This is a genomic window from Agrobacterium sp. fls2-241-TYG-188a (genome assembly GCF_030209845.1).
Window position 1 is genome coordinate 342,838 of the sequence record NZ_JARVRD010000002.1, and the last position, 56,585, is coordinate 399,422.

Annotated in this window: 56 protein-coding genes (1 of these 56 running past the window's edge); 29 read left to right on the plus strand and 27 right to left on the minus strand. The window is 57.8% G+C overall.

Features of this window, described 5'->3' with window-relative positions; all coding sequences use genetic code 11:
- The first annotated feature begins 169 nt into the window (after positions 1-169).
- From QRN85_RS08400 to ubiA, 3 genes are all read left to right on the plus strand, one after another.
- Entirely contained in the window at positions 170-2,482 is a 2,313-nt protein-coding gene (locus QRN85_RS08400) for a Tex family protein (protein ID WP_284757439.1), read from the plus strand.
- Positions 2,483-2,638: 156 nt separating this feature from the next.
- The gene (locus QRN85_RS08405) at positions 2,639-3,895 is read left to right on the plus strand and encodes a cyclopropane fatty acid synthase (RefSeq protein ID WP_284757442.1); all 1,257 of its coding nucleotides are present in this window, start codon (positions 2,639-2,641) and stop codon (positions 3,893-3,895) included.
- Positions 3,896-4,015: 120 nt separating this feature from the next.
- Positions 4,016-4,969, plus strand: a complete 954-nt coding sequence (gene ubiA, locus QRN85_RS08410; RefSeq protein ID WP_284757444.1) for a 4-hydroxybenzoate octaprenyltransferase — start codon at positions 4,016-4,018, stop codon at positions 4,967-4,969.
- Positions 4,970-5,033: 64 nt separating this feature from the next.
- On the opposite strand, the gene QRN85_RS08415 is transcribed toward ubiA, so the two are convergent.
- From QRN85_RS08415 to QRN85_RS08430, 4 genes are all read right to left on the minus strand, one after another.
- On the minus strand, positions 5,034-5,600 hold the full coding sequence (locus tag QRN85_RS08415; RefSeq protein ID WP_062586659.1) for a DUF6101 family protein: 567 nt from the start codon (positions 5,598-5,600) through the stop codon (positions 5,034-5,036).
- Positions 5,601-6,045: 445 nt separating this feature from the next.
- Entirely contained in the window at positions 6,046-7,476 is a 1,431-nt protein-coding gene (locus QRN85_RS08420) for an FAD-binding oxidoreductase (protein WP_284757445.1), read from the minus strand.
- A gap of 21 nt (positions 7,477-7,497) precedes the next feature.
- Entirely contained in the window at positions 7,498-8,475 is a 978-nt protein-coding gene (locus tag QRN85_RS08425) for an L-threonylcarbamoyladenylate synthase (protein ID WP_284757446.1), read from the minus strand.
- Positions 8,476-8,582: 107 nt separating this feature from the next.
- Entirely contained in the window at positions 8,583-9,191 is a 609-nt protein-coding gene (locus tag QRN85_RS08430) for a DUF6656 family protein (RefSeq protein WP_062587210.1), read from the minus strand.
- Between the two features lie 319 nt (positions 9,192-9,510).
- Here QRN85_RS08430 and QRN85_RS08435 point away from each other — a divergent pair, with 319 nt between their 5' ends.
- The 4 genes from QRN85_RS08435 to QRN85_RS08450 all read left to right on the plus strand — a co-directional run bounded on the left by QRN85_RS08435 (position 9,511) and on the right by QRN85_RS08450 (position 13,133).
- A complete protein-coding gene (locus QRN85_RS08435) occupies positions 9,511-10,755 on the plus strand; it encodes an aromatic ring-hydroxylating oxygenase subunit alpha (RefSeq protein WP_062587212.1) in 1,245 nt (414 codons plus the stop codon).
- 11 nt (positions 10,756-10,766) lie between these two features.
- Complete coding sequence (locus tag QRN85_RS08440) at positions 10,767-11,840, plus strand: FAD-binding oxidoreductase (protein ID WP_062587211.1); 1,074 nt, start codon at positions 10,767-10,769, stop codon at positions 11,838-11,840.
- A gap of 104 nt (positions 11,841-11,944) precedes the next feature.
- Positions 11,945-12,412 carry a BA14K family protein gene (locus QRN85_RS08445; RefSeq protein ID WP_284757447.1) on the plus strand — a complete coding sequence of 156 codons (468 nt, stop codon included), beginning with the start codon at positions 11,945-11,947 and terminating at the stop codon, positions 12,410-12,412.
- A 226-nt stretch (positions 12,413-12,638) separates the two neighbouring features.
- Positions 12,639-13,133 (plus strand): BA14K family protein, encoded by a 495-nt coding sequence (locus QRN85_RS08450; RefSeq protein WP_284757449.1) that lies wholly within the window; start codon positions 12,639-12,641, stop codon positions 13,131-13,133.
- A 162-nt stretch (positions 13,134-13,295) separates the two neighbouring features.
- Here QRN85_RS08450 and QRN85_RS08455 read toward each other — a convergent pair whose 3' ends face one another.
- Entirely contained in the window at positions 13,296-14,291 is a 996-nt protein-coding gene (locus tag QRN85_RS08455; RefSeq protein ID WP_284757451.1) for a transporter, read from the minus strand.
- Between the two features lie 249 nt (positions 14,292-14,540).
- Between QRN85_RS08455 and QRN85_RS08460 the strand changes: the two genes are divergently transcribed.
- From QRN85_RS08460 to QRN85_RS08470, 3 genes are all read left to right on the plus strand, one after another.
- Positions 14,541-16,325 carry an acyl-CoA dehydrogenase gene (locus QRN85_RS08460; RefSeq protein ID WP_284757453.1) on the plus strand — a complete coding sequence of 595 codons (1,785 nt, stop codon included), beginning with the start codon at positions 14,541-14,543 and terminating at the stop codon, positions 16,323-16,325.
- Positions 16,326-16,334: 9 nt separating this feature from the next.
- On the plus strand, positions 16,335-17,093 hold the full coding sequence (locus QRN85_RS08465) for a crotonase/enoyl-CoA hydratase family protein (protein WP_284757454.1): 759 nt from the start codon (positions 16,335-16,337) through the stop codon (positions 17,091-17,093).
- A gap of 94 nt (positions 17,094-17,187) precedes the next feature.
- Positions 17,188-17,508 carry a hypothetical protein gene (locus QRN85_RS08470; protein WP_112963989.1) on the plus strand — a complete coding sequence of 107 codons (321 nt, stop codon included), beginning with the start codon at positions 17,188-17,190 and terminating at the stop codon, positions 17,506-17,508.
- Positions 17,509-17,558: 50 nt separating this feature from the next.
- Here the strand turns inward: QRN85_RS08470 and QRN85_RS08475 are convergent, their stop codons facing one another.
- Together QRN85_RS08475 and QRN85_RS08480 are read right to left on the minus strand one after the other, a co-directional pair.
- On the minus strand, positions 17,559-18,809 hold the full coding sequence (locus QRN85_RS08475; protein WP_062586668.1) for a class I SAM-dependent RNA methyltransferase: 1,251 nt from the start codon (positions 18,807-18,809) through the stop codon (positions 17,559-17,561).
- Entirely contained in the window at positions 18,806-19,558 is a 753-nt protein-coding gene (locus QRN85_RS08480; protein WP_062587213.1) for a TlyA family RNA methyltransferase, read from the minus strand. Before QRN85_RS08480 ends, QRN85_RS08475 begins: the two co-directional genes overlap by 4 nt.
- A gap of 256 nt (positions 19,559-19,814) precedes the next feature.
- Between QRN85_RS08480 and QRN85_RS08485 the strand changes: the two genes are divergently transcribed.
- Entirely contained in the window at positions 19,815-21,842 is a 2,028-nt protein-coding gene (locus QRN85_RS08485; protein WP_284757456.1) for a methyl-accepting chemotaxis protein, read from the plus strand.
- Between the two features lie 83 nt (positions 21,843-21,925).
- Here the strand turns inward: QRN85_RS08485 and dxs are convergent, their stop codons facing one another.
- The 7 genes from dxs to QRN85_RS08520 all read right to left on the minus strand — a co-directional run bounded on the left by dxs (position 21,926) and on the right by QRN85_RS08520 (position 28,167).
- A complete protein-coding gene (gene dxs, locus QRN85_RS08490; protein WP_062586670.1) occupies positions 21,926-23,845 on the minus strand; it encodes a 1-deoxy-D-xylulose-5-phosphate synthase in 1,920 nt (639 codons plus the stop codon).
- Between the two features lie 91 nt (positions 23,846-23,936).
- A complete protein-coding gene (locus QRN85_RS08495; RefSeq protein WP_113093914.1) occupies positions 23,937-24,860 on the minus strand; it encodes a pirin family protein in 924 nt (307 codons plus the stop codon).
- 218 nt (positions 24,861-25,078) lie between these two features.
- Positions 25,079-25,333 (minus strand): exodeoxyribonuclease VII small subunit, encoded by a 255-nt coding sequence (locus tag QRN85_RS08500; RefSeq protein WP_042618153.1) that lies wholly within the window; start codon positions 25,331-25,333, stop codon positions 25,079-25,081.
- Between the two features lie 2 nt (positions 25,334-25,335).
- On the minus strand, positions 25,336-26,271 hold the full coding sequence (locus QRN85_RS08505) for a histone deacetylase family protein (RefSeq protein WP_062586673.1): 936 nt from the start codon (positions 26,269-26,271) through the stop codon (positions 25,336-25,338).
- Positions 26,272-26,289: 18 nt separating this feature from the next.
- The gene (locus QRN85_RS08510) at positions 26,290-26,853 is read right to left on the minus strand and encodes a biotin transporter BioY (RefSeq protein ID WP_284757460.1); all 564 of its coding nucleotides are present in this window, start codon (positions 26,851-26,853) and stop codon (positions 26,290-26,292) included.
- The gene (locus tag QRN85_RS08515) at positions 26,840-27,490 is read right to left on the minus strand and encodes an energy-coupling factor transporter transmembrane component T family protein (protein ID WP_284757461.1); all 651 of its coding nucleotides are present in this window, start codon (positions 27,488-27,490) and stop codon (positions 26,840-26,842) included. The genes QRN85_RS08510 and QRN85_RS08515 overlap by 14 nt, the downstream gene beginning before the upstream one ends.
- Positions 27,487-28,167 (minus strand): energy-coupling factor ABC transporter ATP-binding protein, encoded by a 681-nt coding sequence (locus QRN85_RS08520; RefSeq protein ID WP_284757463.1) that lies wholly within the window; start codon positions 28,165-28,167, stop codon positions 27,487-27,489. Before QRN85_RS08520 ends, QRN85_RS08515 begins: the two co-directional genes overlap by 4 nt.
- A gap of 112 nt (positions 28,168-28,279) precedes the next feature.
- Here QRN85_RS08520 and QRN85_RS08525 point away from each other — a divergent pair, with 112 nt between their 5' ends.
- Positions 28,280-29,476 carry a winged helix-turn-helix domain-containing protein gene (locus QRN85_RS08525; RefSeq protein WP_284757464.1) on the plus strand — a complete coding sequence of 399 codons (1,197 nt, stop codon included), beginning with the start codon at positions 28,280-28,282 and terminating at the stop codon, positions 29,474-29,476.
- Between the two features lie 57 nt (positions 29,477-29,533).
- On the opposite strand, the gene ribB is transcribed toward QRN85_RS08525, so the two are convergent.
- The 3 genes from ribB to QRN85_RS08540 form a co-directional block, all read right to left on the minus strand.
- The gene (gene ribB, locus QRN85_RS08530) at positions 29,534-30,634 is read right to left on the minus strand and encodes a 3,4-dihydroxy-2-butanone-4-phosphate synthase (RefSeq protein ID WP_284757465.1); all 1,101 of its coding nucleotides are present in this window, start codon (positions 30,632-30,634) and stop codon (positions 29,534-29,536) included.
- A gap of 9 nt (positions 30,635-30,643) precedes the next feature.
- Positions 30,644-31,741 (minus strand): chorismate synthase, encoded by a 1,098-nt coding sequence (gene aroC / locus QRN85_RS08535; RefSeq protein WP_284757466.1) that lies wholly within the window; start codon positions 31,739-31,741, stop codon positions 30,644-30,646.
- A 147-nt stretch (positions 31,742-31,888) separates the two neighbouring features.
- Positions 31,889-34,981, minus strand: a complete 3,093-nt coding sequence (locus QRN85_RS08540) for a bifunctional diguanylate cyclase/phosphodiesterase (protein WP_284757467.1) — start codon at positions 34,979-34,981, stop codon at positions 31,889-31,891.
- 341 nt (positions 34,982-35,322) lie between these two features.
- Here QRN85_RS08540 and QRN85_RS08545 point away from each other — a divergent pair, with 341 nt between their 5' ends.
- Positions 35,323-35,583, plus strand: coding sequence for a DUF1344 domain-containing protein (locus QRN85_RS08545; RefSeq protein ID WP_113169716.1), 261 nt, complete (start codon positions 35,323-35,325; stop codon positions 35,581-35,583).
- Between the two features lie 13 nt (positions 35,584-35,596).
- Here QRN85_RS08545 and QRN85_RS08550 read toward each other — a convergent pair whose 3' ends face one another.
- The 4 genes from QRN85_RS08550 to QRN85_RS08565 all read right to left on the minus strand — a co-directional run bounded on the left by QRN85_RS08550 (position 35,597) and on the right by QRN85_RS08565 (position 38,955).
- Positions 35,597-36,205: a histidine phosphatase family protein gene (locus QRN85_RS08550; RefSeq protein ID WP_284758807.1), complete on the minus strand. Its 609-nt coding sequence runs from the start codon at positions 36,203-36,205 to the stop codon at positions 35,597-35,599.
- A gap of 71 nt (positions 36,206-36,276) precedes the next feature.
- A complete protein-coding gene (fabI, locus tag QRN85_RS08555) occupies positions 36,277-37,095 on the minus strand; it encodes an enoyl-ACP reductase FabI (protein WP_112963981.1) in 819 nt (272 codons plus the stop codon).
- 188 nt (positions 37,096-37,283) lie between these two features.
- Positions 37,284-38,378: a DnaJ C-terminal domain-containing protein gene (locus QRN85_RS08560; protein WP_113093908.1), complete on the minus strand. Its 1,095-nt coding sequence runs from the start codon at positions 38,376-38,378 to the stop codon at positions 37,284-37,286.
- A 217-nt stretch (positions 38,379-38,595) separates the two neighbouring features.
- Positions 38,596-38,955 carry an RT0821/Lpp0805 family surface protein gene (locus QRN85_RS08565; RefSeq protein ID WP_244475420.1) on the minus strand — a complete coding sequence of 120 codons (360 nt, stop codon included), beginning with the start codon at positions 38,953-38,955 and terminating at the stop codon, positions 38,596-38,598.
- Positions 38,956-39,103: 148 nt separating this feature from the next.
- On the opposite strand from QRN85_RS08565, the gene pdxH reads away from it, so the two are divergent.
- Positions 39,104-39,724, plus strand: coding sequence for a pyridoxamine 5'-phosphate oxidase (gene pdxH / locus QRN85_RS08570; RefSeq protein ID WP_062586684.1), 621 nt, complete (start codon positions 39,104-39,106; stop codon positions 39,722-39,724).
- 12 nt (positions 39,725-39,736) lie between these two features.
- On the opposite strand, the gene QRN85_RS08575 is transcribed toward pdxH, so the two are convergent.
- The 4 genes from QRN85_RS08575 to QRN85_RS08590 all read right to left on the minus strand — a co-directional run bounded on the left by QRN85_RS08575 (position 39,737) and on the right by QRN85_RS08590 (position 43,052).
- The gene (locus QRN85_RS08575; protein ID WP_284757468.1) at positions 39,737-40,402 is read right to left on the minus strand and encodes an HAD family hydrolase; all 666 of its coding nucleotides are present in this window, start codon (positions 40,400-40,402) and stop codon (positions 39,737-39,739) included.
- A gap of 4 nt (positions 40,403-40,406) precedes the next feature.
- Positions 40,407-40,844 carry a bleomycin resistance protein gene (locus QRN85_RS08580; RefSeq protein WP_062586686.1) on the minus strand — a complete coding sequence of 146 codons (438 nt, stop codon included), beginning with the start codon at positions 40,842-40,844 and terminating at the stop codon, positions 40,407-40,409.
- A gap of 161 nt (positions 40,845-41,005) precedes the next feature.
- Positions 41,006-42,421, minus strand: coding sequence for a metalloprotease TldD (gene tldD / locus QRN85_RS08585; RefSeq protein ID WP_284757470.1), 1,416 nt, complete (start codon positions 42,419-42,421; stop codon positions 41,006-41,008).
- 112 nt (positions 42,422-42,533) lie between these two features.
- Positions 42,534-43,052 carry an invasion associated locus B family protein gene (locus QRN85_RS08590; protein ID WP_113219346.1) on the minus strand — a complete coding sequence of 173 codons (519 nt, stop codon included), beginning with the start codon at positions 43,050-43,052 and terminating at the stop codon, positions 42,534-42,536.
- Positions 43,053-43,410: 358 nt separating this feature from the next.
- Here QRN85_RS08590 and coxB point away from each other — a divergent pair, with 358 nt between their 5' ends.
- The 12 genes from coxB to QRN85_RS08650 all read left to right on the plus strand — a co-directional run bounded on the left by coxB (position 43,411) and on the right by QRN85_RS08650 (position 52,987).
- Positions 43,411-44,280: a cytochrome c oxidase subunit II gene (coxB, locus tag QRN85_RS08595; protein ID WP_113093903.1), complete on the plus strand. Its 870-nt coding sequence runs from the start codon at positions 43,411-43,413 to the stop codon at positions 44,278-44,280.
- A gap of 17 nt (positions 44,281-44,297) precedes the next feature.
- Positions 44,298-46,007, plus strand: coding sequence for a cytochrome c oxidase subunit I (gene ctaD / locus QRN85_RS08600; RefSeq protein ID WP_284757473.1), 1,710 nt, complete (start codon positions 44,298-44,300; stop codon positions 46,005-46,007).
- A 117-nt stretch (positions 46,008-46,124) separates the two neighbouring features.
- On the plus strand, positions 46,125-47,078 hold the full coding sequence (locus tag QRN85_RS08605) for a heme o synthase (protein ID WP_062587217.1): 954 nt from the start codon (positions 46,125-46,127) through the stop codon (positions 47,076-47,078).
- Positions 47,078-47,209 (plus strand): cytochrome c oxidase system small membrane protein, encoded by a 132-nt coding sequence (locus QRN85_RS08610; protein WP_062586690.1) that lies wholly within the window; start codon positions 47,078-47,080, stop codon positions 47,207-47,209. The genes QRN85_RS08605 and QRN85_RS08610 overlap by 1 nt, the downstream gene beginning before the upstream one ends.
- Positions 47,210-47,233: 24 nt before the next feature.
- The gene (locus QRN85_RS08615; protein WP_284757477.1) at positions 47,234-47,842 is read left to right on the plus strand and encodes a cytochrome c oxidase assembly protein; all 609 of its coding nucleotides are present in this window, start codon (positions 47,234-47,236) and stop codon (positions 47,840-47,842) included.
- A gap of 103 nt (positions 47,843-47,945) precedes the next feature.
- The gene (locus QRN85_RS08620; protein WP_062586692.1) at positions 47,946-48,821 is read left to right on the plus strand and encodes a cytochrome c oxidase subunit 3; all 876 of its coding nucleotides are present in this window, start codon (positions 47,946-47,948) and stop codon (positions 48,819-48,821) included.
- 74 nt (positions 48,822-48,895) lie between these two features.
- A complete protein-coding gene (locus QRN85_RS08625; protein ID WP_062586693.1) occupies positions 48,896-49,282 on the plus strand; it encodes a DUF983 domain-containing protein in 387 nt (128 codons plus the stop codon).
- Positions 49,283-49,340: 58 nt separating this feature from the next.
- Positions 49,341-50,027 carry an SURF1 family protein gene (locus QRN85_RS08630; RefSeq protein ID WP_284758810.1) on the plus strand — a complete coding sequence of 229 codons (687 nt, stop codon included), beginning with the start codon at positions 49,341-49,343 and terminating at the stop codon, positions 50,025-50,027.
- Positions 50,028-50,037: 10 nt separating this feature from the next.
- Complete coding sequence (gene ispH / locus QRN85_RS08635) at positions 50,038-51,084, plus strand: 4-hydroxy-3-methylbut-2-enyl diphosphate reductase (RefSeq protein WP_062586695.1); 1,047 nt, start codon at positions 50,038-50,040, stop codon at positions 51,082-51,084.
- Positions 51,085-51,126: 42 nt separating this feature from the next.
- The gene (locus QRN85_RS08640; RefSeq protein ID WP_113169727.1) at positions 51,127-52,095 is read left to right on the plus strand and encodes a homoserine kinase; all 969 of its coding nucleotides are present in this window, start codon (positions 51,127-51,129) and stop codon (positions 52,093-52,095) included.
- On the plus strand, positions 52,092-52,532 hold the full coding sequence (gene rnhA / locus QRN85_RS08645) for a ribonuclease HI (RefSeq protein WP_062586697.1): 441 nt from the start codon (positions 52,092-52,094) through the stop codon (positions 52,530-52,532). Before QRN85_RS08640 ends, rnhA begins: the two co-directional genes overlap by 4 nt.
- 146 nt (positions 52,533-52,678) lie before the next feature.
- The gene (locus QRN85_RS08650; protein ID WP_284757481.1) at positions 52,679-52,987 is read left to right on the plus strand and encodes a Dabb family protein; all 309 of its coding nucleotides are present in this window, start codon (positions 52,679-52,681) and stop codon (positions 52,985-52,987) included.
- 53 nt (positions 52,988-53,040) lie between these two features.
- On the opposite strand, the gene QRN85_RS08655 is transcribed toward QRN85_RS08650, so the two are convergent.
- Complete coding sequence (locus QRN85_RS08655) at positions 53,041-53,526, minus strand: peroxiredoxin (RefSeq protein ID WP_112963970.1); 486 nt, start codon at positions 53,524-53,526, stop codon at positions 53,041-53,043.
- A gap of 79 nt (positions 53,527-53,605) precedes the next feature.
- Complete coding sequence (locus tag QRN85_RS08660; RefSeq protein ID WP_284757482.1) at positions 53,606-54,454, minus strand: protein-disulfide reductase DsbD domain-containing protein; 849 nt, start codon at positions 54,452-54,454, stop codon at positions 53,606-53,608.
- A gap of 158 nt (positions 54,455-54,612) precedes the next feature.
- Here QRN85_RS08660 and QRN85_RS08665 point away from each other — a divergent pair, with 158 nt between their 5' ends.
- From QRN85_RS08665 to QRN85_RS08675, 3 genes are all read left to right on the plus strand, one after another.
- Positions 54,613-55,218 carry a YqgE/AlgH family protein gene (locus QRN85_RS08665; RefSeq protein WP_112964127.1) on the plus strand — a complete coding sequence of 202 codons (606 nt, stop codon included), beginning with the start codon at positions 54,613-54,615 and terminating at the stop codon, positions 55,216-55,218.
- Between the two features lie 90 nt (positions 55,219-55,308).
- Positions 55,309-55,500: a CsbD family protein gene (locus QRN85_RS08670; RefSeq protein ID WP_062586701.1), complete on the plus strand. Its 192-nt coding sequence runs from the start codon at positions 55,309-55,311 to the stop codon at positions 55,498-55,500.
- 152 nt (positions 55,501-55,652) lie between these two features.
- Positions 55,653-56,585 carry the 5' portion of a zinc-binding metallopeptidase family protein gene (locus QRN85_RS08675; RefSeq protein WP_284757486.1) on the plus strand. 216 nt of this gene lie beyond the right edge of the window, so only the first 933 of its 1,149 coding nucleotides appear in the window; the start codon lies at positions 55,653-55,655; its stop codon lies off the right edge, out of view.

Sequence of the window (56,585 nt, forward strand, 5' to 3'; positions counted from 1 at the left end):
CAAGAACAAAGCGCCTAACTCTATGCTTCTTTGCTCTTTGTCCCGCCACAGCAAGCAGCCACGTTTCTTCACCCGGGGCTTTTCTGTGGAACCGCCGAAGCTTCCTGTTGTCATGCCACAATCAGCATCTATGTTCGGGCAGATTTTTCAAAACAGTTTCGAGAACAAAATGTCCGCAGATAATGCCCGCCTTGCTCCGCTCATCGCTTCCGAAATCAATGCCCGTGCCGATCAGGTCAAGGCGGCGATAACGTTGCTGGACGAAGGTGCGACCGTTCCCTTCATCGCGCGCTATCGTAAGGAAGTTACCGGCGGGCTTGATGATACGCAGCTTCGCACGCTGGCGGAACGGCTGTCCTATCTGCGCGAACTCAACGCCCGTCGTGCCTCCATCGTCGATTCCATCAATGGTCAGGGAAAGATGACCGATGAGCTGATGGTCAAGATCGTGTCGGCGACCACTAAGGCAGAACTCGAAGATCTCTATCTCCCCTACAAGCCGAAGCGCCGCACCCGTGCCGAAATTGCCCGCGAGCGGGGCCTTGGCCCATTGGCACAGGCCATCTGGGACAATCGCAACGCCGACCCGACCGCTCTTGCGCAGGCTTATGTCCAGGGTGACGTCGCAGATGTCAAGGCGGCGCTCGAAGGCGCGCGAGACATCGTAGCCGAAACCATGACCGAGAATGCCGATCTGCTCGGTCGCCTGCGTGATTACATGCGCCACAATGCCACCTTCCGGGCCAAGGTGGTGGAGGGCAAGCAGGCAGCGGGCGAGAAGTTTTCCGACTATTTCGACCATTCCGAAAAATGGGCGACCGTACCCGGCCACCGCGCTCTGGCCATGCTGCGTGGCTGGAACGAGGAAATCCTGACGCTGACCATCGACGTGGATGCGGACGATCCATCGCCCGTCAAACCCGCGCAGCGCACCATCGCCAGCGCTTTCGATATCCGCAGCGGCGGCCCGGCAGATGCGTGGCTGATGGAGGTCGCGGGCTGGACATGGCGCGTCAAGCTGTCCATGTCGCTCTCGCTCGATTTGATGCGGGAGCTTCGTGAACGGGCGGAGGAGGAGGCAATTCACGTCTTTGCCCGCAACCTCAAGGACCTCCTGCTGGCAGCGCCCGCCGGTTCGCGCGCCACCATGGGGCTTGATCCCGGCATCCGCACAGGCGTCAAGGTGGCGATTGTCGATGGCACCGGCAAGTTGCTGGAAACCACCACCGTCTATCCATTCCCGCCCAGGAACGATATTCGCGGCACGCAGGCGGAACTTGCTGGCCTGATCGCCAAGCACAAAATCGAGTTGATCTCCATTGGCAATGGCACGGGCAGTCGCGAAACGGAACGACTGGTAGCAGATATGCTCGGTCAATTGTCGGGCACCAAGCCCACCAAGGTTATCGTCTCGGAAGCTGGCGCGTCGATCTACTCCGCTTCAGCCAGTGCTGCGGCCGAGTTCCCCAATCTGGATGTCTCGCTGCGTGGCGCCGTTTCCATCGCAAGGCGTCTGCAGGACCCGCTGGCCGAACTGGTGAAAATCGAACCCAAGTCGATTGGCGTTGGCCAGTATCAGCACGATGTCGATCAGGGAAAATTGTCTCGCTCGCTGGATGCCGTTGTGGAAGATGCGGTGAACGCTGTTGGCGTTGATCTGAACACCGCGTCCGCTCCGCTTCTTGCCCGCGTTTCAGGACTTGGCGCCTCCATTGCTGATGCCATCGTGACGCACAGGGATCAGACAGGACCTTTCGCCAGCCGCAAGGAACTTCTCAAGGTGCCGCGCCTCGGCCAGCGCACCTTCGAGCAATGCGCGGGCTTTCTGCGCATTCCAAATGGCAAAGAGCCGCTGGACGCGTCTTCCGTGCACCCGGAAGCCTATGGTGTCGCCAAGAAGATCGTTGCCGCCTGTGGTCGCGACCTGCGCTCGGTCATGGGCGATAGTGCGGCATTGAAGTCGCTGGACCCAAAGCAGTTCATCGATGAGCAATTCGGTTTGCCGACCGTAAAAGACATCATTGCCGAACTGGAGAAGCCGGGCCGAGATCCGCGTCCAAGCTTCAAGACGGCGACCTTTGCCGATGGCGTGGACGAGATTACCGACCTCAAGCCCGGAATGCTTCTGGAAGGAACGGTCACGAACGTTGCCGCTTTCGGTGCCTTTGTGGATATCGGCGTGCATCAGGACGGGCTGGTCCATGTGTCGCAACTGGCCGATCGCTTCGTCAAGGATCCGCATGAGGTGGTGAAGGCGGGCGATGTGGTGAAGGTGCGTGTTGTCGAGGTGGACGTGAAGCGAAAGCGCATTGGCCTCACTATGCGCAAGGATGGCGGCGAGGCCGCCCCGGCGCCGATGCGCGAAAAAGGAAATGCCAGTGCCATGCGGCACGCTTCGGCCAAACCCCAGGCCCGCAACGAGGGGTCGCAAAGCGGGGGTGCTCTGGCAGCAGCACTGGCCGAAGCAATGAAGAAACGCTGATCGCAGGTTGTATCGACGCCTCCACCAAGCTGGAGGCGTCGCCCTTGATTTTGAAATCGTTCAATTTTTTTGAAAACCATGCCGCTTGAAACTTTGTTTGAAAGCGATAGCTTAAGTCTCGATTGATAAGTGAGACTTAGCTTGTTGGGAGGTGGAATGGCCTCGTCTCTGCATGGTTTGCTTGGCAAAATAGTCAAAACTGGAAATCTGGTCGTCACCGGTCCCGGTGGGTTGCATGTCTTTGGCGACGGCACCGGCGAGCGCGTTGCGCTCAATTTTACTGACGAGGAGGCGATGGACGATATCGCCAGGGACCCCGCTCTCAGGCTTGCCGAAATCTACATGGAAGGGCGAATGGCTGTCGTAGAGGGGGACATCTACGATTTTCTGGCGCTGATCAAAAAGAACACGTTGAGCGAAGCGCTCACCTTCGGGATGATCTGGCGCGGCATGGCGCGCATCATCGCCGCACGGATCAGGATGCATCTGCCCGTCAACCACAACAAGGACAATGTCTCCCACCACTACGATCTCAGCGCCAAGCTTTTCGATCTTTTTCTGGATGAAGACTGGCAATATTCCTGCGCCTACTTCAACCCGCCGGGAATAAGCCTTTATGAGGCACAGGTAGCCAAGAAGCGCCATATTGCCGCAAAGCTGATGCCGCAACGCGGTCAGCGCATTCTCGAGATAGGTTCGGGATGGGGTGGCATGGCGATGTATCTCGCCGAAAGCTCGGATGTCGATGTTACCGGCATCACGTTGAGCGAGGAGCAGCTGCGCGTTTCCCGCGACAGGGCAGGCAAGCGCGGGCTGGGTGACAAGCTGCGTTTCGAGCTTCAGGATTACCGCCACCTTGCCGCGTCAAGCAAGTATGATCGCATCGTTTCCGTGGGCATGTTCGAGCATGTCGGGCCGACCCATTACCGCGAATATTTCCAGAAGGCGGCGCAATTGCTGGATGAGGATGGTGTCATGGTGCTTCACTCCATCGGCCAGCCCAGCCCTCCGCTCGCGACCAATCCCTTCATCGAAAAATATATTTTCCCCGGCGGTTATATTCCCGCCCTCTCGGAAGTTCTGCCCGCAGTGGAAAAGAGCGGCCTGCTGGTTCGCGACATAGAAATTCTTCCGATGCACTATGCCCATACCCTGCGCGAGTGGCGCAAACGTTTCGTCGCCAACAGGGCAGAGGCCATCGGGCTCTATGACGAACGGTTCTTCCGCATGTGGGAGTTCTACCTTGCCGGTTCGGAAATGGCCTTCACCCATGAAAATTTTCACGTCTTCCAGCTTCAGCTGACCAAACGCGGCGGCGTCGTGCCCGATAACCGGGACTATATTGCCGCCAATGAGGCAAGGCTGCTGGAGTTCGAGAGAACGCGACCACCGCTTGAAAAGGTGAGTTTCTAAGAGGCGCGCAAGCCCGCAGTTTCATTGTTTCTGGCTGCCAAGGCGTTTGGTTTTGGCCTTGAAATCGCGCGCCTGTGCTTTTGCTTGACGCTTCGTAAATGTCGAGCGTAGAACGCTTGCATGGTTGACCAAAACGATCTTTCCGGCCGCGTTTCAGACGCGCCATCCAACAACTGGGTCTATCGGGTATTGCCGAGAAGCCTCTGGCCTTACGCGCAGCTGGCCCGGTGGGATCGTCCCATCGGCTGGGAACTGCTGATGTGGCCGTGCTTCTGGTCTGCTGCCATGGCGTCGAACGCGGCGCTGGCTCAAGGGACGTTTTCCTGGGCCACTCTGGCCTTTCACCTGTTCCTCTTCTTTGCCGGTGCCGTGGCCATGCGTGGGGCCGGTTGCACCTACAATGATCTTGTGGATCACAAGATCGACATGGCGGTTGCCAGAACGCGCTCCAGACCTTTGCCATCCGGCAGGGTCAGCCGCAAACAGGCGAAGATCTTCATCGTCCTTCAGGCGCTCGCCGGGCTCGTCGTTTTGCTGTGCTTCAACGGGTTCGCGATCATCGTCGGCCTGTCATCGCTTGTCTTTGTCGCGATTTACCCCTTCGCCAAACGCTTCACCCATTGGCCGCAGTTCTTTCTGGGGCTTGCCTTTTCATGGGGAGCCCTGATGGGTTGGGCGGGCCAGTTCGCAGCCTTGTCGCTTGCGCCATTACTGCTCTACATCGGGGCGATTGCCTGGACCATCGGTTACGACACGATCTACGCCCATCAGGACAAGGAGGACGATGTGACGGTCGGCATCGGCTCGACCGCGCTTCTGTTCGCAGACCGGACCCATGGCTGGCTGATCGGCCTTTACGGTGCCGCACTCCTCTTCATTTTCCTGGCATTTCTAACCGCCGGGGTCAGCTGGCCTGGCTATCTCGGCCTTGCCGCTTCCGCCGTTCTCCTGGTGCGGCAGGTCATGGTGCTTGATATCAACAATGTCGAGCAGTGTCTGGCACTGTTCAAATCCAACAACCGGGTCGGATTGTTGATTTTCTGCGGGCTGCTCCTGCCGCTCATCATCGCTTGAAACTGAAAAACCCGGCGGCGTTTCGCAACGCGCCGGGTTTTTGATGAATGGCAGCGGCTGTGTATCAGCTGCGAGCGATGATTTCCTTGCCCTGAATGCGCATGGTCATGCCCAGCGATCCGGTGCTGCGGCGCACGAGGAAGCGTGGACGACGCTCGGCAAAGTAGGAGTGACGGCGACGGGCGCGGGTGGCCTTGGTCCGCACATGTCCAAGATGGTCTTCCAGAGGGCGCGCAACGCCGTCGGCTTCAACCATCAGCATTGGAATACGGTATGCTTCAGACCAACTGCGCCAGTCAGCCGCGATGTCGCAAAGGTCATGCGCCACCAGCAGCGGAATGCAAAGGTCCGGATCATCGTGATGCAGTTCGAGCGTCACGGTAACGCGGCCATCACCATGGTCGATGGCGCGGGCGGCCACACCCTTGAAGGCGCGGGCCGGCAGCGCGAAAGAAAGCGGAAGGCCGCTGGAATTCAAAACCTTGCGAAGAACTGCGCCGCGCTCATCGAGCGTGATAGCGACATCGGCTGAACCCTTGTCCTTGCCATAGGTGAGCTGCTGCGGAAACCGTGTAGGGTCAAGCCGGAGAGTAGCGCCTGCCCATTCGGGCTTCAGAACAGTGTTGGTCATATCATGCTATCCTTGTTTTACCTGAGAGCCGTTTCATGGCCTCGTCCGGGACTTTTCGTCCTCTGATAGGGAGAAGATAGCGGCGGCATCTTCGAGACAGCTTAAAAATCGAGGTTAAGAAAACTTTGCATTCCCAAATGGTTAGCAAAAAGCAGCCTGACAGGGTTTCAAATTCCTGAATTGACACGCGTGCCGGTTTGCCACCGGTTGTGCCAGCATCAGTTCCATCAAAAATGCAATTTTGCCGAATGCCCGCTCGTTGCCCCCGCGCAGGTCACCCCTGAAACCAGCTTGCGCAGGGGAAAGAGCGTTGACAACAGCAAAATACGCGAAAGCCAAAAATGGGCGGGGATTAGGTCGATTTGACGCCTGCCTGTCCGCCGCAAACAACCGAAGCGCGTGGCTGAACCACGCACCGAATCCGCACAGACAGGCTCTTTTCGGATTAGATCTTTACGACCTTGCCGGGGTTCATGACGCCCGCAGGGTCAAATGCTGTCTTGATCCGACGCATCAGTTCCATTTCGATACCCGGACGAATATCGGCAAGCTCGTCACGTTTTAACTGTCCGATGCCGTGTTCGGCAGAAATCGAACCACCGTGGGCAAGAACGATTCCGTGGACGATGTGGTTGATCTCGCGCCAGCGGGCGATGAAGTCTGCCTTGTCGGCCCCGACCGGCTGGGAAATATTGTAATGAATGTTTCCATCGCCCAGATGGCCGAAGGCGCAGATGCGCGCGCCGGGAATGGCATTAAGGACGCCAGCCTCCGCCTGTGCCATGAAATCCGGGATTTTCGATACGGGAACGGAGACGTCGTGCTTGATGGAGCCCCCTTCCGGCTTCTGCGCATCCGACATGCTTTCGCGCATGTGCCAGAGCGCCTGACGCTGTGCCTCGGATGAGGCGATGACCGCGTCCTGTACGATCCCCGCCTCGAAACCCTGTTCCAACAAGGTTTCGATCATCGTCTGCGCAGTCTCGGCGGTATCCGAGGTGGAGATGTCGATCAGCGCATACCACGGGTGCGGTGTCTCCAGCGGATCGCGAACGCCGGGGATGTGCCTGGCGGTAAATTCTATGCCGATGCGCGGCATCAGTTCAAAGCCCGTCAAGGCCGCACCGCACAGTGTCGAGGCACGCTCGAACAGCGTCAACGCATCGTCAGGAGAATTCAGTCCGGCAAAAGCCACTTGATGGCCCTTCGGCTTAGGGAAAAGTTTCAGCACCGCGCCGGTGATGACGCCAAGCGTGCCTTCCGAACCGATGAAGAGATCGCGCAAATCGTAACCCGTATTGTCCTTCTTCAACCGACGAAGGCCGTTCCAGATTTCACCGGTCGGCAAGACGACCTCAAGACCAAGGCACAATTGCCGCATATTACCATAGGCCAGAACGGCTGTGCCACCGGCATTGGTGGCAAGATTGCCGCCGATGCGGCAAGAGCCCTGCGACCCCAGCGAAAGGGGGAACATGCGCTCGACCTTGTCGGCGGCCTCATGCACGGTATCGAGAATGCAGCCGCCGTCCACCACGATGATATTGGCCACCGGATCGGTATCACGAACGGCGTTCATCCGCTCCAGCGACAGTATAATATCATTGCCATCGCTGCGGGGTGTCTGGCCGCCGACAAGCCCGGTATTGCCGGTCTGCGGCACGATGGCGGTTCCCGTTTCGCTGGCGAGCGTCATGATCGCAGAAACTTCCTGCGTCGAGGCGGGTTTCAGCAGCAGCGACGAGGAGCCCTTATATAGACCGCGATTTTCGACCAGATGGGGTGCCAGACCGGCCTCGTCGCGCACGGCGTTCTTGTCTCCCACGATGGATACGAAGCGCTGGATCAGATCGTCGGGCAGGGCATTCGTCGTCATGATGATCCTCGTGGCAGGTTGTCAGGGTCTGGGCGCGGCGGCTCGCGCCAGCCTGTCGTTGATGGCTTCGCCCAAACCGTGATGGGGAATGGGAGTGATGGCAATGCTGTGGGCGCCGCTTGCGTCAGCAGTCTTCATGGCGTCGAAGAGGCGGCTTGCTGCCTCCACCAGATCGCCCGATCGACTGAGCTCGATGATGACCGCAGCATTCTCCTGGCCCGAAACGTCGGCGTCGCCAAAGCGAAGCAGCGCTTCGCCTGCCTCAAGAGAAACGGCGTTCAGGCGAACCGCTGCCGTCGGGGCATAGTGTGATGCCAGCATTCCCGGCGCTTCGATTGCAGCAGAAGCTTTCTCAGGACGCATCAACGGAACGCCGATAACCCGTTCGATGTCTTCCGCGACGATGCCGCCGGGACGCAACAGCCGCGCGGTCCCGTCTGCCTCGATCTTGACGATGGTGGATTCGACGCCAACAGGCGATGCGCCGCCATCCAGGATGAGCTCGACCCGGTCGCCCAGATCGGCCTCGACATGGGCGGCGCTGGTCGAGCTGATCTTGCCGGAACTGTTGGCGCTGGGGGCTGCAAGCGGCTTGCCGAAAGCGTTGATCAGCTCCGCGGCAAAGCCTTCGGGGATGCGAACGCCAGCGGTGTCGAGACCAGCGGTCGCGAGTGAATGGATCGGGCTTTCGGCTTTCAGCGGCAGAATAAGTGTGAGCGGCCCTGGCCAGAAGGCATCCGCCAGCCTGCGGGAAAGCGGATCGAAGGTCACATGGTCTTCTGCCATGGCAAGGCTCGCCATATGGCAGATCAACGGGTTGAACTGCGGTCGGCCCTTGGTTTCATAGATGCGGGCAATGGCAACCGGGTTTGTCGCATCTGCGGCAAGTCCATAGACGGTTTCCGTCGGTATCGCGACGGGATGGCCGGAGGCGAGGACGCTTACACCCTCGCGAAGGGCCATGTCCCTGTCTTCTTCGATGTTAATCTGACGCGCCATGAATGCTGCACCTTAAGGGGCGCGTCGCCTTGAAAAGCGCCGCACGGTTTTGCGCGGCATTCTTTAGAGGTATTCCGGCGGATTGGAAAGCCGTTTGCCGTGACGGGCTAGAGCGACTGGATGAATTTGCGCATTTCATTTGAGCGGGTGCCCAGCATCAGCACGTTCTTGAGCGCCACCTTTGGGTCGCTCGTGCGAAACAGCAGGCCGTCACGATGGATCGCCTTGTTGATCTGCACGGTCTTGTCGCCCGCCATATCCATGGCAATTGCGAAATACATGCGTGACTGGCGCTGATCGATGTTTTCGAAGAAGTTCTCGTCGCCACACAGTTCAGAGAAGAAATTGGCGAAATAGAATGAGAACAGCACCGGTGTGCGGGCGTCGAAACTGGTCCGCGATGCCGTTACGTGGCAGTAACCCAGATGAGGGCTGGCTTCGATCGTGCGATGAAACACCATCTTCGGAAAGCGGATGGATTTGTGAAAGGAATCAAGCCGGGAATGGGTGATTTCCCCGGCTGCCTGCAGCTTTCGACCGGTAATGGCCGCGACTTCTTCATGGGAGAGATATCGCGGCTCCTTGGGAACCCATTTTTCTTCGTAGCGGGCAATCTTGCCGGTGCGCAGGAAGTCGGAATGGGCGGTTTTGGTGCGCGCGGGGGCAGCCTTGGCAGCTTTCGCATCAAAGTAGCGGATTTGCGTACCCTTCTCCATCGGAGAACTCCCATTGGCAATCCACATATTTTTAGGGGATGGGCGTTAATTTTGTCTTTCCGGCAAACCGGCAAGTCCCGGCTTTGCGACGTGCCAGACTGTGTCGTATTGCGACGCATTTTAACGTGAATATCGACGCAAAATACTGTTTTCGATAGGAAATATCGTCCCAAAACAGCCTTTCGGCATGTCGCAAATTGTCGCCAATGCGGAAGCTAATGTCGCTCCATGTGGTGCTGCGAAGCGGCACGAATGATTAGATAAATCCCATGACGCGGGATATGCATGGAGGCGACCGCGATTTTTCGAGGACATGGCCATGGATTTGCGTGAAACCGTATTGCGCCAACTGAAAAACCGTCGTGAAGGCTTCACCCTGGAGCAGCCTTTCTACGTGGATCAGGATTACTTCCAGCTCGATATGGAGAATATCTGGTACCGCGACTGGCTTTTCGTTGCCCATGATTGCGAAGTTCCAAAGGCTGGCACCTATCTCACGGTTCAGATCGGCGATTACGCCGTCGTCATCGTTCGCGGCAAGGATGGCGCCATCCGTGCCTTCCACAATTCCTGTCGCCATCGTGGCTCACGCGTCTGCACCACGCACAAGGGTCAATCGGCGCGGCTGGTCTGTCCCTACCATCAATGGACCTATGATCTGGATGGCAAGCTCCTGTTTGCCCGCCACATGGGCGAGGAGTTCAACAAGGATGATTTCGGCCTGAAGCCGATCGCCTGCGAAACCGTCGCGGGATATGTCTTCATCTGTTTGGCGCAACAGCCTCTGGATTTCGCGCCGGTGCGAGCCGAAATCGAATCCTACATGGCGCCACACCGTGTCTGGGAAGCCAAGGTGGCGCATGAAAGCACCATCATCGAAAAAGGTAACTGGAAGCTGGTCTGGGAAAACAACCGGGAATGCTACCACTGCGCTGCCAACCATCCCGAGCTTTGCCGTACCTATCCGGAAAATCCCAGCGTGACCGGCACGGATGGCGGCGCCAGCGATCCGGAAATCGGCGGCCATTGGGCCCGCTGCGAAGCCGCCGGTCTGCCCAGCCGCTTCAAGATCGACCCCAAGGGCCAGTTCCGGGTGGCGCGTATGCCGCTGATCGGTGATGCCGAAAGCTACACCATGTCGGGCAAGCGCGCCGTGCGTCGTCCGCTGTCGGATGATGTCACAATCGACCACATCGGCACGCTGCTTCTGTTTCACTATCCGACCACCTGGAATCATTTCCTTGGCGACCACCTGATCTCTTTCCGCGTGCTGCCGCTCGGGCCGCAGGAAACGCAGGTCACGACGAAATGGCTTGTGCATAAGGACGCGGTGGAAGGTGTCGACTACGACATCGAAAACCTGACCCATGTCTGGAACGAGACCAATGATCAGGACAGGCGCATCGTGGAAGAGAATGCATTCGGCATTCGCTCGCCTGCCTATGAGCCGGGGCCTTATTCCATGGAAGACGAAGGTGGCGTCATGCAGTTCGTGAACTGGTATTCCGATTTCATGATAGACCGCCTGTCCGGTGATCGGCAAAAACTCTCGGCGGTCGCATGACCGCGACGAACATGGTGACGACATACAAGCATATCGATGAGATGAAGCCGTGGAGCGACAAGCTTCACCTGCTGGAATGTATCTCGGTAACGCCCGAAACACCTGACGTAATGACCTTTCTTTTTCGTTCGGAAGGTCCCAACTGGTTTCGATATCTCCCCGGGCAGTTCGTCACGCTTGAGCTGCCGGTAGGGCCGGAGCCGCTGTTTCGCACCTACACGCTTTCGTCCAGCCCCTCGCGGCCCTATGCGCTTGCGGTTACGGTCAAGGCGCAGGCCAACAGCATCGGCACCCGCTGGATGTTCGACAATCTCAAACCCGGGACCAGAATACGGGCGCTGGGGCCACTTGGCGATTTTTCCTATGTGCGCCACCCCGGCGACAAGTATCTGTTCATTTCGGCAGGCTCCGGCGTCACGCCCATGATGTCGATGGTGCGCGACATGAGCGACCGGGCACCCCAAAGCGACATTTCCTTCATCAACTGCTCGCGCTCACCGTCCGACATCGTGTTCCGCCATGAGCTTGAATATCTCGCCCGCTTCATGCCCAACCTGTCGCTCGGTTTCATCGTTGAAAATTGCGGCCGCACCGACCTCTGGTCAGGTCTGAAAGGCATGGTCGACAAGGCGAAGATCGCGCTTCTCTCCCATGATTTCATGGATCGCACCGTATTCTGCTGCGGGCCTGAACCCTTCATGGCAGCCGTTCGCTCGATGCTGGAAGCCTCCGGCTTCGACATGGCGCGTTACCATCAGGAAAGCTTTGCTCCGTCCGCTCCCGTTGTTGTCGGCCCCAGCGACGTCCCTGACGATGGGGAAGTGCTGGCCAGGATAGGCTTCACCCTGTCCGGCAAGGAGGTGCCATGCCAGTCCGGCCAGACAATCCTGATGACGGCGCGTGCAGCGGGCGTTCGCATCGGTGCGGCCTGCGAATCCGGAATATGCGGCACCTGCCGCGTGCTCAAGCTGTCCGGCGAAGTAGAAATGAACCACAATGGCGGCATTCTCGATGAGGATATTGAAGAGGGATACATCCTCGCCTGTTGTTCAAGACCGCTGACGGACGTCCAGGTCGAGGCCTGAATATAGTCAGCTAATCTCGCCAATGGAACCAATATGGAGTTTTCCCGTTATTTGACCATCGAAGCGCGGTCTTAACGCGTAGTGTCATAACACGGAGAATATTCATGCTGAATTTGCGAAAGACGAGCGTTGCGACAGCTCTGATCATGGTGTTGACGAGCTTTACGCCGTCTCAGGCATTTCAGGTTCCTGTCCCGATGCAGAAGCCTGCACAGGCTTCGACCCAGGATGTCGTCCAGGTACAGTACCGCGATGGCACGCGTCGCATCTACCGCGACCGTCACCACCGTTTCGACCGCCGCGACTATCGTCGTTCGGACCGTCAGGGCTACTACAACGGCCATCGTGGCTACCGCGAGTACCGTCGCGGCTACCGCCAGCACGATGGCTTCTGGTTCCCGCTTGCAGCCTTTGCGACGGGTGCAATCATCGGCGGTGCAGCCTCCCAAGCTCGGCCTTCCTACGGCAGCAATCACCAGCAGTGGTGTGCGAGCCGTTACCGGTCTTACCGTGCCTCGGACAACACATTCCAGCCTAACAATGGCCCGCGCAGACAGTGCGTTTCCCCATAACATATAGGCCCAACATAAAAGCCCGGCGGATGTCGGGCTTTTACTGTTTTATTTATCGTGAAGCCATCAAGTGACTGTGAACACATTGTTAATGCTGGGTTCAGCTACCGGTCAATAAGCTGAATAACATATAAATACTCCTGCGTGAGCGGGTAAGAATACCAAGAAGAACGTCGTTATTCACAATGAGCCGGCAACATGTCCGGCCGTGGATGGAGGAAATGAAATGCAGAATTCGATGAAAATCCTTTGGGCCGCCGGCTTTTCGCTTTTAGCGGCGGTTGGCTCGGTAGTGCCTGCGCAGGCAATGCCCGTTATTGCTGCTCCAGCCGCAGCCACAAATGCCGAAAACGGTGTCGTCAACGTCCAGTACTGGCGCGACCGCGGCTACTATCGTGATCACCGCCCCGGCTACTACCGTGGCCACCGTGGTTATCGCGACTATCGTCCCGGTTATCGCAACCATAATGGCTATTGGTTCCCGCTGGCAGCATTCGGTGCGGGCGCGATCATTGGTGGTGCCTTGGCCCAGCCGCGCGAAGTGTATCGTCCGGTACCTGAATATCGCCCACGCCCGGTCTACCGCGCAGCGCCCCGCGCTGGCATGAGCCAGGCTCACACGAACTGGTGCTTTGGTCGCTATCGTTCCTACGATGCCTATAGCAACACGTTCCAGCCCTATAACGGCCCACGTCAGACGTGCTATTCGCCATACGGCTAATGCCTTGAAGCTCAGCAGTATAAACGCCGCCCGGCTCCATCCGGGCGGCGTTTTGCTGTCTAGAGCGTTTCCGGTTAAGACGAGTTCGCCTTCAACACTCTATCTGTTCGTTTTTACGCCACTCCGAACGCAAAACCGATTCCCACTTTTGCTGGAATGGCTCTAGAGAATGCCGACACGCCGCAGGATGACCCAGGCAAACAGGATGGATGCGACGATGATGCTGGCCGCATAGATCGTCCCGCTGGAACCCTCTGTAAAGGGCAGGGCGGCTGTATTCATGCCGAAAAAACCTGTCACCAGCGTTGGCGGCAGCAGGAAGGCCGTCATCAATGACAGGATATAGAGGTGGCGGTTGGTTTCCGAAGACAGTTTGGAGTCCACTTCTTCATGCAGAAGGCGGGCTCTTTCCTGAAGCGCGTAGACATCGTGATCGATGGCTTCAAGACGGCCTGTCAGACGAGCCGCGATTTCTTCGAATCCGAACGGCATCTCCTCTTCATCTGCGGCAGATGCGCGGCGCATCAGCGTCAAGACAGTGCGCAGGTGACGATGCAGCCTGACAACGGTGCGGCGCACGGGCGCGAGCCGCCGTCGTTCGTCGCGGGGAGCAGCGTCGTAGACGAAGTCTTCGATCGCATTCAACTCTTCCGTCGTTTCCATGACGAGTGCAATCAGGCTGCGTTGAAACTCCGCAACCAGCCCTTCGAAGACGTGTGAAGGCGTAGAATACCGCTTCGGGTTCTTGTCTATGGCAGCGCGCAACCGGTCTACAGATCGCAGCGGCTGAAGCCGCGTGGTGATGATGTAGCGCTCCCCCAGCGCAAAATGCAGCCAGCCGATATCCCGCGTTTCCTGGTCGAACTCTCGCTGGAAATCGACGAGCGTGCCGTAAAGAGCGCCATCGTCCACCACGATCGAGGGATGGGTCTCATGCGTGGTCAGATTGCCTTTGATACCGTCATCCAGCCCCGGCATGTTTTCAAGAAAACTGGCGACGCGGCTGTCGGCCAGATTGAGATGCAGCCAGAAGAACCCGTCATCGAGATGCAGGTCCGCAAGCTTCAGATCGGCAGGCAACCGCCTGCAGGGCTCAATGCCCGGGCGGAAGTGGTAGGCCCAGACAAGGCCGGGGATGGCGGGGTGGGGAATATCCATGGGCACTGATCCTGAAAAGGCGATCGTGGCAGTCCGTAAGCAAGCCTGACCGTCGCGACCAGACATGCAGAACAGAGTTTTGTGACAGTTTGATTGCAGGCGGGCGAATGGCGCATTGCGCCAACGCAAAGACAGTTTATCCGCCAGCGAGGTGGCGTGCGAGACAATTTTTCAAATTGACGTTTACGTAAAAATCATTTAGCCCCGAAGTTCATCGCAATGCAGGCAGACGCTTCGGGAGGAGGCAGGATGTATACCGCACCGGTCGACGATATCGCTTTTACGCTGAAACATGTGGCAGGTCTCAAGGATGCGCTGGACAAAGGTGCCTTCGGGGATTTGAGCGAAGACATTGTGGATGCGATCCTCCATGAAGCCGGTCGCTTCGCCAGCGATGAAGTCGCCCCTCTGGCCGAAATCGGTGACAAGCAGGGTTCCACCATCGTGGATGGCGCCGTGCGCACGCCCGATGGCTGGGCAGATCTTTACCGTCGTTGGGCCGAAGGCGGCTGGAACGGGCTGACGGCGCCGGAGGAGTTTGGCGGGCAGGCTCTGCCACATCTCCTCAACGTGGCTGCGCTGGAAATGTGGAATTCCGGCTCCATGGCCTTTGCGCTTTGCCCCACCTTGACCATGGGTGCCGTCGAAGCCGTGGCAAAGCATGGCAGCGACGAACTCAAATCCATCTATCTTGAGAAACTGGTGTCCGGCGCATGGACCGGCACGATGAACCTGACAGAGCCGCAGGCAGGCTCGGATCTCGCTGCGCTCAAAGCCCGTGCGGAACGTGCCGCAGATGGCAGCTACAGAATTTTCGGCCAGAAAATCTACATCACCTGGGGCGAGCACGACGCGGCAGAAAACATCATCCACCTGGTGCTGGCACGCCTGCCGGATGCGCCTGCAGGCACACGCGGCATATCTCTCTTTCTGGTGCCGAAGTTCATTCCGGACGAGGCAGGCAAACCGGACGAGCGCAATGACCTGTTCTGCCACTCGCTCGAACATAAGCTCGGCATTCACGGTTCTCCTACCTGCACCATGATCTTCGGCGATGGCCGTCACGGTCGCGAAAAGGGAGCGATAGGCTGGCTCGTCGGCGAGGAAAACAAGGGCCTGGCCTGCATGTTCACCATGATGAACAACGCCCGCCTGGCCGTTGGAATGCAGGGTGTCGCCATTTGCGAAGCCGCAACGCAAAAGGCCGTTGCCTATGCCAAAGAGCGGACGCAGGGCAAGGCGCCCGGTAGCGCGGCCACGGGCATGAGCCCGATCATCGAGCATCCCGATATTGCCAGAACGCTGCTGACCATGAAGGCGCTCACTCAAGGGTCGCGCGCGATTGCCTTTTCCTGCGCGCACGCCATCGACATGAGCCATGCCGCAACAGAAGCTTCGGACAGGAAGTTCTGGCAGGAGCGGGCAGCCCTTCTCACACCGGTCGCCAAATCCTTCGCCACAGATGCGGGGGTGGATGTGGCCTCTCTTGGCATTCAGGTGCATGGCGGCATGGGTTTCATCGAGGAAACCGGTGCAGCACGCTATCTGCGTGATGCCCGCATCGCGCCCATTTATGAGGGCACCAACGGCATTCAGGCCATCGACCTCGTCACCCGCAAGCTGCCATTGTCTGATGGTGCGCAGGTGCGCGGGCTGATCGGTGAACTGAAGGCGCTCGCGCAGGCGGTACACGCTTCCAACACGCCGGAACTGGGAGAGACAGGACGCTATCTGGACCGCAGCCTTGCTGATCTGGAAGAGACAACGGAATGGCTGCTGGCCGCGCTCGCAAAAGATGAAACAGCCGCAGCCCTGGCCGGGGCAACGCCCTATCAGCGGCTGTTCGGGCTGGCGCTGACTGGTGCCTATCTCGCCAAGGGCGCGCTTGCGTCGGTCGATGACGGGCAGGGGCCGAGCCGCACGGCGCTTTGCCGATTCGCCGCCGAAAATCTTCTGGCAGAGACGACTGCGCTCAAGGATCGTGTCATGTCAGGTGCTGCGAGCCTTGAGGCGGCCCGCATCTTGTTGGGTTGAGGAGTTTCCATGTCCACCGACCATATCCTTCTCGAACGTCCTGAAACCGCACCCGGCGTGCAGGTCATCCGCTTCAACCGGCCTGACAAGAAGAATGCCATCACGGATGCGATGTATCGCGCCATGATCGAGGCTCTTGGCGCCGCAGACGCGGACGCGGATATCCGCGTCATCGCCTTTCTCGGTTCTCCCGGTTGTTTTTCAGCGGGCAATGACATGGCCGATTTCATGGCCTTTGCCATGTCCGGCGGCAAGGGAAGGCTCGCCGCAGGCGATTTCCTCCACGCGCTTGTCGGCGTACAGAAACCCATCGTCTCTGGTGTCGATGGCCTTGCCATCGGCATTGGCACGACGCTGAACCTGCATTGCGACCTGACGGTGGCCTCAAGCCGCAGCCTGTTCAAAACGCCTTTCGTCGATCTGGCACTGGTGCCGGAAGCCGCTTCAAGCTTGCTGGTGCCGCGCATCATGGGCCACCAGCGCGCCTTCGCTCTGTTGGCGGCAGGGGAAGGCTTCTCGGCCGATCAGGCGCAACAGGCCGGTTTGATCTGGAAGGTCGTGGCCGAGACGGAGGTTGAGGCGGAAACATTGAGGATCGCCGCGATGCTGGCGGCCAAGCCTCCACAGGCGCTGAAGATTGCCCGGGATTTGCTGCGTGGCGATAGCGCGGATATCCGCGCGAGGATCGATGAGGAAATCATCCACTTCGCGGCGCAGCTGCAAAGTGCGGAAGCAAGGGCAGCCTTCGAGGCGTTCATGCGGCGTTAAGCCTCGTTGGTGAAAACTCACAGCCTTTACGAAACTGGAAGGGATGAGACATATTCCTGAACGGTATCGATCATCTCCTGAGAAAGCCGCCACAATGCGCATCATCGTCTTCGCAATGCTTGCCGCCATGTCTGTTTCCAGCATTGCGGAAGCAGCAAGTCTTCAGTCTCCATGGGCGTCGCATCCAGCGCAAAGCGATGTGGTGGAAGTTCAGAATTTCAACAGCCAGGCCGGCCCATCCAACCGCAGAAACAATCACGAGCGCCGTCGTCCAGGTTTCGTCTGCGTGGTAACCCCGCCCGATAGCGCCAATCGCTCGCGCCCCTATGTCTGCCCCGCGCAAACGGGTCGGGTTGGCGGCCGCTGCCGGTGCAACGGCGTGGTGGGGAATGGCAATATCGATACGGCATGGTAACCGCCCGCTTGTAGCGGCAAGGCTTACAATGGGGAGCGATGGCTTCCCGTTTATTTTTCCAATGTTGCGACCGCTTCCACATGCGGCGACCATAAGAACTGGTCGATGGGCGTGACGCTGGTGACCCGGTAGCCACCTTCGATCAGAATGGCGAGATCGCGCGCAAGCGAAAGCGGATTGCAGCTGACGGCGACGATCTTCTTCACGCCGCTGCGGGCAAGCTCCTTGCACTGCGCTTCCGCACCCGCACGCGGCGGATCGAAGACGACGGCGTCGAAGTTCTTGAGTTCCTTGATGATCAGCGGATGGCGGAACAGGTCACGCTTCTCGATGGTAACAGGCTTGAGGCCCTGCGTGTTACGCGCCGCCAGATCCAGTGCCTTCAAAGGCTTGTCTTCCGCTTCCACCGCATGGACCTTGCCCAGCCGGGCCAGCCGCAGCGCAAATGTGCCGGAGCCGCAGAACAGATCGGCGATGCGCTTGGACTTGCCGACATGCGCCAAGACCAGCCGCGCCATGGCATCTTCCGCCTGCTTGGTGGCCTGGGCAAAACCGCCTGAAGGCGGAGAGATTGCGATCCCGTCGAATTCGATCATCGGCTTTTGCGGCTCGATCAGAATTTCCCCTGAAATCGACACGCGAGCAATACCGCGCATGGACAGGACAATTTCGGTCACGGTCCGGCGTTGCTTGTCATTGACAGCCTTGAGGCCCTCGAAGGAGATATCGAGGCCCGACAGGGTCTCCATCACGGCAATGCGGAATGGTTCGGCATTGCCGGCAAGCGGCAGGCCGATGGCGCGGATGGCGTCCAGCCGCGACACGATCCCGTCCGAGCTGACGGGACATTCCTCGATGGCGACGATGTGATGGCTGTTGGCCTGGCTAAAGCCCAGCAGCAACCCTTTTTCTGTCTTGCGGGCGGTAAAGACGACACGACGCCTTTCGCCCGGTCGACACTGAACGAGTGCGCCGACTTCCACATCCAGTCCTTTGGATTTCATCGCAGCGACAACGAGGCTGCGTTTGAAAACGTGATAGGGTTCGTCAGCCATATGCTGGAGCGAACAGCCGCCGCATGTGCCGTTTTTGCCATCTGGCCCGAAATGGCGACAGGCGGGTTCGCGTCGCTCCGGTGCCGGTTCGGCAATGGACATGACCGTGCCCTGGTCCTTGATGCGGGCAATCGCCACCGTTTCACCGGGCAATGCGAAGGGCACGTAAACCGTGCCATCGGGACAGTGCGCGATGCCGTCGCCCTGCGCGCCCAGACTTTGAATCTTGACGGTCTGGGTGCTCATGGCTTTCTGCCTCCAAGCAGGAATTCGACATTTCCATCGCCCCCGGCGATGGGGGAGGGAATGAGGCCAAGGCTGACCCAGCCCATATCCTCGACCAACCAGCGTTCCAGCTCTGCGGCAACAGCCGGTGCGGTCTCAGGATCCTTCAACAGCCCCGCCTTGCTGATGGCATCGCGTCCCGCTTCGAATTGCGGCTTGACCAACAGAATGGCGATTGCCTCCGGCTCTGCCAGTTCAAGGGCAGGCGCTAGCGCCAGCTTCAACGAAATGAAAGACACGTCTGAAACGATGAAACTGATCGGGCGGTTGTCAATGTCGTCGCTGGTCAGGAAGCGGGCGTTGTAGCCTTCGATACTGGTGACGCGCGGGTCACTTTCAACACGCGGGTGAATCTGGCCATGGCCGACATCGATGGACGTCACATGCGCCGCACCCCGGTTGAGCAGCACTTCGGTGAAGCCACCCGTGGACGCGCCCACATCCAGACATTCGTGGCCGGATGGGTCGAGGCCGAAATGGTCGAGTGCGGCCACCAGTTTCAGCGCCGCGCGGGACACGTAGCCCTGCGCGGGATCGCTGACTTCGAACTTCACGTTTCCGGGGAAGGTGAGGCTGGGCTTGGTGACGACTTTGCCGTTGACCCGCACGGTACCCCGGGAGACCGCGTCGCGTGCGCGAGAGCGGCTTGCAAACAGGCCGCGCGATACCAGAAGCTGGTCCAGCCGTTGATTTTCAGATGAATTAGACATGGTCGTGTCAATGACTGTCAAAAGCCCGTAACGCAAGCATTTTATGAGGGATGCCAGCAGTGCAGTGATTGTCTGATGGCGGGACTGTCGGAGCCAATCAGGGTTTAAGTGAAAATAAACCGCTGCTCGCTAACGTTACGTCAAGCTGAGTTTCGGCTCGAAACTTCTGCCATGATGGCGGCCCCAGGAAAATCAATGACGCTGTGCCACTGGGAATCTGGCCCCGGTCATATCTGACGTGTCGAAAGAGTTCTCGATGTCTTTAAAAAATCTCCCAATTAACCTGAAACTGGTCGCGACCTTTATTGCTCTGATGGCAGTTTGCCTTGTTGCATCGGCGGTCGTGTTTTTACAAACCATTGAAGCAAAACGTATTTCCGACGAACAGGTCAACACGGGCAAGATCGTTTCAGCGGTTGATGCTGCCCTGGCTGCAATGCTGGAACAGGCTGTCAATCAGCGCGGCTATATCCTGTTCCGCACCGAGAGCACTTACAATGACGTCTTTGCAAACCGCACATTGATGCTGAAGAAGCTGGATGAGGCGCGCGGTTACGCTGCCGACCAGCCGGACATCCTGAAATCCATTGATGACATGCAGACAGCGGCAACCGTGTTCTACACGCAGTTGATGGAGCCTCAGCTTGCGGCGCGCAAGAACACTGAAGCACCGATTTCCGAAGTCATCGAGATCGGACGCAACAACGGCAAGGGTCAGCTGGACGGCTTCCGTGCTGCAGCTTCCAAGATCAAGGCAGAATTGGCCGTTGCCACCGAAGCACAGATCGCCGCACAGGAACAAGCCCATGGTGGCCTGCGCCTTGCGCTTTTGGGAGGTGGTGCGGCGGCTGGCGTCGTCGCTGTCCTCCTGATCTGGGCTCTCTCCCGCGCAATCGTTTCGCCAATCGTCGCCATGACCGCCGCCATGGGCCGCCTTGCAGATGGTGACACCTCCGTAGAAGTCCCGGCAGTGGATCACGGCGACGAAGTCGGCAAGATGGCAAAGGCCGTTCTGGTCTTCAAGGAAGCCGGAATCGAGAACTCTCGTCTGGCGGAAGAAGGCGATCGTATGCGATTTGCCACCGAAGCCGATCGGAAACGCAATGAAGCAGAAAAGGCACGCGCCGAGGCCGAACAGATCTTTGCAAGCGAAGAACTTGCCAAGGGCTTGCAGGCATTGGCCGACGGCGACCTTGCTTACCGCATCGACGCCCCCTTCGCCCCCTCGATGGAGCCGCTGCGGGTAAACTTCAATCATTCGCTCGAAAAGCTTCAGAGCACCATGCGCACCGTCGGCGAGAACGCCGCAGCCATCAATGCTGGCGCATCCGAAATGCTCGCTGCGGCAGATGACCTGTCCCGCCGAACCGAACAGCAGGCCGCATCCATCGAAGAGACAGCTGCTGCTCTGGAAGAGATCACGACCACCGTGCGTGACAGCGCAAGAGGCGCTGAAGAGGCAAGCACGCTGGTTCAGCGCGCCCGTTCGGGAGCAGAAAGCTCTGGTGTCGTCGTGCGCAAGGCGGTTGCCGCCATGCAGGAGATCGAAAAATCCTCCGGCGAAATCACCAGCATCATTGGTGTCATCGACGATATCGCCTTCCAGACCAATTTGCTTGCCCTCAACGCCGGTGTCGAGGCAGCTCGCGCTGGTGAAGCTGGCAAAGGCTTTGCCGTTGTCGCGCAGGAAGTTCGTGAACTGGCCCAAAGATCGGCAAACGCTGCCAAGGAGATCAAGAATCTCATCAGTGCTTCAAGCCAGCAGGTTGAAAACGGCGTGAACCTGGTTGACGAAACCGGCAAGGCACTCGAAGCGATCATCATGGAAGTTGAGGAAATCAACGCGCATGTTACCACGATCGTTACCGCCGCCCGCGAACAGGCGACCGGGCTGCAGGAGATCAATACCGCCGTCAACACCATGGACCAGGGCACGCAGCAGAATGCCGCCATGGTAGAACAGCAAACCGCGGCAAGCCATTCGCTGGCACGTGAAGCAGAAGCCCTGAATGGTCTGATCGGCCAGTTCAATCTCGGTGGTGGGGGTCGTGGCACGACAGTGTTCACGCCATCCATCGCCCCTTCAGCGCCGAGGTCTTCCTCACCAGTGGCCCCCCAATCTTCCTTTTCGGCCAAGCCGCGTCCAGCGATAGCCGCAGCTAAGCCAACCGCGCGTCCGGTCTCCTCACCAGCCCGCGCACTTACCCAGAATCTTGCAAAGGCCTTCGCCCCGCAAGCAGAAGCGGAAGCCAAGCCATCTGCCCAGAACTGGGAAGAATTCTAGGCTCCAGGCATGACAGACTAAGCGAAAAGCCCGCCGGATCGCTCCGGCGGGCTTTTTGCTTATGTTCACCGTGGGCCGGTAGCTTAAACCGCGTAACCCAGTCCCGTTTGCTTCTGTCCCAGAGCCTTGAAGACAGTCGAAACGATGCCTGCGCGGTCAAGACCGGCATTGGCATACATGATTTCTGGCTTGGCTTGCTCGACCCATTGGTCAGGCAGCGTTAGGGTGCGGACTTTCAACCCTGTATCGAGCAGACCTGCGCCTGCCAGGAAATGCAGCACGTGGGCTCCAAATCCGCCCGCCGATCCTTCCTCGATGGTAATCAGCACCTCGTGGTGGGACGCCAATTGCCGGATGAGATCGAGATCAAGCGGTTTTGCGAAGCGCGCATCCGCGACGGTTGTCGAAAGTCCCGCCGCGTCCATGTCTTCGGCAGCCGCCAGACACTCCGCCAGGCGCGTGCCAAAGGACAGCAAGGCAATCTTTGAGCCTTCCTTGACGATGCGTCCTTTGCCGATTTCGAGGATTTCGCCGCGGCTTGGCATTTCGATGCCAACGCCTTCGCCACGCGGGTAGCGGAAAGAAATCGGGCCTTCGTCATAAGCGGCGGCCGTGCGAACCATATGCTTCAATTCAGCTTCGTCCGAAGCCGCCATCACGACCATGCCGGGCAGGGTGGCCAGGAAGGTGGTATCAAATGAGCCCGCATGGGTAGGGCCGTCTGCGCCAACAAAGCCCGCGCGGTCAATGGGAAAGCGGACCGGCAGCGACTGGATCGCCACATCATGCACCAGCTGGTCGTAGCCGCGTTGCAGGAAGGTGGAATAAAGCGCGCAGAACGGTTTGTAGCCATCCGCAGCAAGCCCTGCGGCAAAGGTCACGGCGTGCTGTTCGGCAATGCCGACATCGAAAGTGCGCTTGGGGAAAAGCTCGGCCAGCTTGTCGAGACCCGTTCCATTCGGCATGGCGGCGCTGACACCGACGATCTTCTCGTCAAGCGTGGCCTCCTGCACCAATGCCTCGGCGAAGACGCTCGTATAGCTCGGCGCATTGGGCTTTGCCTTTGCCTGCGCGCCCGTGATGACATCGAACTTGTTGACGCCGTGATATTTGTCGGCAGCAGCTTCGGCAGGGGCATAACCCTTGCCCTTCTGCGTCACGACATGGATCAGCACGGGCCCCTTCTGGTTATCCCGCACATTGCGCAAGACCGGCAGAAGATGCTCGAAGGAATGGCCGTCGATGGGACCGATGTGATAAAAGCCGAGCTCCTCGAACAACGTGCCGCCGGTCACATAGCCGCGGGCATGGGTGACGGCGCGGGTAATCGCGCGGTCGATCGTCTTGCCGAGATAGGCTGTCAGCTTCTTTCCGAAATCGCGAAAGCCCATATAGGTCCGGCCAGAAGCCAGACGTGCCAGATAAGCGCTCATCGCACCGGTGGGAGGGGCAATCGACATGTCGTTGTCGTTGAGGATGACAATCAGGCGCGCATCCAGCGCACCGGCATTGTTCAAGGCCTCGAAGGCCATTCCGGCGGACATGGAGCCGTCGCCGATGACGGAAATGACCTTGCGATTGCTACCGTCAAGCTCTGCCGCCACGGCCATGCCAAGACCAGCCGAAATGGAGGTGGAGGAGTGCCCGGCGCCGAAATCGTCATATTCGCTTTCCGCGCGGCGCGTGAAGCCGGAGAGACCGCCCTCCTGTCGCAGCGTGCGAATGCGGTCACGTCGACCCGTGAGGATCTTGTGCGGGTAACATTGATGGCCGACATCGAAGATGAGCCGGTCGTCCGGCGTGTTGAACACCTTGTGAATGGCAATGGTCAGTTCCACCACGCCTAGGCCCGCGCCAAGATGTCCGCCCGTCGTCGAAACGGCGTCGATCATCTCGTCGCGCAACTCTCTGGCCAGTTGCGGCAGATCGCGGTCATCGATCTCCTTAAGATCGGATGGGAATTTCACCCGGTCAAGCAACGGTGTCTGTAGCATTGCGGTCAATCGTTCGGCCTTCGTATTTGATGTTCAAGCTGTCGGTACCAGATGGTGTGCAACATCGGTTTCAGCAAGATTGCGTTCGTTGTATCGAATTTCAACCCTTCGGCAAAGGGACAAACTCTTCTTCATCCCCCGGTACGATGTCGAAGCGCCCCGTTCGCCATTCTTCCTTGGCCTTCTCGATGCGGTCTTTTGATGACGAAACAAAATTCCACCAGATATAGCGCCTGGAATTGAGCGCGGCACCACCAAAAAGCATGATGTGGCAGCCGCCAACGCCGCCCTTCAGCGTAATGTCATCGCCCGCCCTAAACACGACCAGTTGATCGGCGGCAAAGACATCGCCCGCCACCTCCAGGCAGCCGGACAGAATGTAGATTGCGCGTTCTTCCTGATCCGCCTGAAACGGGAACTTGACTCCGGCCTCAAGCGTCAGGTCGACATAGAGCGTCTCCGTAAAGGTCTTGACCGGCGACGACAGGCCCGCCAACGAGCCGATGACCACGCGGCCCGTGGCCCCCTTGATGTCGATAACAGGCATGGCATCGCGCCCGACATGGGTAAAATCGGGGGCGATTTCTTCCCTGTCATCGGGCAGGGCAAGCCAGGTTTGCAACCCCGACATGGAGTGCGGTTGGCCGCGCAGATTTTCCGGTGTCCGTTCCGAATGGACGATGCCGCGTCCTGCCGTCATCAGGTTGATATCGCCGGGACGGATGACAAGTTCCGTGCCCAGACTGTCGCGATGCTTGATTTCGCCATCGAAAAGGTAGGTCAGGGTTGAAAGGCCGATATGCGGATGCGGCTTGACGTCGAGTGCCTGGTCGGCGCTCAATATCGATGGTCCCATACGGTCAAAAAAGATGAAGGGGCCAACCAAACGGCGCTCACGCGTCGGCAGCGCCCTGCGCACGGCAAAGCCGCCAATATCGCTGGATCGAGGAATGATCAGGTTCTCGATGGCATCGCAGGCGAATGCATCACCTGCAGCCGGGTCATTTCCAGGGAAAAACGACATGGCAAATCTCCTGCGTGACGGGCCGGTAGCTTACCACGATTTCGGCGGCACGTGAGCGTTCTCTTATGGATGCAGAGTTCTCATCCTGATCAGGCGGAAGAGCGCGACGTCAGCGCCATCCTCCGGCTACCCGAGGATCTCATAGACCCCAACATTGCACAGCGGATAGACCCTCTGCCCAAGCCGGGGGTGACGTCGCATTTACGGGAGCTTCCAGCCTATTCGCCGTCGAGCGGCTCAACACCGACCGGCTTGCCCGCGCGGTCCAGACGGATTTTCTCGATGCGCTTTTCAGCGGCAGTCAAAAGGGTTTCGCAGTGTTTTTTCAGGGCTTCGCCGCGCTCATAGATGGCGATGGATTCGTCCAGCGCGACATCGCCACGTTCCAGGCGGGCAACAATGCTTTCCAGCTCGGCGACAGCCTTTTCGAAAGAATAACCGCTGACATCGGCTGTGTTGGCATTTTCCGTCATGTTCAACCCTTCATCATTCTCAAAATATGCATGGCTGCCGATTCCGCCAGCCCTTCCAGATCATAGCCACCTTCAAGCAGGCTGACGACCCGGTTGGCGGCAAATTTGTCGGCCATCTCAAGAATTCGGCCCGTTGCCCAGTCGAAATCATCCCCCACCAGATTGATCTGGGCCAGCGGATCACGATGGTGTGCATCGAAACCCGCAGAGATGATAATGAGGTCAGGCGAAAAATCGGCAAGGGCAGGCAGCACGCGCGATTTGAAAGCCTCGCGGAAATGGTCGCTGCCGGTGTTGGGCGAAAGCGGCGCATTCACCACATTGTTCTTGATGCCGGTTTCCTTCTTGTCACCGCTCCACGGATAAAGTGGCATCTGGTGGGTGGAACAGAAAAGGACCGATGGATCATTCCAGAAAATATCCTGGGTGCCGTTGCCGTGGTGGACATCCCAGTCAACGATGGCGACACGCTCTGCGCCATGAACCTTCTGCGCATGACGCGCTGCAATGGCGGCATTGTTGAAAAGGCAAAAGCCCATGGCCTTTTCGGTTTCGGCATGATGCCCCGGCGGACGGCTGGCCACAAACACATTGTCGGCTGCACCGCTGAACACATCGTCCACGGCGGCCATGGCCGCGCCAATGCCGGTCAAGGCTGCCTGAAGGCTTTTCGGGGAGGCATAGGTATCCGCTTCGATGCGAATGATTTCGCCGTCCTCTTCCGGTATCTGGCGCATGACCGATGTCAGATGGCGCTCCGGGTGCGCCAGCAGCACAGCATCCTCGTTGGCCTGCGGAGCCTGTTTGCGCTCCAGCCGTTCGAAATTCGGATGCTCCAGCGCGATATTGAGGGAACGCAAACGGTCCGGGCGCTCGGGGTGGCCCTGCGGCGTAATGTGTTCAAGAAATATCGGGTGCTCGTAAAGTCGGGTTGCCATTTCGGCTGCTCCTCAGCGTTAAACGCGCAGCGGCAACAGCGGATATCCAGCCATGACGGCGCGGCCAGCCAGGGCCGCAAGAACAGCCTTCAGCACATCGCCGGGGATGAAGGCCATGGAACCGATAAATGCCTTGGTAACACCAATGCCTGCTGCAATTCCCAGATAGGTGATGCCGAAAGCGTAAAGCACGACCACGCTGCCAGCGACGCTCGCCAGAAAAAATCCGAGCCCCTGCGCGAAAGCGGACTGATTGCGGTTTACCAGACGTTCCGAGAGGTAACCCGTGGTGAAGGCAGCGGCGATCCAGCCGATGAGATAGCCGGTGGTGGGCGTGTAGAAGATGGAAAGCCCGCCACGACCGCCGGACAAGACGGGAAGACCAATGGCAGCGATGAGAATCGTCAGCAGTACAGCAAGCGTCCCGCGCTTTGCACCCAGCACAACACCGGCCAGCATAACGCCAAGCGACTGTGCGGTGATGGGGACCGGAATGAAACCGAGCGGAATTGGCGGCAAAAGCCCAAGCGCAATAATGATGGCTGAAAACAGCGAGATCAGAACGAGGTCACGGGTCTTCATGGCGTTTTTCTCCCCTGATGATATCTGCCGATGAGGTTTGGCCTCTGAAACCGCGCGCGTCAATGGCCTCCGCAATGGCATCTGCATCCTTCAACGTCAAAATGACGAGCGGAATGAGGATGGAATGGAGTTTGGTTTCCAGTCCGCGCGCGCGCTGCGCATCACGAAGAGCTTCATGGCGCTTGATGATTTCCGGTACGAAACGCACGACAAGTCCCACCGCCAGCCCCACATCTGCAGCATTCGCAAGACCCAGTTTCTCCAGCGGACGAAGGGCATAGGCGATTTCATCCATGAACTGCGAAATGCTGACGCTTGCCGTTATTGCTGTTGCCAGAAGCGTAAGGGCGGCGAGCCGCAATAGGGCGATGGTCGCATCAAGCGGCGAAATGACGAGAAAGCTGATGGCAGCGATGATCGCAATGGTCACCAAGACCGGCTTGAGGCGGGCGATGGTCTCTCGAAACCCGAGATCTGCCTGCCACAGCACGAATGCGGCCAGAAGTGTAGCGGCACACAGGATTGTCAGATCGCGTGTCAGAAACAGGCCGATGCTGAAGAGCGCCAGGCTTGCGAGCTTAATGCGCGGCGAAAGCCGATAGAGCCAGCCCGTTCCTTCAACATGGAGGCTTCTCATGACAGCGCCAGCTCACGATAAAGCTCTATCGCCACGGCGGGCAGTGCATCGGCGTGAAGCTTGCCCTGATGGAATACCAGCACACGGTCAAAGCCGTCCAGCAGCGGCAGGTCGTGGGTAATGACGATCAGCTTCTGCTCAAGCCCGGCCATAGTTTTTTCCACAAGCATACGGTTTCTCAGGTCGAGCTGGTTGGTCGGCTCGTCCATGATAAGAATTTTCGGGCCGGTGATGGTAACGGCCGCCAGTGCCGAGAGCTGCAATTCACCGCCGGAGAGCTCATGCGCCCTGCGTTTTGCGAGATGCTCAATGCCGAACCTTTGCAAGATGGCGTCCACGGCAGCCTCCGTTGCCGTCTTGTCCAGCCCGCTATTCTTGAGGCCAAAGGCAATATCGTCCCTGATGATCGGCAGGATGATCTGGTTTTGCGGGTTCTGAAAAATGAAACCAACCTGCTTGAGTACCGAGGACGCATCCTTGACGGTGTCGAGACCGCCGACGCTGACCCGCCCGCCCGTCGGCTTCGTCAAGCCGTTGATCATCCGCGCAACGGTCGTCTTGCCGGAGCCGTTCAGACCGATAATGCCGATGCGTCTTTCCCGAAGAGAAAGCGTCAGCGGCTCCACCGCAATCCTGCCCTCGAAGGCCACGCTCGCATCGCTGAAATGAATATCCAACTGCCTGTTCCCAAACTCTTCCTGCCCTTCCTATAGACTTTGCAATGGGCAAACGAAACAAGGAACAAAAACTGAACATTGATTTTTGTCTGCGCGAAACTAAGCTGCTGGCATGGCGATTCTGATTTCGAATGAAGCAGCACGACGTATCTTCCTTGCGCGACAGGGTCTGTCAGCGCCGCCTGCGCGCGCCATGAACAAGGCGCAGCTGCTGGACCTCATTACCGATATCGGGTTCGTGCAGGTGGACAGTATCGCGACGGTCGAGCGCGCCCATCATCAGATCATCTTTTCCCGCAACCAGACATACAGGCGTCACCACCTCACGGAGTTGCTGGAGAAGGACCGGGCGCTGTTTGAACACTGGACGCATGACGCTTCCATTCTGCCCGCAAAATTCTATCCCTACTGGAAACACCGTTTCCGGCGTCGCGAACCGATCATTCAGGAACGCTGGCGCAACTGGCACGGGGAGGGGTTCGATTCTGCCTTTGAAGAAACCTACCGCCGCATTGCCGAGAATGGTCCGGCCATGTCCCGGGATATGAAGGCTGAAGGGCATCAATCCGGCGGCTGGTGGAACTGGCATCCGTCCAAGACGGCGCTGGAATATCTCTGGCACACGGGCAAGCTGGCCGTGGCGGGACGGGTGAATTTCCAGAAAATCTACGACCTTGCAGAGCGTGTCATTCCGGCAGAGCACCATGATCGAGAGGTCAGCCACGAGGACTTCGTGGATTGGGCCTGTCGGGAAGCCTTGACACGCCTCGGCTTTGCGACCTCCGGCGAGATTGCTGCGTTCTTCGATATCGTCTCGCCACAGGAGGCCAGGCAGTGGGTGACAGCCCACCGCAGCGAACTCTGTGAAGTGTCGCTGGCGTCTTCCGATGGCGCGAAAGATCGCATGTCCTACGCATTTGCAGGATTTACGGGGGATGCGGAGGCTGCAATCGAGCCGCCAAACCGCATCCGTGTGCTCAGTCCCTTCGATCCGCTGCTGCGCAACCGTGCTCGCACCGAACGACTGTTCGGCTTCTATTACCGGATTGAGGTGTTCGTACCGGAGCCAAAGCGGCAATATGGCTATTATGTCTTTCCGCTTCTGGAGGCGGATCGCCTTATCGGCCGCATCGACATGAAGGCAGACCGCAAGGGCGGAACGCTGGATGTGAAGCGCCTGTGGCTCGAACCGGGTGTGCGTCCGTCGTCTGGCCGTCTGGCAAAGCTTGACGCAGAATTGAACCGGCTGGGGAAGTTCACCGGTGTCGAAACCATCAGATATCTGGATGGTTGGTTGGGCGAGCCTTAGCTATCGCAAGTTTGACACCCCGCAGCAGGTGCGGAGTGTCAGGCAATCTCGCCTCGATCAGCCGATTTCCGTCGAGCTGATCTGGATTCCGAAACCCTCAAGACCGACATAGTGGCGCTCGCGCGATGTCAGGAGCTTGATGGAAGATATCCCGAGTTCTTTGAGAATTTGCGCGCCGAGGCCGATTTCCAGCCACTCGTCTTCGCGCGAGCGGGCTTGAGCATGGTCTTCCTCTGGATCGCGGGACTTGCGGCGTCCAGCCACCTGGCCCACGCCAACAGAGCCTTCACGCAGATAGATGATGACGCCGCGGCCCTCATCGGCAATCTTCTTCATATAATGCTGAACGGGCTGCTTCTTGCCGAAGATATCGTCGGCCACATTTTCAGGATGCAGACGCACGGGGATGTCCACGCCGTCTCTGATGTCGCCGAAGATGACGGCCATGTGCTGCATCGGGTCCCATGGCAGGGAATAGGTCTGCGCCTTGGCAGGTCCAAACGGCGTATCGAGCACGAAATCCGATTCGAGCTCGACCAGCGTTTCCTTGCGCTGGCGATAGGCGATGAGGTCTGCCACCGAAACCTGTTTCATGCCGTGCGTTTCGGCAAATGCCGAAACCTGCGGGCCGCGCATGACAGTGCCATCGTCATTCACCAGTTCGCTGATGACGCCGATCAATGGAAGTCCGGCGAGTTTGCACAGATCGACAGCCGCTTCCGTGTGGCCCGAGCGCATGAGGACGCCGCCTTCACGGGAGATGAGGGGAAAAATATGGCCGGGACGGGTAAAGTCCGCCGCGCCGATATTGGGGTTTGCGAGATTGCGAACCGTCAGCGTGCGGTCTTCGGCCGAGATGCCTGTGGTGGTGCCGTGCTTGAAATCCACGGAAACGGTAAATGCCGTGGTGTGGGCACTGTCGTTTTCGGCGACCATGGCATTGAGGTTGAGGCGCTTGGCCTCTTCCTTCGGCATGGGCGTGCAAACGATGCCGGATGTGTGCCGCACGATGAACGCCATCTTTTCGGGCGTGCAATGGACTGCGGCGACAATCAGATCACCTTCGTTTTCGCGGTCGTCGTCGTCCATGACCACGACAATTTCGCCTGCCTCGAAGGCTCTGATGGCTTCAACAACACGCTTCTGATCATATGCCATGCTATATTCCTACTTCAAACGCCCGGTCTGGCCGCGGTCTCTCAAATAATGGTCGGCAACCGTGCAGGCCACCATCGCCTCGCCAATCGGCACAGCGCGAATACCCACGCACGGATCATGGCGACCCTTGGTGCGGACATCGACATTCCGGCCATCCGCATCGATGGACTGGCGCTCGGTCAGGATCGACGAGGTCGGCTTTATGGCGAAGCGGGCGATGACAGGTTCTCCTGTCGCGATACCGCCCAGAATGCCGCCGGCATGGTTGGAAAGGAAGATCGGTTTGCCGTCATTGCCCATGCGCATTTCATCGGCGTTTTCCTCGCCGGTCAGTTCGGCGGAAGCAAAGCCTTCGCCGATTTCCACGCCCTTGACGGCATTGATGGACATGAGGTTGGAGGCGATATCCTGGTCCAGCTTGGCGTAAACGGGTGCACCGATACCAGCGGGAACACCTTCTGCCACAACTTCGACCACTGCGCCAATGGACGAGCCCGCCTTGCGGATGCCATCGAGATACTCTTCCCAAACGGGCACCATGTTGGCGTCCGGGCAGAAGAAGGGGTTCTGATCGACCTGCGCCCAGTCCCAATTTTCCCGGTTGATCCTGTGCTTGCCGATCTGCACCAGCGCGCCGCGCACGTTAAGACCCGGTACGACCTTGCGTGCCAGGGCTCCAGCAGCAACGCGCGCCGCCGTTTCGCGCGCGGAAGACCTGCCGCCGCCTCGGTAATCGCGAATGCCATATTTGAGATCATAGGTGTAATCGGCATGACCCGGGCGGAAGCTGCTGGCGATTTCGCCATAATCCTTCGAGCGCTGGTCGGTATTCTCGATCATCATCGAGATCGGCGTACCGGTTGTCGTCATCGTCACACCGTCCTCGTCCAGCATGACGCCGGAGAGAACCTTGACGATATCGTCTTCGCGGCGCTGGGTCACAAAGCGGTTCTGGCCCGGCTTGCGCTTGTCCATCCATGCCTGAACTTCGGCAAGGGTGAAACGAATGCCAGGAGGGCAACCATCGATAACGCAGCCAAGCGCCGGTCCGTGGCTTTCGCCCCAGGTGGAAACGCGGAAAAGATAACCGAAACTATTATGCGACATGTAATCAGACCAAACCCGCAGCATTCCGCTTGCGGAACGCATTTCTAGAAAGAGGCGTTTTTTCATAGTGCAAAGGCTCGGTTGGCAAAAGCCCTTCTTTTGCCAATTTCGTTCCTTCACGGGCACTGGTCTGAAAGCAAGGTGTCGTTACGAAACCTTTCGCCAGGATTTGGCTGTGGCAAATGCCGAGAACTCCTCGGGAGGCAGCGGTTTGGCAAAGGCGTAACCCTGCACGATGTCGCATCCCAGTTGCCGCAGAAGAACGGCATGTTCCTGGGTTTCAACACCCTCGGCAATCGTTTCCACGCCAAGCGAATGGGCGATATCGATGATGGAGCGAACCATGGACCGTTCCTGCGGCGAGGTCAGAATCGGCATCACAAGCTGGCGATCGATCTTCAGGCGTTTCGGCTTGAGACGCAGAAGGCTGATGATCGACGTATGGCCGGTGCCGAAATCATCGATCTCAATGTCGATACCCATCGCCTTGACCCGCTCGATATTGCTTGCGGCAATATCCTCGTTCTCATCAAGGAAGATCGACTCCACAAGTTCAAAGGCGACTTCGCCGGGCTGGATTGCCATCGCCTTGAGGCTTTCGATGAGATGATCGTCGTGCAGGCGCCTGACCGAGACGTTGACCGATACGCGCGGCAGTTCGATGCCCTTTAGATGCCAGATGTTTCTGTCCTGAAGGGCGTTGCGCAGGACGATCTGGTCGATGGCGGAGACGACGTCCAGTTCTTCGGCAATCTTGAGGAACTTGTCGGGCGTTAGTATGCCGCGGGTCGGGTGACGCCAGCGGACGAGTGCTTCCACGCCGGTCAGTTCATGCGATCTTGCGCAGAACTGCGGCTGATACCAGGCTTCGAACTCGCCCTTTTCCAGTCCCGCCAGAATTTCGTCTGCCGTTCGCTTGTGGCTGACGATCTCCGCCTGAAGGTTCTGGGTGAAGAATTCGTAGCGGTTTCGTCCGGTCGCTTTCGCGCGATAAAGCGCCAAATCCGCGTTGATAAGGGTGCGGCGGGCGTCGTCAGCCGGACTTTCCCCAAAGGCGATGCCGATCGAGACGCCGCAGCGGCAGGAGAAGCCATCAAAATCGAAGGGATGGCTGAAGGCAGAAATGATTTTCGATGCGATTGCCTTGATGTTGTCCTTGTCCTGTAACTGCCGCATCAGAATGACGAACTCGTCGCCGCCGATACGCGCGACGATATCATTCTGGCGCACGCTGCTTGTCAAAATCTTGGCGGCTTGAACCAGAATGGCGTCACCCGCAGCGTGGCCAAGCGTATCATTGATCTGCTTGAAGCGATCCAGATCAAGATGCAGGATTGCAAAGCGTCCACGCTCCGGCACAGATTGCGAGGACAATGCGTCCAGTTCCTGATCGAGCTTGCGGCGGTTTGCGAGCCCAGTCAGCGGATCGTGAAGGGCATTGTGTTCGATGCGTGTCTTTGCCTGTTCGAGTTCGGCATTCTTCGCCTCTGCCTCGTCCTTGGCATTCTTCAACTGCTCCGACAACAAGACATCGGCCGTCACATCGAAGGCGATCCCGACCAGCTTCCTGCTGCCATCGCGATTGTGGTGAAGGCGCCCGACAGCCTTGACATAATGGGTTGTGCCATCGGGCAAGATAACCCGCTGCGTTACGCTGTAGTTGGGGTCATCCTCACTCAGTCCATCGCGCTTATAAGCGTTTGGTCTCTCATCGGGATGCAGGCAGGCAAGGAATTCGGCGGATGTCACATGCCGTTCGGGCTCTGGGGCCAGGCCATACAATTCGCACATGCGCTCGTTCCAGATCGCCTCGGAATAGTCATGTGTGGCTTCCCAGATGCCGCAATTGTAGGACTCCAGCGCCAGTTTCAGGCGACCCGACAGCTCCTCCAATTCGTGTTCGCGGCTGGAAAGCTCCTGCAGTGCAAGCTCCAGCTCCGCGTTTTTGATATCCGTCGTGTCTTTTGCCTCGCGCAGCTTTTTCGCCATGATCATGTCGGACGTCACGTCCCACAGGATGCCGGTTGTCTGATGCGATCCATCCGGCTTGATGTAGCTTGATCCGGCTGAGCGCAGATACCGAACGGTACCATCTGCCACGGGAACGCGGTAGACCTCAGAAGACGTCTGCTGCCCGGAAGAACAGTTGAAGAAGAAGCGGGCGGCTTTGGACCGGTCTTCGGCGACCAGAGCTGTCAGCCACTCCGTCAGCAGCAAATGCTGCTCCAGCATGGGAAAGCCGTGGAGGCTCGCGGCGCGCTCATCCAGAACGCATCGCGACGTATCGTTCTCGATTTCCCATATGCCGATGTTCGAAGAGTCCATCGCCAGCTGGAAGCGCTGCGAAAGCTCGAGAAGCCGTGTCTCACGCAGGCGGAGCGTCTTGATGTTGCGGTTTCGCTCTGAAAGCAGCAGACCTGCGACAAGGATGGGCAGAAGCATGGAAACCGATGCAATCGCAATCGTCGTGCTGACGGACTGGAAATAGGGTTTGACGGCCGCCCATCCAGAGGCTGGGGTCGCACGGATCTCCCACCTCGTGCCGGGAAGATCGACGGACTTGATCAGCGGGTCTTCGTGAAGCGGCTCCAGAACGCGGCTGATAACCTCATTGGTCACGACGTCACGAATTTCGAACCTGATGTCTGCTGTTTCCGCGTCAAGCGGAGACTTGGTGTCGTAGCCGAGCGAATGCAAAAGGCGATGGCGATCCACCACCGCAACAACGAGATCATCGTCGTTTGCGTTGGAAGGATCCGGCGGAGGCGTGGCCACCATCACCATTATTGTATCATCTGGCGAGGCCTCCAGAAGCTGACCTTCGGGAAGACGGTGCTGAGGCGGCAGGGCGGCCAGCTTAGAGAGCCGTTCCTTCAGCATTGTTTCGATCTTGTCGGTGGAAACTCCAGGCCAGTTCTGGGAAAAATAGAACCTTCGCAGCTGGAAGTCCCGTGCCAGTCCAATTGCAAGGAAGTAGTCTGCTTCGCGCAGTTGATGGGCTGCGATCTCATCCATTGCGGGCATGTCGCGGTCATCGCTGAGAGATGCGTAATGCCCGATGGAGGCCAGTTTCGCAACGTCGCTGTTCAGCCTCATGACGAGACTTTTATGCAAGAGCTCCAGGGCATATTGGGCGTGTGTTTCCAAATCCTCGCGCACCGCCGCAGCGCTTCGATGATCCATGAAGTTGAAGACACTCAGCATGATTCCAGCCATGGCCAGCGCAATCAGTGCGGCCATCACTCTTCTTCTTATGACTTCGTTAAGGCGCCCACCAATATCGGCCCAGAAATTCACGCGGTCTTATCCTTCGCAGAGACGTATTTCTTTCTGCTATACAGCTTAAAAACCAATATATTCTAAATCTGATAATGTAGATTTCGCAGGATCAATGCCCGGATCAGCAAAATATCTCGCTAGACTCGCAAACGAGATGATTTTTGTTAAATGCTTGATTAACGGTTAAAATCCGTTCATCAATTGGACAGAAAATGTCATGCTTGCGGGCGAATTCCGCCACATTCGGGAGGCAAATCTTGTTGCGTACACAACTTATCAGCAGCCTTAAGAAAGCTATAGCGATGCGTTTGATGATTGCCGCACTTATGGCCACCGCAAGTCTGTTTGCTCCGTTTAACGCTTTTTCACAAAGCGTGGATGTGGAGTCCACCATCAGCAAGGTTGATGTGAAGGGCCTGACCATCACTCTCGCGGACGGCAAGAACTACAAGGTGCCCGAGGAATTCAATTTCGAGGGACTTCAGGCTGGCGTGAAGGTCATCGTTTTCTACACGGAAGTCGACGGCAAGCGCGTGGTGGATGACCTCGAAGTCGTGCAGTAAGCTCGGACGTCTCTCAAGCGGTCGGCGGCAGGCTGATCCACTCGGCCGCGCGTTCGGTTGTTTCCACCCTTAGAATACGGTCCTGCGGAATTTGAATTTCCGCAGCCTCGTCTTTGTCCATTCCCGCGACAAGTCGGAAAATGGAGCGTATGACGCCCCCGTGGCAGACGCAGACCGTCTGCCGCTCCACGGACGAAAGCCAGGCTCCAATGCGCCAGGACAGAATTTCATAGCTTTCGGCATCCGGGCCTGGCGGAATGAAATCCCACTTTGCAGCCTTGCGTGCCCGGACTTTCTCCGGATGGGAAAGCTTCAGTTCCGGAAGTGTGTGGCCTTCCCAGTCTCCAAAGGAAACTTCAACCAGCCGCTCGTCGGTTCGATAGGCTAACGGGTCCAGACCCATCGCGCCGCGCAGAAGTTCCATGGTTTCGCGGGTACGGCCAAGCGGACTGGAAACGTAGTCGAAATCCTCGGCGGTATCGCCAAGAATGCGAATGAGCGTCCTGCCGTTTTCGACCGCTTGCGAACGACCGAAGTCGTTGAGGGGAATGTCTTTCTGGCCCTGCAGCCTGCGGATTGCATTCCAGTCTGTTTGTCCGTGACGGATGACATAGACCAGCAATTCCGCACTCCCGTCATAAAAGGCCATTCAAGGTGAATTGCGCCGGCTGAAACTCAGGCGGCGCAATGCCATTAGTCCTTTACGACAGAGATGTCCGGTGCGTCCACCGCTTTCATGCCGATCGTATGATATCCCGAATCCACATGGTGGACTTCGCCGGTCACGCCCGTGGAAAGATCCGAGAGCAGGTACAGCGCGGATTTGCCGACTTCCTCGATGGAAACGGTACGCTTTAGCGGCGCGTTATATTCATTCCACTTGAGAATATAGCGGAAATCGCCGATGCCGGATGCGGCCAGCGTCTTGATCGGGCCTGCCGAAACGGCATTGACGCGGATGCCGCGATTGCCAAGATCCACCGCCAGATAACGCACGCTCGCTTCCAGTGCTGCCTTTGCCACGCCCATGACATTGTAGTTCGGCATGACCTTTTCCGCACCGTAATAGGTGAGGGTGAGAAGCGAACCGCCATCATTCATGATCGGATCAGCCCGCTTGGCAACAGCCGCCAGCGAGTAGACAGAGATATCCATCGTGCGGTTGAAGTTGTCGCGGCTCGTGTCGAGATAACGACCGGTCAGTTCATCCTTGTCGGAGAATGCGATGGCGTGAACGACGAAATCGATCTTGCCCCAATGGGCTTCCAGATTGGCAAAGACAGTGTCGATCGTTGCAAGATCGGTCACGTCACAGTGCCCGGCCATAAACGCGCCAAGTTCCTGCGCCAAAGGTTCGACACGCTTCTTGAGCGCATCTCCCTGCCATGTGAAGGCAAGTTCGGCACCTGCATCGGCACAAGCCTTGGCAATGCCCCAGGCGATGGAACGGTTGTTTGCGACGCCCATGATGAGGCCGCGCTTGCCAGCCATCAGGCCGGATGTCTGAGCCATTGTGTGCTCCCTGTACGAAAATCGAACTTGCCTATGGCATAGGCCGAACGGCTGTTCAAGCAGGGCAGCGATCATCTCGCTCGTGTCATAGCAGAATGATAAGGTTGTTCACGGCTTTCAACATTTGCCTTATCGAGCCCGGACAGCGCTCCTTTCCGGGCAAGATGTGGGCGCTCGATTGCGCGTTGCTAGAGGTAGAGACCTTCGCGCATATGTCGCATCAGGTCCATAACCTTGGCGTCGGGGCTATCGAGAAGCACGATGCGCAACTCGACAACGAAATCACCAAAGCCGCCATTGCCGTCCTTCAACCCTTTTCCTTCCACGCGAATGGCGCGGTCGGAGCCAGACCATGCAGGAACCGCTACGCGTAACTCGCCATGCGGAGACTGCACAGGCACTTCGCAGCCAAGAACGGCGTCGGCCAGAGAAATGGGCAGGCTGGTATGGATATCGAACTGGCGGATGAGGAACGGACCGTCGCGTGAGGCGAGAAGAGTGACGACGAGATCGCCGCGCGCCGCTTCAGGAAGCTTCAGGCCCTGGCCTTTCAGCCGCACGACATGACCATCGGTCATGCCTGGCTCCAGCTGGAAGCGCACCTCCCGGTCCTCTGGCATATTGAGTGTGATCCACTTGTGCTCGATGAGATCGACGACCGATACCGTTGCTTCCGCCGTGATGTCCGGTGCCTTTTCAGGTGCAGTCGGTGCTCCACGAATGCGGCGCAGCAAGGCTGAGAAGAAGCTCGCAGCACGCAGTGATCTTGCCTTTTCACTCTGCTGCTCGGCAGTTTCCGTAGAGGCGTGCTCGTTGGATCCGTTCGTTTCGGTCTGCTTTTCCGCAGAGGAAGCCTTTGCTTTTGCATCCGCACCAAAGATGCGTTCCAGCATGTCTTCGGCTGTTTCGGGCTTGGCGCTGCCAGCCGTCGTTTCCGCCCCGGCCTGCGCGTTGCGAGCCTGCGCCTTGGCCAGTTCTTCCATCAACTTCTCAGCAGCCTTGGCGCGTTCGGCCGCCTGTCTTGCGGCGTCGCGCTGCTGCATGATTGTCTGGTCGCGCTTCTTGTTTTCAGCAGCCCGTCTTGCCTGGTCATAAAGGCCGCGCTTCTTCGGGTCCTTCAGGAGTTCATAGGCCTGACCGATTTCGGCAAAGCGCGCAGTCGCGTCTGGGTCTGTCTGATTATGATCGGGATGAACGGCTTTCGCCTGAGTACGCCAGGCAGCCTTGATTTCTTCCGACCCGGCATCCCGTTGAACGCCTAGAATAGAGTAGGGATCACGCATCCGAACCACCAATTACGCTTGTCGGTTCAGGCCAAATTCTTCCATCATGAAAAGCCTGCAACACGAAATACACCCGCTTTGAACGTGCGCGCCACCATTGCGTTGCATCGTTCGTTTCAATACGGATTTGACTGTTGCAAGAAACTGCTAATCAGACCTTTACAGCCTGCCCTTGCGGGAGGGTCCCCGGCCTGTTCCGGGAGACAGGGTAAACGCTTTATTTCTGGTTGAAGCGTGTCATCAGCCATTCGCCGGTCTCAGACAGACAGGCCTGGCCGCTATAGCTCGCGACACCTTCAAAAGAGTGGCGCGTTGTATCGAAATCACGGCAGACGAAACCACTGGTCCTGTCTTCGCGTATGGCGGTCACGACCCCTGCGCTGCCCGTTGCTGCATTGGCCCAGGGCAGGGGGGAATCGGAAATCTTGGCAAGATCCGCAGATGTCACGGCGTTGCGTATCGTCGCATCGTCCGATTGCGTCTGGGTGTTCTGATTATTTGGAACGGAGGCCGTGGAAAGCGACCGATCGACCTTTTCGCCACCAAACAAATCGAGGCTTACGCAACCGGTCAACATGGCAAGCATGCAAGCAGTTACGGAAATACCCGCGACTGAGGACAACAAGCTCTTTGTCAGACTGTTCGACTTTGCTATGACGTTCACCATCTCTAAACCAGAATCCATCTCTGGTGTGCAAATCAGCTTAAGGAGCATTTTATTTAATATGTCGGAAAGCCGGTTAACATCCAGTGACTTTACACAGGAAAATGAACCTTTCTCTCTTTTTGCAGATTGGTTGCGCGATGCCACAGCGCAGGAGATAAACGATCCGAGCGCCGTGGCGCTCGCGTCAGTCGATGAGGAGGGGATGCCAAGCGTCCGCATGGTTCTGTTGAAACATGCCGATGAGCGGGGCTTCGTTTTCTACACCAACTTCGAGAGCCGCAAAGGCCAGGAATTGCTTGGCCAAAAAAAGGCGGCCATGTGTTTTCATTGGAAAAGCCTGCGCAGACAGGTCCGTATTCGTGGTCTGGTGGAAGTGGTGAGTGACGCGGAGGCCGATGAATATTACGCATCGCGCCCGCGTGGCAGCCGCATCGGTGCATGGGCATCCAAGCAGTCGCGTCCGCTGGAAAGCCGCTTTGCGCTGGAAAAAGCTGTTGCTACCTATACCGCAAAATACGCAGTAGGCGACATTCCCCGGCCGCCCCACTGGTCGGGCTTTCGCATCCAGCCGCTGACGATCGAATTCTGGCAGGACGGCAAATTCCGTCTTCACGACCGCATCGAATTCCGGCGCGACGTGCCAGAAGGCGAATGGTCGAAGGTGCGGATGTATCCGTGAGGTTCAACCTCGTCAGGCATTTCTGATCAAGTCTGCGACATCGAAAAGATTGTCGCAGATCGCCACGCATTTCTCGCGCATTTCATCCGTTGCAGGCGCGACGTCAGGCACCATGATCGTTTGCGTCCCTGCACTCCATGCGGATTGGACGCCGTGATAGGAATCTTCCAGCGCCACGCAGTCACGGGGGTCTATGCCCAAACGTCTGGCGGCGGTCAGATAGGGCAGGGGCGATGGTTTCGGCTCGGCGTAATCGCCCCGGGCGAGGATATGATCGAAGCGCCGAAGGACGTCGAAAGGGCCAAGGTGGCGATTGACGGATTCGTGGCCCGATGACGTTGCAATGGCGCGTGGCAGACCAAGGTCATCCAGCAGATCGAGGATGTCCAGAACGCCATCCTTGAGCGCCACGCCATCCGCCATCGATATGGCCAGATGCCGGAGCCAGGCGTCGCGAAAGGTATCCATCGGAAAATCCTGGCCGTATTCCGTGCGGATGGTCTTGGTGATGACATCCCACGGGCTGCCACACACCCGTTGATAGACCTCGACAGCCATGCCATGCCCACCTTCATCCGAGGCGGCCAGAAATGAATCGCGGTAATGCTTCTCGCTTTCGATCAGCAGCCCGTCCATATCGAAGATGACCGCTTTCGGCCTGCGCAACAACGCTGCCATGAGATCAACCGAACCGAAACTGGCGCTCGCCAAGGCTTTCGAAGGGGCGGATCAGGTAGCCGTCTGGGTCAGCCACGATGAATTGTCGGTTGCCGACCTCTGTTTCGCCGCGCCTATACCATTTTTCTTCCAGCGGCAGAAACAAGGGAACGCCTGCGCGCTCCAGCCGCTCGAGAATGGCTTCCAGCGAGGGCACGATCAGTTGCAGGTTCATGCCGCGTCCGAAAGGATATTTCATCGGCCCGGTCTCATCTTCGAATGTGCGTCCTGCGCCCATCTGGTCAATCATCAACTGCGCGTCGCCCAGCGCAAGATAGGTAAAGCCCTCCTCGGGTCTTTCATAGACCACGTGAAAGCCGATGAGATCGCAGTAGAAGGAACGGCTTTTAGGCCAATCGCTGACGGCAAGTTCAGGCACAAGGGCATTCGCTGTGAAAGTCATTTTTGGCTTTGTCACCTCTGGAAATATAAGTGGTATAGCGCTCATGCGCAGCCAGAGTAACTCCATGGCATTGGAAACGTTGCAGGTTAATTTGAACACGCCGGCTATAAGGTGACGGCGCGTATCGGTGTAGCTCGGTACCGCGCATCACCGCCGAGGCGTCAGGCTTTCGTTCCGCCCACCGTGATCTGGTCCATCCGCAAATGCGGCTGGCCCACGCCGACGGGCACCCACTGGCCTGCCTTGCCGCAATTGCCAATGCCGGTATCGAGCTTCATGTCGTTGCCGATCATGGTGATGCGTTTCATCGCATCCGGACCGTTGCCAATCAGCATTGCCCCCTTGACCGGCGCGCCGATCTTGCCGTTCTCGATCAGGTAGGCTTCCGTGCAGCCGAAGACGAATTTGCCGGAGGTGATGTCCACCTGGCCGCCGCCGAAGGACACGGCATAGATGCCCTTCTTGACGGATGAGATGATTTCTTCCGGCGTCTTGTCGCCACCCATCATATAGGTGTTGGTCATGCGCGGCATCGGCACATGCGAATAGCCTTGCCTGCGCCCGTTACCGGTCGCCTTCATGCCCATCAGACGGGCATTTTGACGGTCCTGCATGTAGCCGACCAGTTTGCCGTCTTCGATCAGCACATTATAGGCAGATGGTGTACCCTCATCGTCGATGGTCAGCGAACCACGGCGGTTGTCGATCGTGCCATCGTCCACGACAGTCACGCCCGGCGCGGCCACCATTTCGCCTAGCAGGCCTGCGAAAGCCGATGTTTTCTTGCGGTTGAAATCGCCTTCCAGCCCGTGCCCAACGGCTTCATGCAGCATGACACCCGGCCAGCCGGAGCCCAGCACCACATCCATCGTTCCCGCAGGCGCATCGATGGCCGTGAGGTTGACGAGCGCCTGGCGCAGCGCCTCGTCGGCTCCACGCTGCCAGTTTTCGGTGGAAATGAAATCGCCAAAACCGACCCGACCGCCAATGCCATAAGAGCCGCTTTCTTGCCGGTCGCCTTCTCCGGCAACGACGGAAATATTGATCCGTGTCATGGGTCTGATGTCGCTAACGCGGTGCCCGTCCGCGCGCAGAATGTCGACCATCTGCCAGCTTGCGGAAACGCTGGCGGTGACCTGGCGGACCTTGGGGTCCTTGTCGCGCAGATAGGCGTCGATCTCCGTCAGAAGCTTGACCTTTTCCTCGAAGCTCGGCGCGCCAATCGGGTTTTCATCACCGTAAAGCTTCTTGTTGGTGCGTTGCGGAGCCGCGGCATAGGAGCCGGAATATCCCTTGGTGACAGCACCTACCGCATCGGATGCGCGCTTCAACGCGCCGAGGGACAATTCACCCGCATGGGCATAGCCAACGGTTTCACCAGCCACGGCACGCAGGCCAAAACCTTGATCCGTGTTGAAGCTTCCACCCTTCAGGCGCCCATTATCGAAGGAAAGGGATTCAGCCTGGGCATGCTCGACAAACAATTCGCCATCATCAGCGCCGGCCAGAGCATCGGCGACCTGGGCGCGCAGCTGTGCTTCGTCGCAATCGAATAGCGTCAGAAGATCTTGGGTCATCGCTGCCTCCAGTATACGTGTTTCAGTGTCGAGCCCAAGGCGTCAGTTGTTGCGCTTCAAGCCATCACGCATTTAAGTGGTGGCGCGTGCCCACGCAAGATCAGGCGCAAGATCAGGGTAGGGCGTCGTAGCCTTCGGCAAAGCCGCGCAGCTCGATGGGGATGCCGACACGGTCCTGATCGACCGACTCACGCAGGGCAAAGACGGCATTCTTGCCAGCCCGAAGCACCTTCAGCAGCTCGTCATCAATATCGACTTCCACGTAGCAGCCTTCGGAAAAGCAGCGCGTGAAATAGGCGCGGCCGATATTGTTGTTGTCGATGTAGAGTTCCATCCCGTCCTTAAGCAGCACGCCAAGAGGCGCGAGGATGCGGAGGATGCGGGACTTGCGGTCAGCAGTCTTGAGAATGACGACGGAGAGGCCAACCTCGGGACGGTCATCCGCAATCACGTTCTGCATCAGCGCACATTGTTCTTCGGATGCGCCAGCTGGTTTGTCGCAAATGACAGACCAGGCGCCATGCGTCGATTTTGGCGTTCCCGGCGGCTGCTGGGCAACGCCCACGGCGGGAACGGCGATGGAAAGACCGGCGGCGACGAGAAAAGCGCGCGCAATCGGGGACAGACGCATGGATACCTCTGGAATTCGAATCAGTGCGGCCATTTTGACTTCCCCTTCGGGAAAGGGAAGGGCCACGACCCTCAATTCCAAGGGAGTGCGGCCAAAATAGGACTTGATGATACGCAACATGGTCAGATCAGCGTCAGAACGACATTGCCGAGCCGCCAGCACCCTTGGCATCGGCGCATTTAACACGCGCAGGCTTTACCGTTAAAAATGCACGGGTTGCCAACCAAGGCGATATTGCGGCGAAGGACAAACTATGATTTGAAGTCTACTCTATAAGCATGGATTCTGCGTTTGAGATTGATCATGATCAAACGCGTGAGGGAGAGGTACCGTGACTAACAGGATATACGCAAGCTTGATGGGCAGTATCTGTCTGCTCACGGCTGCCGGCGCAAACGCCGATCAGCCGAAAGAGTGGCAGATGGGATTGCAGGAGGCGGCAACGCCCATCATGCACGAGATACGCTGGTTCGAACAATATACGCTCTGGTTTATCGTTCCGGTCACGCTGTTCGTGCTGGTTCTCTTGATCATCGTCGGGGTCAAGTTCCGCGCCCGTGCCAATCCGGTGCCGTCAAAGACAAGCCACAACACGGCCATCGAGATTGTTTGGACGCTCGCTCCCGTCCTGATCCTGATGTTCCTGGCGTTTCCGTCCTTCAACCTTTTGAATGCGCAGCTGACGCAGCCTGAAAATCCGGACCTGACCTTGAAGGCAACCGCGACGCAGTGGCAGTGGAACTACGAATATGCCGCCGCTGAAGGTGCTGAGCCTCTCGCATTCGACAGCTACATGCTGAAGGATGCCGATCGCGCAGCCGCCGGCAAGGACGACAAGGCACGCTATCCCCGCCTTCTGGCTGTCGACAACGAGATGGTTGTGCCTGTTGGCAAGACGGTCCGTCTTCTCGTCACCGCCGCGCCAACCGATGTTATTCACGCCTTCGCCATGCCTGCATTCGGTGTCAAGATCGACGCCGTGCCTGGCCGTTTGAACGAAACATGGTTCAAGCCTGAGAAGGAAGGTCTATACTACGGTCAGTGTTCCGAGCTTTGCGGCAAGGATCACGCCTTCATGCCAATCGCCATACGTGTGGTTTCCGAAGAGCAATACAAAACCTGGCACGATGCCGCCGCTGCCGATCTCAGCGGTGCCAACCGGGCGCTCATGGCTTCTGTGGATGGTGCTCCGCGCTCCGTTCAGGTTGCTGAAAACGAAGCCAAGTAAGGTAAGGAGTGAGGACAATGGCTGGACATTCCACACACGACGATCATCACTCGCACGACGGCCACACGCATGGACGCGAAGCGCATCACGATGACCATGCGCACCATGCGCATACGCCGACCTTCTTCCAACGCTGGTTTCTCTCAACGAACCACAAGGACATCGGCACGCTCTATCTGATCTTCGCGATCATCGCCGGCATCATCGGTGGCGGCCTGTCGGTCGTCATGCGTATGGAGCTGCAGGAGCCGGGCATTCAGATTTTCCATGGCCTCGCTGCCATGGTCTACGGTGTTCAGGGTGATGCTGCCATCGACGGTGGCAAGCACATGTACAACGTGTTCACGACGGCACATGCGCTGATCATGATCTTCTTCATGGTCATGCCTGCCATGATTGGCGGTTTCGCCAACTGGATGGTGCCGATCATGATCGGAGCGCCTGACATGGCGTTCCCGCGTCTGAACAACATTTCCTTCTGGCTGATTGTACCGGCCTTCATCCTGCTTCTCCTGTCGCTTTTTGTTGAAGGCCCTGCGGGTGCCTACGGTGTTGGCGGGGGCTGGACGATGTATCCGCCGCTCTCGACCAGCGGGATGCCGGGGCCAGCGGTGGATCTTGCGATCTTTGCGCTGCATATTGCCGGTGTGTCGTCCATTCTCGGCGCGATCAACTTCATCACCACCATTCTCAACATGCGTGCACCGGGCATGACGCTGCACAAGATGCCGCTCTTTGCCTGGTCCGTGCTTGTCACCGCCTTCCTTCTGCTGCTTTCGCTTCCGGTTCTGGCCGGTGGCATCACCATGCTTCTGACGGACCGTAACTTCGGCACCACCTTCTTCGCACCTGAAGGCGGCGGCGACCCGATCCTGTATCAGCACCTGTTCTGGTTCTTCGGTCACCCGGAAGTCTACATTCTGATCCTGCCCGGCTTCGGCATTATCAGCCACATCGTGTCGACCTTCTCCAGAAAGCCGATCTTCGGTTACCTCGGAATGGCTTATGCCATGGTCGCCATCGGTGCCGTCGGCTTCATCGTCTGGGCGCACCACATGTATACGGTCGGCCTTTCGCTCGAAGCGCAGCGCTACTTCGTTTTCGCAACCATGGTGATTGCGGTGCCCACGGGCATCAAGATCTTCTCCTGGATCGCGACGATGTGGGGTGGCTCGCTCACCTTCACGACGCCTATGATCTGGGCCATCGGCTTCATCTTCCTGTTCACGGTCGGTGGCGTCACCGGCGTACAGCTTGCCAATGCCGGTCTCGACCGCTCTCTGCATGACACCTATTACGTCGTGGCTCACTTCCACTATGTTCTGTCGCTCGGTGCCGTGTTTGCGATCTTTGCTGGCTGGTACTACTGGTTCCCGAAGATTACCGGCTACATGTACAACCAGGCAATCGGCAACCTGCATTTCTGGGTCATGTTCTTCGGCGTGAACCTCATTTTCTTCCCGCAGCACTTCCTCGGTCTTGCCGGTATGCCACGTCGCTATATCGACTACCCGGATGCCTATGCGGGCTGGAACATGGTCTCGTCCTACGGTTCCTACATCTCGGCTGTTGCTGTCCTCATCTTCCTCTTCGGCGTCTGGGAAGCCTTCGCCAAGAAGCGTGTGGCTGGCGACAATCCATGGGGTGAAGGTGCAACCACGCTGGAATGGCAGCTGTCTTCTCCGCCGCCATACCACCAGTGGGAACAGCTTCCCCGTATCCGCTGAGGCATTTTGTCTAGGCGTGTATATGATCTGAACATGATAAATGTCAGTTTCACGCTTGGATAAAACATAAAGGAGCGCCGCAGGAATGCGCGGCGTTTCCCCATGAAGGCAGGAAAAATGACCGTAATCGACAATCGCGACACGCTGGAAATGGACGGCCTTGTGCTGTCTGAGGCGGGTGCGCGCGATTATTTCGAACTGCTGAAGCCCCGCGTCATGTCGCTGGTGGTCTTCACCGGTTTTGCCGGTTTGGTGCTGGCACCGGGCAGCATCAATCCGATACTGGCCGTCGTCGCCATCCTCTGTATCGCCGTAGGTGCGGGCGCTTCGGGCGCTCTCAACATGTGGTATGACGCGGATATTGATGCGGTCATGACACGCACTGCAAAGCGCCCTATACCCTCCGGCCGCGTCGCGCCGGGCGAAGCGCTGGCCTTCGGCCTCACGCTGTCGGTCTTTTCCGTTGCCATTCTCGGTCTTGCGGTCAACTGGTTTGCGGCCGGTCTTCTGGCCTTCACCATCTTTTTCTACGCCGTCGTCTACACCATGTGGCTGAAGCGTTCGACGCCGCAGAACATCGTCATTGGCGGTGCGGCAGGCGCGTTTCCGCCCATGCTGGGCTGGGCATGCGTCACGGGTGATGTATCGCTCGACAGCACGATCCTGTTCCTCATCATCTTCATGTGGACGCCAGCGCATTTCTGGGCCCTGGCTCTCTTCAAGATGCGCGACTACGGCTCCGTTGGCATCCCCATGATGCCAAATGTCGCCGGTGAACGCTCGACCAAGAACCAGATGATCGCCTATGCCGTGGTCACGGCAATCGTGGCCGTAGCGCCTTACTTCACAGGTCTTGCCGGTGCGGGATATGGCATATTTGCCGCCGTCCTCAGCGCCATATTCATCTACTGTTCGATCTCCGTCCGGCGTATGCCTGATGGAGACGAGCGGATGATGCAGGCGAAAAAAATGTTCGCCTATTCCGTCTTCTACCTCTTTGCAATCTTCTCCGCCTTGTTGGCAGACCACGTTGCACCGTCATTCATGACGCTCATTCCGGGAGCAGCGTAATGGAAACCATCAAGCTGAATGATGCACAGAAACGTTCGCGGCGCGGTCGCAATATCGCGCTTGGCGTTCTGCTCGCCGCCCTGGTCGTGTTGTTCTACATCATAACCATTATCAAAATCGGCGGCTTTTAAAGCCGGAACGTGGGAGGAGGAGACATGGCCGGAACCGAGACGAGGGCGAAGACGAAGAAGACGAGCAACAGCTCCATTCTCGTTCTATGCACGGTATTTGTCTGCGGCATGGTCGGCATGGCCTACGCCTCTGTGCCGCTTTACCGCCTGTTCTGCCAGGTCACCGGCTATAACGGCACCACCCAGCGCGTCGAGCAATATTCGGACGTCATCCTCGACAAGCGGATGAAGGTTACTTTCGACGCCAACACATCGACGGGTCTCAACTGGGATTTTCGCCCGGTGGACAGACAGGTTGAGCCGAAGATCGGTGAGACCATTCAGGTGACGTTCAAGGCAACAAATCGTTCGCCTGTCGCCACGACCGGTAGCGCCGTATTCAACGTCACGCCCATGGAAGCCGGGGCCTATTTCAACAAGGTACAGTGCTTCTGCTTTACCGAGACGACGTTGCAGCCAGGCGAAACGCTCGAAATGCCCGTCGTTTTCTTTATCGATCCGGAGATCGTAAAGGCTCGGGAAACCAAGGGCATCCATACTTTGACGCTGTCCTACACCTTTTATCCGTCCAAGACGGAAAAACCGGTTGCGTCCTTGCCGGTAAAGACTGAACGTGACGAAACAAAACTTTGAGAGAGGGAGGTGCGGCCTTTAAAGGTCGCGCTGCATAGCGTGGCCCTGATCAAGGGTCACAGCATCGAATGAGACTAGGGAAGAGCCTGCGGGGATCGATCACATGGCAGACGTACATCAGAAGAAACATGACTACCATATCATAGACCCCAGCCCATGGCCGCTACTGGCATCGGTGGGTGCATTCTTTCTTGCCTTTGGCGGCATCTGCTACATCCGTTATCTCAACGGCAGTTCCTTCAAGCTGTTTGGGTTGGAATGGGCGCATCCGTGGCTGTTCTTCGTGGGTCTGGCGATCGTGCTTTACACCATGTACGCCTGGTGGGCTGACACGGTAAAAGAAGGCCACGAGGGACATCACACCCGCGTCGTGTCGCTGCATCTGCGCTACGGCATGATCATGTTCATCGCTTCGGAAGTCATGTTCTTCGTGGCATGGTTCTGGGCCTATTTCGATGCAAGCCTTTATCCGCACGAAGCCATTCAGGCTGCGCGGGTCGAATTCACCGGTGGGCAGTGGCCGCCCAAGGGCGTCGAAGTTCTCGATCCATGGCACCTGCCGCTCTACAACACCGTCATCCTGCTTTTGTCAGGGACATGCGTCACCTGGGCGCACCATGCCCTTCTGCACAATGACCGCAAGGGTCTGATCAGCGGCCTTGCGCTGACGGTTGCGCTGGGTGCCTTCTTCTCCTTCGTGCAGGTTTATGAATACATGCACGCGCCGTTCGACTTCAAGAATTCGATCTATGGGGCGACGTTCTTCATGTCCACGGGTTTCCATGGCTTCCACGTCTTCGTGGGCACCATCTTCCTGCTGGTTTGCCTGTTCCGCGCCATTGCCGGTGATTTCACCGCCAAGCAGCATTTCGGCTTCGAAGCTGCAGCCTGGTACTGGCACTTCGTTGACGTGGTGTGGCTGTTCCTGTTCTTCGCAATCTACGTCTGGGGCGGCTGGGGCGCGCCACTGGCACACTGAGATAACGCGATCAATGAAACAAAGGGCGGCACGTGCCGCCCTTTGCTTTTCTGCGACCACATGGGGAGGATATGATGACGCAGGAAGACGAGGGGCTCTATCCGCCGGTTGATCCGGTGAAGGTCGGCCTGCGGGGCTGCTGCCCGCGTTGCGGCCATGGTCGCCTTTTTGAAGGCTTTCTCAAGCTGAAGCCGAAATGCAGCGCCTGCGGCCTCGATTACGCCTTTGCCGATGCGGGAGAAGGGCCAGCGGTCTTCGTCATGCTCATCGTCGGTTTCTTGATTATCGGTCTTGCCCTGTGGTTCGACGCACGCTTTGCGCCACCGGTCTGGCTGCACGCCTTGATCTGGATTCCGACGGCCATTATCCTGTCTCTTGTTCTGCTAAAGAAGATGAAGGGCATCATGATCGCCCTGCAGTATCGCAATAACGCAAGTGAAGGCAGGATCGATCGTGGTTGACAGTGCCATTTCCAAACCGTCGCACAGGAGTTTGTGGTTTGCAGCGCCGCTTGTGCTGATGGCCCTGATCATTCTTGTTGCGCTCGGCACATGGCAGGTTCAGCGTATGTTCTGGAAGGAGGCCTTGCTGGCCGATATCCAGCAGCGCATTCATGCAGCACCGTCGAGCCTTGAAGACATCGAACGGCTGAATGCATCAGGTGGAGATATTGAGTACCGGAAAATCTTGGTTTCCGGCACATATGACCATGGCAAGGAGCAGCATTTTTTTGCGACCTTTCAGGGTCAGACCGGCTATTACATCTACACGCCGATGCACCTCACAGATGGCCGCAATATTTTCGTCAATCGCGGCTTTGTCCCCTATGAGATGAAAGAAGCGTCAAAGCGGGCGGAGGGCGAAGTTGCCGGTGTTGTCTCGGTAGAAGGCCTGACGCGGGCGCGCCTTGCTGCGAAACCGTCCAGCCTGCTGCCGGAAAACGATCTGGGCAAGAATATCTATTATTGGAAAGACTGGTCGGCCATGGCCAGCCAGGCGAACATAGCACCATCCGAACTCGTGCCATTTTTTGTCGATGCCAATGATGCGCCCAACCCCGGCGGCTGGCCCAAGGGTGGTGTAACGCTGATTGATCTGCCGAATAATCACCTTCAATACGCGATAACGTGGTACGGACTGGCACTCGCCCTTGTCATCGTGGTCGGTTTTGCCTATGTCCGGGGCTCAAGAAAAACGGGAGGCTGAAGGAGAAGGAATGAATATTGCCGTTTCCAAACCGCCTCTGACGATCAGGCTTTGCGGCCCGCGAGGCTTCTGCGCAGGCGTGGACCGCGCCATTCAAATCGTTGTTCTGGCTCTCAAAGCCTATGGCGCCCCCGTCTATGTACGGCACGAGATTGTTCACAATCGCTATGTCGTTGAGGGACTGGAAGCCAAGGGCGCGATTTTCGTCGAGGAACTGAACGAGATTCCCGCCGAGCACCGCCAGCAACCGGTGGTCTTTTCAGCCCATGGCGTTCCGAAATCCGTGCCGGAAGACGCGCAGGCGCGCAATCTCTTCTATCTCGATGCCACCTGTCCGCTTGTTTCGAAGGTCCATAAGCAGGCCATGCGGCACCAGCGCCTGGGTCGCCATGTCATTCTCATCGGTCATGCCGGTCACCCCGAGGTTATCGGCACCATGGGACAGTTGCCGGAAGGCACTGTTTCGCTCATCGAAACGATCGAGGATGCTGGGCGCTACGAGCCTGTCGATGCGGAAAATCTCGGCTTCGTGACGCAGACGACATTGTCGGTTGACGATACGGCAGGCGTTATTGCCAAGTTGCAGGAACGCTTCCCCGCTATGCAGGCGCCAGCCGCCGACAGCATCTGCTATGCCACCACCAATCGTCAGGATGCCGTGAAGCAGGCCGCGCCGGGTTGCGACCTGTTTATCGTGGTCGGAGCGCCGAATTCGTCCAATTCCAAGCGACTCGTAGAGGTTGCTTTGCGCGCGGGTGCCAAACGTTCGGTCCTGGTGCAGCGCGCCAGCGAAATCGAATGGGACATGATCGGCGATATCGAGACATTGGGCCTGTCTGCCGGTGCTTCCGCACCCGAAGTCATTGTTGACGAGATCATCCAGGCCTTCAAGTCACGCTATGAAACGACACTCGATCTGGCAGTGACCGTGGAAGAAACAGAGCATTTCCTCGTCAATCGTGAGCTGCGCGATATCGAGCTCACCTCGCAGGACATGGCGTTCGTCAATGGCAGCGCCAGCGATGCCCTGCCACCCAAACCGTCGAGCGGCGTCTGATCGCTCGACGTCGTAGTCCCTCAGCCTGCAAGAGATCATAAATTGGCAGTTTATACGGATATCAGCGAAGACGATCTGAAAGACTTTCTCGGCCAGTACGATGTTGGCGAACTGACGTCCTACAAGGGTATTGCCGAAGGCGTCGAAAACACCAATTTTCTTTTGCACACCACCAGGGATCCGTTGATTCTCACGCTTTACGAGAAGCGCGTCGAGAAATCCGATCTTCCGTTCTTTCTGGGTCTGATGCAGCATCTGTTCGCAAAGGGCCTTTCGTGCCCGCTGCCTCTGCCACGCAATGACGGTGAACTCCTGGGGGAACTCTCGGGTCGCCCCGCCGCCCTGATTTCCTTTCTCGAAGGCATGTGGCTTCGCAAGCCGGAAGCACGCCATTGCCGGGAAGTGGGCAAGGCGCTCGCTGCCATGCATCTGGCCGGGGAAGGTTTCGAAATCAAGCGTCCCAATGCGCTCTCCGTCGAAGGGTGGAAGACGCTTTGGGACAAGTCTGAAGCGCGGGCTGATGAAGTCGAAAAAGGATTGCAGCAGGAAATCCGCGCCGATCTCGATCATCTGGCCGCAAACTGGCCAAAGCACTTGCCAGCTGGCGTCATTCACGCCGATCTCTTCCAGGACAATGTGTTTTTCCTGGGCGACGAACTGTCTGGGCTGATCGACTTTTATTTCGCCTGCAACGACTTCCTTTCCTACGACGTGTCCATATGCCTCAACGCCTGGTGCTTTGAGAAGGATGGGTCTTACAATGTCACCAAAGGCAAGGCGCTGCTGGAAGGCTACCAGTCCGTTCGTCCAATGAGCGCGGACGAGCTTGATGCCCTGCCGCTTCTGGCGCGCGGTTCTGCCCTTCGCTTCTTCCTGACGCGGCTTTACGACTGGTTGACGACGCCGGAGGGCGCGCTGGTGGTGAAGAAGGATCCGCTGGAATATCTGCGGAAATTGCGTTTTCACCGGGCGGTCGGTCACGTGGCCGAATATGGGCTGTCGGTAGAATGAAACATGTCGATATCTTCACCGATGGTGCCTGTTCCGGCAATCCGGGGCCGGGAGGCTGGGGTGCCGTTCTGCGCTATGGCGATGTGGAAAAAGAGCTTTGCGGCGGCGAGGCAGAGACCACCAACAACCGAATGGAGCTGATGGCGGCGATCCAGTCGCTCAACGCCCTGAAAGCGCCCTGCGAGGTCGATCTCTACACCGATAGCGCCTATGTAAAGGATGGCATCACCAAGTGGATTTTCGGCTGGAAGAAGAAGGGCTGGAAAACTGCCGATAACAAACCGGTCAAGAATGTCGAGCTGTGGCAGGCGCTGGAAACTGCCCGCGAGCGCCACAAGGTTACCCTGCACTGGGTGAAGGGCCATGCCGGGCATCCGGAAAACGAACGTGCCGATGAGCTTGCCCGAAAAGGCATGGAGCCCTTCAAACGGCGGTAATGGACGGGTGCTTTAATGGGGTTGCGGGAAAACGACGCTCACCTATTCTGCCCCGGCTCCAATCGAGAGAGCTGATTTGTCCGCAAGGCACTGCCAAAGCGGGCGCGACAAAAAGCCTGAAATCATCAGGCATGAGAGGGACATCCATGATCTTGCATTGCGTTTTCATACGCTTCAAATCGGCGGCCACAACGTCCGAAAAACAAGCCATCTTCGAGGCGATTGCTGACCTGAAAGATGTCTTCCCCGGCATTATCGAGGTCAAGTACGGCCAGAATGTCTCGTCAGAGGGCCTGAATGGTGGGTTTCTCGATGGCTTCATCGTCAAGCTGGAAACAGTCGAGGCGCGAGACGAATATCTCGCCCATCCGCAACATATGGAAGTCGGCGAGCGCCTGATCGGGCTGACCGACGGCGGAGCAGCCGGCTTGCTCGTCTTTGATATGGCGGCCTGAACTTAAAAGGCGTTGGAAAATGGTCCCCGGCGCAAGGCTGGGGACCGCAACAATCACAGTTGCTCAATCATGGTCGCAGCGGAGGAAACGGTCGCCTGACCAGGGTTTTCCTCGATATTGAGCGACTTCACGACACCGTCTTCCACCAGCATGGAATAACGCTTGGAGCGTACGCCGAGGCTACCGGCGGATAGGTCGGCATCCAGACCCAGCGCCTTCGTAAACGACGCATCCCAATCTGCCAGAAAGTGAATCTTGCCCTGGCCACCGGAAGCCTGCGCCCAGGCACCCATGACGTGCCAATCGTTGACGGCCACTACGGCGATATCGTCAACACCGCGGGCGAGAATGGCGTCACGGTTTTCGAGGTAGCCGGGAAGGTGGTTGAGGGTGCATGTCGGCGTGAATGCGCCCGGAACGGCAAAGACGACGACTTTCTTGCCGCTGAACAGCGCGTCGGTCGTTGTTTCAACCGGGCCGTCTGCAGTCTTTTCCTTGAATGTCGCGGATGGCAGCTTATCGCCGATATTAATGGTCATAATCTCGCTCCTGTGGCAATGATCCGGCGCGACTATAGAGTATTAAATCATTAACTTGCCAGAGATTTTCCAACCAACGTCACTGCGGAAAGTCCAGCGGCGCTTCCATGACTTTCTGGCCGGATTTGACCAGAATCGTCCAACGCTGACCCTTGGGGTTATAGGTTTTCGGCAGGCCTTTAATGTTCATGTAGAAGGTTAACTTGCGTTTGTCCCGCACCATGTTCTGTGGCTCGAAATAGGCGTAGCCGGAGGGGCCGGCGACGAAGATTTCGGTTTCTTTCGGCGCATCTTCAGGCAGCCGCAATTCAACGCCCAGAAGCGTCTTGTCAGGCGTAATGTGGAAGTTCTGGACCTTGAAGTCTTCCGTTGCTTCTTCCGGCAGGGTCGCTTTTGCCGCCTCTATCGCTTCCACCTCATCGGGCTTGGCGGATTGACCATGATCCTTGCGGATGTCGAAACTGGCTTCGAAGGGAATGCAGATGTTGAGGCATACACCGATGAACGCCGTCAATTTTGCATTGGCCTCGTCAGAGCCCGGCTGTGCCTGGAGCACGAAGGGCAGGCTGACGGACCGGTCATAGCCGATGTCTTTCATCTCGCCGTTCTCGATCAGGTCCGGCACGGGGAAGGAGAGGGAGGTCAGCGTTGCGCCGCTTGAAGGCTCAAGCGTTATTTTTGGCGGAATGCCCGCTTCGCCGGGTTCTCGCCAGTAGGTGATCCAGCCCGGTTTCAACTCTATCTGCAAAACCGCATCTATCCGACCGGTCTGGTCTGCGGGAAGGCTGATGACGCGCATTCGCCCGCCTTCGCTTTGTTCCCATGGGGTCGTGTCGGCATTGGCCGGGGTGGATGTTCCTGCCAGCGCCAGAAGGAGAGCGATGGGGGTGACAGATGCACGAGCGAAGGTGGAAAGCTTGGATGTCATATTTTCGGTCTAGCCTAACATGCACTGTCGGACCAGTTACGATTTTAATTGAATCATCATTTTCGGTTGATTGATTGGCGTCTATGCCGCATCCTTGCCCAATGACCAACATGATGCCGTACCTGCTTGCTGCAGAGTACCGCAGACCGGAGGCGCAAGTGACCTATTCAACCCTCATGGACAAAAAAGAAAGAGGCTTTCTGGACGGCCACTTTCTCATTGCGATGCCGGGACTGGAGGGCGGCTCGTTCGAGCGTTCCGTGGTCTATATCTGCGCTCATTCCAATGCCGGTGCCATGGGCTTCATCATCAACCGGTCGCAGCAGATCACGTTTACCGATGTGTTGCTGCATCTCAAGATGATGGATCGCAACGACGCCATCATGCTGCCAAACCGGACGCGGGAGTTTCCCATCCAGTGCGGCGGACCGGTGGAGTCCGGCAGGGGCTTCGTGCTGCATTCGGATGACTATAGCAGTGAATCCAGCATACCCGTGAGCGACGATATCTCGCTGACCTCGACGCTCGATATCGTTCGGGCGATTTCCAGCGGGCGTGGCCCAGACAAGGCGACCATGCTGCTGGGCTATGCGGGCTGGGGACCCGGTCAGCTCGAAAATGAGATTGCCAGCAACGGCTGGCTCAACTGCCCCGCATCGGAAGAATTGATTTTCGACAGAACGCTCGACAACAAGTATGAGCGAGCTTTGGGGCTAATGGGCGTAGATCCGCGCATGTTGTCTGCCGAAGCCGGGCACGCATGAGATAAATAAGAACGGAACCAAACCCGCGTCGTTACGTTTTTCCTTCGGTTGCCAGCGCCATGTCTGGTCAATAATCTAGGGAGAAATACCATGGGTAGCACATCCGATAAAGTAGCTGGTACAGCGAACGAAGTTGCCGGCAAGGTCAAGCAGGGCGTTGGTTCTGCAACGGGCAACGACCGTATGCGCGCCGAAGGCGCTGCTCAGGAAACCAAAGGCAAGGTCCAGAAGACCGTTGGCGATGCGAAAGACGCCGTCAAGGGCGCTGTAGACCGCATGTAATCCTGCGGCTTCCCAGCCAAACGAATTGAATAAGAGCGCATGTGTTTACGAAAAAGCACATGCGCTTTTTTCCGTCCCAATCGACAATTTATTGGCGCCATTTCTGTCTGAACCAAAGAGTTTCGGCGCGGCGCGTTTTCTCGGAGCGTTAAATGCAGCTGTTTTCCTGCGTTGCCTGTGGGCAGCCTGTCCATTTCGACAATCGTTCCTGCGTCAAATGCGGACATCGCCTTGTTTTCGTTCCTGAAAGTCTTTCGATGGAAGCCTTGGAGCCTGCAGGTGACCCGAACTGGTCGCTGGTTTCAGATCCTTCGCGTCAGATCCGTTTCTGCGCAAATGAAGTCAACGATGTCTGCAACTGGTCCGTACCGGCCGACAGCGATCACAAATTCTGCCCGGCCTGCAGCCATAATCGTCTGGTGCCGGATGCTTCGACTGAGGAGGGCGTGGAACAGTGGCGTCGTCTCAGCCAGGCGCAGCGCCATCTTTTTTACTCCATGCTGCGATTGAAGCTGCCACATCCGAATCGCGATGCGGACCCGCAGGGCGGCCTCGTCTTTGATTTTCTGATCGATGAAGTCGCGCCAGATGGCTCCATCATTCCTGCCATGACGGGTCATGACGAGGGCCTAATCGCCATTCGTGCCGCAGAAGCGGACGATGCGACACGCGAGCAGGTTCGCAGCAACATGAACGAGCCATATCGAACGATGCTCGGGCATTTTCGTCACGAGGTCGGCCATTTCATCTGGAACAAGCTTGTGCGTGACGCCAACCGGCTCGAAGCCTGCCGCGAAGTATTCGGAGATGAGCGTGAGGATTATGGCGAGGCGCTGAAGCGCAATTATGAGTCGGGTCCTCAGCCCGGCTGGCAGGAAAATTTCATCAGTTCCTATGCCTCAGTTCACCCCTGGGAGGATTTTGCGGAGTGCTTTGCCCACTATCTCCACATTGTCGATACGCTGGAAACCGCGCACGCCTTTGGTATCGCGATTGAGCCGGAGGGGCATGAGGAGCTGGAAACGGATGTTTCTTTCGAGCCTTACAGCGCCAGAAGCGCCCGCCAGATCGTCAATGCCTGGGTG

Bases quoted from the DNA above. Each gene is read 5' to 3' on its own strand.
- QRN85_RS08415 (WP_062586659.1), bottom strand. From the start codon at position 5,600: ATGACCAACACTGTTCTGAAGCCCGAATGGGCAGGCGCTACTCTCCGG.
- QRN85_RS08470 (WP_112963989.1), top strand. From the start codon at position 17,188: ATGCGCATCATCGTCTTCGCAATGCTTGCCGCCATGTCTGTTTCCAGC.
- QRN85_RS08485 (WP_284757456.1), top strand. From the start codon at position 19,815: ATGTCTTTAAAAAATCTCCCAATTAACCTGAAACTGGTCGCGACCTTT.
- QRN85_RS08660 (WP_284757482.1), bottom strand. From the start codon at position 54,454: ATGACATCCAAGCTTTCCACCTTCGCTCGTGCATCTGTCACCCCCATC.
- QRN85_RS08480 (WP_062587213.1), bottom strand. From the start codon at position 19,558: ATGTCTAATTCATCTGAAAATCAACGGCTGGACCAGCTTCTGGTATCG.
- QRN85_RS08605 (WP_062587217.1), top strand. From the start codon at position 46,125: ATGACCGTAATCGACAATCGCGACACGCTGGAAATGGACGGCCTTGTG.
- QRN85_RS08500 (WP_042618153.1), bottom strand. From the start codon at position 25,333: ATGACGGAAAATGCCAACACAGCCGATGTCAGCGGTTATTCTTTCGAA.
- QRN85_RS08450 (WP_284757449.1), top strand. From the start codon at position 12,639: ATGCAGAATTCGATGAAAATCCTTTGGGCCGCCGGCTTTTCGCTTTTA.
- QRN85_RS08505 (WP_062586673.1), bottom strand. From the start codon at position 26,271: ATGGCAACCCGACTTTACGAGCACCCGATATTTCTTGAACACATTACG.
- pdxH (WP_062586684.1), top strand. From the start codon at position 39,104: ATGTCGGAAAGCCGGTTAACATCCAGTGACTTTACACAGGAAAATGAA.
- QRN85_RS08625 (WP_062586693.1), top strand. From the start codon at position 48,896: ATGACGCAGGAAGACGAGGGGCTCTATCCGCCGGTTGATCCGGTGAAG.
- aroC (WP_284757466.1), bottom strand. From the start codon at position 31,741: ATGTCGCATAATAGTTTCGGTTATCTTTTCCGCGTTTCCACCTGGGGC.
- QRN85_RS08655 (WP_112963970.1), bottom strand. From the start codon at position 53,526: ATGACCATTAATATCGGCGATAAGCTGCCATCCGCGACATTCAAGGAA.
- fabI (WP_112963981.1), bottom strand. From the start codon at position 37,095: ATGGCTCAGACATCCGGCCTGATGGCTGGCAAGCGCGGCCTCATCATG.
- QRN85_RS08465 (WP_284757454.1), top strand. From the start codon at position 16,335: ATGTCCACCGACCATATCCTTCTCGAACGTCCTGAAACCGCACCCGGC.
- QRN85_RS08540 (WP_284757467.1), bottom strand. From the start codon at position 34,981: ATGGCCGCACTGATTGCGCTGGCCATGGCTGGAATCATGCTGAGTGTC.
- coxB (WP_113093903.1), top strand. From the start codon at position 43,411: ATGGGCAGTATCTGTCTGCTCACGGCTGCCGGCGCAAACGCCGATCAG.
- QRN85_RS08670 (WP_062586701.1), top strand. From the start codon at position 55,309: ATGGGTAGCACATCCGATAAAGTAGCTGGTACAGCGAACGAAGTTGCC.
- QRN85_RS08560 (WP_113093908.1), bottom strand. From the start codon at position 38,378: ATGCGTGATCCCTACTCTATTCTAGGCGTTCAACGGGATGCCGGGTCG.
- QRN85_RS08590 (WP_113219346.1), bottom strand. From the start codon at position 43,052: ATGCGTCTGTCCCCGATTGCGCGCGCTTTTCTCGTCGCCGCCGGTCTT.
- QRN85_RS08650 (WP_284757481.1), top strand. From the start codon at position 52,679: ATGATCTTGCATTGCGTTTTCATACGCTTCAAATCGGCGGCCACAACG.
- QRN85_RS08460 (WP_284757453.1), top strand. From the start codon at position 14,541: ATGTATACCGCACCGGTCGACGATATCGCTTTTACGCTGAAACATGTG.
- QRN85_RS08630 (WP_284758810.1), top strand. From the start codon at position 49,341: ATGGCCCTGATCATTCTTGTTGCGCTCGGCACATGGCAGGTTCAGCGT.
- QRN85_RS08455 (WP_284757451.1), bottom strand. From the start codon at position 14,291: ATGGATATTCCCCACCCCGCCATCCCCGGCCTTGTCTGGGCCTACCAC.
- QRN85_RS08405 (WP_284757442.1), top strand. From the start codon at position 2,639: ATGGCCTCGTCTCTGCATGGTTTGCTTGGCAAAATAGTCAAAACTGGA.
- rnhA (WP_062586697.1), top strand. From the start codon at position 52,092: ATGAAACATGTCGATATCTTCACCGATGGTGCCTGTTCCGGCAATCCG.
- QRN85_RS08575 (WP_284757468.1), bottom strand. From the start codon at position 40,402: ATGGCAGCGTTGTTGCGCAGGCCGAAAGCGGTCATCTTCGATATGGAC.
- QRN85_RS08525 (WP_284757464.1), top strand. From the start codon at position 28,280: ATGGCGATTCTGATTTCGAATGAAGCAGCACGACGTATCTTCCTTGCG.
- QRN85_RS08475 (WP_062586668.1), bottom strand. From the start codon at position 18,809: ATGAGCACCCAGACCGTCAAGATTCAAAGTCTGGGCGCGCAGGGCGAC.
- QRN85_RS08430 (WP_062587210.1), bottom strand. From the start codon at position 9,191: ATGGAGAAGGGTACGCAAATCCGCTACTTTGATGCGAAAGCTGCCAAG.
- QRN85_RS08515 (WP_284757461.1), bottom strand. From the start codon at position 27,490: ATGAGAAGCCTCCATGTTGAAGGAACGGGCTGGCTCTATCGGCTTTCG.
- QRN85_RS08610 (WP_062586690.1), top strand. From the start codon at position 47,078: ATGGAAACCATCAAGCTGAATGATGCACAGAAACGTTCGCGGCGCGGT.
- QRN85_RS08565 (WP_244475420.1), bottom strand. From the start codon at position 38,955: ATGTTGACCGGTTGCGTAAGCCTCGATTTGTTTGGTGGCGAAAAGGTC.
- QRN85_RS08440 (WP_062587211.1), top strand. From the start codon at position 10,767: ATGGTGACGACATACAAGCATATCGATGAGATGAAGCCGTGGAGCGAC.
- QRN85_RS08510 (WP_284757460.1), bottom strand. From the start codon at position 26,853: ATGAAGACCCGTGACCTCGTTCTGATCTCGCTGTTTTCAGCCATCATT.
- QRN85_RS08420 (WP_284757445.1), bottom strand. From the start codon at position 7,476: ATGACGACGAATGCCCTGCCCGACGATCTGATCCAGCGCTTCGTATCC.
- QRN85_RS08545 (WP_113169716.1), top strand. From the start codon at position 35,323: ATGCGTTTGATGATTGCCGCACTTATGGCCACCGCAAGTCTGTTTGCT.
- QRN85_RS08435 (WP_062587212.1), top strand. From the start codon at position 9,511: ATGGATTTGCGTGAAACCGTATTGCGCCAACTGAAAAACCGTCGTGAA.
- QRN85_RS08400 (WP_284757439.1), top strand. From the start codon at position 170: ATGTCCGCAGATAATGCCCGCCTTGCTCCGCTCATCGCTTCCGAAATC.
- QRN85_RS08580 (WP_062586686.1), bottom strand. From the start codon at position 40,844: ATGACTTTCACAGCGAATGCCCTTGTGCCTGAACTTGCCGTCAGCGAT.
- QRN85_RS08445 (WP_284757447.1), top strand. From the start codon at position 11,945: ATGCTGAATTTGCGAAAGACGAGCGTTGCGACAGCTCTGATCATGGTG.
- ribB (WP_284757465.1), bottom strand. From the start codon at position 30,634: ATGGCATATGATCAGAAGCGTGTTGTTGAAGCCATCAGAGCCTTCGAG.
- QRN85_RS08615 (WP_284757477.1), top strand. From the start codon at position 47,234: ATGGCCGGAACCGAGACGAGGGCGAAGACGAAGAAGACGAGCAACAGC.
- QRN85_RS08620 (WP_062586692.1), top strand. From the start codon at position 47,946: ATGGCAGACGTACATCAGAAGAAACATGACTACCATATCATAGACCCC.
- ubiA (WP_284757444.1), top strand. From the start codon at position 4,016: ATGGTTGACCAAAACGATCTTTCCGGCCGCGTTTCAGACGCGCCATCC.
- tldD (WP_284757470.1), bottom strand. From the start codon at position 42,421: ATGACCCAAGATCTTCTGACGCTATTCGATTGCGACGAAGCACAGCTG.
- QRN85_RS08425 (WP_284757446.1), bottom strand. From the start codon at position 8,475: ATGGCGCGTCAGATTAACATCGAAGAAGACAGGGACATGGCCCTTCGC.
- QRN85_RS08495 (WP_113093914.1), bottom strand. From the start codon at position 24,860: ATGTCGTTTTTCCCTGGAAATGACCCGGCTGCAGGTGATGCATTCGCC.
- ctaD (WP_284757473.1), top strand. From the start codon at position 44,298: ATGGCTGGACATTCCACACACGACGATCATCACTCGCACGACGGCCAC.
- ispH (WP_062586695.1), top strand. From the start codon at position 50,038: ATGAATATTGCCGTTTCCAAACCGCCTCTGACGATCAGGCTTTGCGGC.